Raw genomic sequence first — 57,382 nt, 5'->3', positions numbered from 1 at the left:
GCCAGCGCCGCCTTCAACCGCTCACTGTCGAACAGGCTGTCCAGCAGCGCGTCTCCGCTCTGCATCATCTCCCGGGACAGGGCCCCGCCGCTGGCGCGCCCGGTCGCCCCGGCGGCTTCGCGGGGATCCATGCCCCAGAACGACTTCAGCAGGTGCCCGCCCGTCGCGGTCCCCGAGAACGCCCGCATCACCCGCACGCTGCGCGGACCCCACACCGTCGCGAACCGCCGATACGCCTCGGCATCGCGCTCACCGCACGCGGCGGCGATGGACGCGCAGGTCCGATCCAGGTCGCGGTGGAAGACGATGGGCGGCAGCTCCGTTCCCGGCGGCGCGGGCGCGAATGCCCAGGGATCGCAGTCGATGTACCGCAGCCCGAACCGGGCCAGCTCCAGCTCCTCGATGATTCCGGTGTGCCGGATCATGATGTGCGCCGACGAACCGCGATCGACCTGGTGCCCGGGAAAACGCTCGACAGTGGAAACAGCCCCGCCCAGTACGGTATCCCGTTCGAGCACCTCCACCCGATGCCCGGCCCGCGCCAGATAACAGGCCGCGACCAGCGCATTGTGCCCGGAACCGACGATCGCGATGGTCCGGGCTCCGTCGGCCTCGCTCACCGCGCCAGGTCCGGGAGCAGCGGCAGCCGCCGCCCGAGCACCGCGAAGCGGCGGGTGTCGCCGGAGAAGATGAAGTGCCGCACCACATCCCCGAACCCCTGCCGCCGATACAGCTTCCAGGCCCGGTTCTCCTCCCGGTCCACCTCGGGCGTGGACAGCAGCACGGTGCGCTCGGGCCGGTTCTGCAGCAGCCGGGTGAGCAGGATCTCCCCGAGCCCGCGCCCCTGCGCGGCCGGGTGCACGTGTAACTCGGTGAGTTCGAAGTAATCCGAAAGCAGTTCCCGCGCCGCGTGTTCGGGCCAGCCGGTACGCCGCATGCCGCTGTACACCTGCTGATGCCACCACTGGTGCGGCGCACCGTGATACCCGTAGGCGATGGCCACGATGGGCGCGGTGCGCAGGTCCAGCCGCCCGTCGTCGTCGGGCAGCACCGCGGCCACGGCCTGCCAGCCGGGGCGGGTGGTGTGCTCGGTCCACATGGGAGCGCGCTGATGTTCGGTGCCGCGCGGGTAATCCATGGCCGCCACGTAGACCGCGAGGGCGTCGTGCAGCCGGTGCCGCAGGGTCGCGGCCGACAGGTCGACCACGACGGGCGCGGGTGTCGGTTTGGGGGTGACTGCGGTCATCGGCTGGGGCAACTCTCCGTGGGCGCGGACAGATGGATCGACAGTAGCGCCACGGCGGGCGGCTCAACTTGTCGGTGGGTCTCTCTATATTCAAGCCCAAGAGAAACCTTCGAATACCTGTTCGATCTTTCCGTCGATCGGGTGGACGAGTGGGGAGGTACCCGAAATGAGCGGGAAAACTGATCGACCGGGCCATCCCGGTCGCGCCGGCGACCTACTGCGCAAGGCCGACGGGTTGTTGATGGCGGCGCAGGGGGAGTCCGATCCGGCCGAGCGCTTCCGCACCGCATACCTCGCGGCCCTACGCGGGGCCGGCGCTGTGCTCGCCCTCACGGGCGCAGACCGCGCGCCCCGCGCGCGTTCTCGCAACGCCTGGGTCCTGATGCAGCGCGCGGCACCGGAATTCGTGATGTGGGCCGACTACTTCACAGGGCAGTCCGAGACCCGCGCGGCCCTCGAAGCGGGCTTGCCGAGGCCGGTTGATCATGCCCGCGCCGACGAGTTCGCTTCGCGGGTAGGCGCATTCCTGCACGACGTCGAGGATCTGCTGGCTGCGGCGGCCCGGCTGCGCCCCAGTTCAGGGTGGGTAACGGGAATGCTGGCGTGAGTATCGGCGAGTAGGTGGTCGCGGTCTGATCGAACTCGTATTATTGGGGGCAGACAGCCGCCAAGGTCGGCTATCCGTCGTCTACCCGGAGGCGACAGCCACCACCTAGTGCCGGGGGAGGTACCGTGCCACTCTCCGAGCACGAGCAGCGCATGCTCGAACAGATCGAGAGCGCGCTCTATGCTGAGGATCCGAAGTTCGCCTCGACTGTTCGGGGTGGACGGTTACGTTCTGCCACCGGTCGACGCAGACTTCAGGCGGCCGCCTTGTTCGCCCTCGGTCTGTTTCTATTGGTGGCAGGTATTGCCGCGCCGTTCAAGCCGGGCGGCTTCCCGATCATCAGTCTGGTCGGGTTCGTCGTCATGTTCGCGGCGGGCGTGTTGTTGCTGATCGGTGGCCCTCGTATGGGTGGATCGGCGAGCCGCGCCAGTGACGCGCATCCCAGTGCGGGTGGCGCGCCCAGTGCCAACCGCGGTAAGCAGCGCAAGCCGGGCGGGTTCTCCGCTCGGATGGAGGACCGCTTCCGCAAGAGGTTCGAAGAAGGTAGTTGACCGGTCGCGGTCCCGTTCGCCGGGATCAAGATCGACTAACTGAAAAGCTCACGACACGCCGTGGCGCCAGACCGATTTCGGGTGTGGCGCCACGGCGTTTTGCGTAGGTGCGGTCTGGGCGTGTCGGGCTGTTCCCCGGATTCCCCACACCTCCCCACGGGTGCTCCCCACCCCGCCCCACAGCCGCCTGGTATGCCCGCTATCTGCGGGTTTGCTGGCGGTTGTCGGGTGCTCGCCGGCGCGCGTCGCGCGTGTCGGGGGAACTGCGCGAAATCTTCCCCACCGCGGTGATAGCTGGTGTGACCTGCGAAGTTCGCCAACCGGGGACCGAGATCACCGACGCTTTCGATTGAAAGTGGGGGAAAGTGGGGTAATGTGGAGCCCGCACTACAGGAGGCCGAACAGTCGAGAGGGTGATCCGGCAGGAGGTGTCGAGGCTTGTTTCTCGGTACCTATACCCCTCGGTTGGACGACAAAGGGCGACTGACGTTGCCTGCGAAGTTTCGGGACGATTTGGCGGGAGGGTTGATGGTCACGAAGGGACAAGACCACAGCCTTGCCGTGTATCCCAAGGACGAGTTCACCGCGCTCGCGCGGAGAGCGGCGGCCGCATCCCGATCCAACCCGCAGGCCCGTGCATTCGTCCGGGCCTTGGCGGCTTCCTCCGATGAGCAACGTCCGGACGCACAGGGCCGGATCATGCTGTCGGCCGAACACCGCCGCTACGCCAATCTGTCCAAGGATTGCGTGGTGATCGGCTCGGTCGACTTCCTCGAGATATGGGACAAGACGGCGTGGGATTCCTACCTCGCCGAGCACGAGGAGGACTACTCGCAGGCCAGAGACGAGTCGCTGGGCGGGATCTTCTAGCCCGCAGCGTGGCGAGTGCCCTGCGGCCTCTGCCCGACGCCGACCCTGACGTACTTCCCCAACGCCAGGTGCGGTGCTTCGGTCAGAGACCACGGGGCATTCGCCTACCTTCGAAGGTCGTTTTTGAAAAGGCCACCATCGTCAGCGACCCTGGTGGCCGTGCGAATGAACGTGAGGCAGGAAATTCGGGAGGTCCAGGTGCACCGAGGCAGTGACGGCCCCCGCCATGTTCCGGTTCTCCTGCATCGCGCCGATGAAATCCTCGGTCCCGCACTGCATTCCGACGGCGCGGTCTACCTGGACTGCACCCTCGGCCTCGGTGGTCACGCCGAGCACTTCCTGCAGACCTATCCGAATATCCGGCTGGTCGGCCTCGATCGCGACACCGCGGCGCTGAAGCTGGCGGGGGAGCGACTATCCCCGTTCCAGGACCGGATCACCCTGGTGCACACCAGGTATGACGGTATCGCCTACGCACTCGAACAAGCCGGACTGCCCGAGAAGTCCTCGGTCAACGCGATCCTGATGGACTTGGGTGTGTCCTCCATGCAGCTGGACGAGGCCGAGCGCGGCTTCGCCTACTCCATCGACGCGCCCCTGGACATGCGGATGGACTCCAGCACCGGCCCCACCGCCGCCGACGTGCTCAATACCTACAGCCACGGCGAGCTGGCGCGGGTTCTGAAAATCTATGGCGAGGAACGCTTCGCGGGCAAGATCGCCTCCGAGGTGGTGCGGCGTCGCCAGCGCACCCCGTTCACCACCAGCGCCCAGCTGGTGGAACTGCTCTACGACACCATTCCCGCCGCGGCCCGGCGCACCGGCGGGCATCCCGCCAAGCGCACCTTCCAGGCGCTGCGGGTGGAGGTGAACCGGGAGCTGGAATCGCTGGAGGCGGCCCTGCCCGCCGCGTTGGACGCGCTCGCTCCGGGCGGGCGGATCGTGGTCATGAGCTACCAGTCCCTCGAGGACCGGGTGGTGAAGACCGAGCTGGCCAAGCGGTCGGCCTCGCGCACACCGCTGGACCTGCCGGTCGAGCTGCCCGGCATGGGACCGGAATTCAAGATTCTGACCCGCGGCGCGGAGAAGGCGACCGAGCAGGAGATCGAGGACAACCCGCGCGCGGCGCCGGTGCGCATGCGGGCGGCGGAACGGATCGCAGGGGAGGACAACAGGGCATGAGTGGTCAAGCCCGGAGGCGGCAGCGGAGCGTAACCATGGAGGGCTCCGCTCATGCCCCGAGAGACTCGGTGAGGTTCCACGAGGGTCGGCGGGAAGCGGGTATCCGCTGGATCGGGGTCGCCCTATGACGATCCAGAAGCAGGCGGCGGGCCGGGGGGCTCGCCGGGTGCAGGCCGCCGAACGCGTGAAATCAGGTGCGGCGCAACGCGCCTACGCCAAGCGGCGCAATCGGGAGGGCGGCGGGGCCGAGGTGCCCGGCATGCGCCGCGGCCGGCGCAGCGATTCGATCTCGCGCGGCCGCATGTCCTTCGTGGCCACCATCATCGCCCTGCTGGGCTGTGGTCTGGCCCTGACCCTGTTGCTCACCACCCGCGCCACCGAGGACTCCTACCAGCTCGGCGATCAGCGCCGCGCCAACCAGAAGCTGTCCGACGAACGCGACGCCCTGCAGCGCGAGGTCGCCGCCGCCGACTCGGCGCCCGAATTGGCCCAGCGCGCCGCCGAACTCGGCATGATCCCCGCCAAGGACCCGGCTCGCCTGCTCATCGGCCCCGACGGTCAGGTCATCGTGGTCGGCAACCCGCAGCCCGCCCAGGGCGCGCCCGCCCCGCCGCTGAACACCACCCCGTCGGCCCCGGTCCAGCCCCCCAAACCGGGCCAGCCGCAAGCCGACCGCGTGGTCCCGGTGACGACCACCCCGGCCCCGCCCGCCGTGCCGACCACCACGGCGGCCAATCCTGCTCCGGCAGCGCCGATTCCGACGCCGCAGAACCCGCAGGTCCAGGCGAACGGAGCGCCGAGGTGACAGACACCCGAGCGAACGGAACCGCTTCATGAGTCCTACCCGCGCGGGGCGCGGGCGCGAATCCAACCGGGGCCGATCGGATTCCGGCCGGGGCCGCGCCACAACCGCGCGCAACCGGACCGGGTCGGGCCGGGCGGGATCGGGGCCCGGACGCCAGTCCAGACCGCGGCCCGCTCCGGGGCTGGACTCGAGTACGCGATTCCGGTTCGGGGTGGGCCGGCTGGTCATGCTGGTGGCGCTCGCCGTGGCGGCCATCCAATTGCTGTGGGTGCAGAGCGTTTCCGCGCCGAAGCTGTCGGCGGAGGCGGCGAGTCAGCGGTCGACGACCGTGGCCGATCCCGCCACCCGGGGTGCGATCACGGACCGCTACGGGAAGTCGCTGGCGTTCACCATCGCGGCCAAGCAACTGAACTTCCAACCGGTGCGCGTGCGCAAGGAGCTCGCGGACGCCTACGAGAAGAATCCGAAGACCGCGCCGAATCCGGACGACCGGCTGACGGCCATCGCCAAGTACATGCACGAGAAGCTCGGTAACGCCGCGCCGGAGAAGGACATTCTGGCCCAGCTGAAGAGCGACGAGCCGTTCGTCTACCTGGCCCGCAATGTGGACCCGCGCATCGCCGCGGACATCGCCCTGAAGTTCCCCGAGGTCGGGCAGGAACGGCAGGACATGCGCCAGTATCCCGGTGGATCGTTGGCCGCCAATGTGATCGGCGCGACCGGCTGGGACGGGCACGGGCAGATCGGCCTGGAATCCTCGATGGATGCCCAGCTCGCCGGCACCGACGGCTCGCTCACCTACGACCGCGGTTCCGACGGCGCGGTCATCCCGGGTTCGTGGCGCGATCGCCACCCCGCGGTCAACGGTTCGGGTGTGGAGCTCACCCTGGATTCGGATCTGCAGTACTACGTGCAGCAGCAGGTGCAGCAGGCCAAGGACCTCTCGGGCGCGGGCGCGGCGTCGGCGGTGGTGCTGGACGTGCACACCGGCCAGGTGCTGGCCATGGCCAACGACAACACCTTCAATCCGGCGATGGACCCGACCACCTGGTCCACCACCGATCTGGGCAACCCGTCGGTGCAGCAGGTCTTCGAGCCGGGCTCGGTGAACAAGATCGTGACCGCGGCCGCGGCCATCGAATACGGCGTGACCACACCCGATGAGGTGCTCGATGTTCCGGGCGCCATCAATATGGGTGGCGTCACCGTGCACGACGCCTGGGTGCACGGCAACGCGCCGTACACCACCACCGGCGTCTTCGGTAAGTCCTCGAACGTGGGCACGCTCATGCTGGCTCAGCGCGTCGGCGAGGACCGCTGGTACGACATGGTCAAGCGGTTCGGCGTCGGCCAGCGCACCGGCGTCGGCCTGCCCGGCGAGAGCGCGGGCGTGCTGCCCGCGCGGGATCAGTGGTCCGGCTCCACCTTCGCGAACCTGCCCATCGGCCAGGGTCTTTCGATGACCACCCTGCAGATGACCGCCATGTATCAGGCCGTCGCCAACGACGGGGTGCGGATACCGCCGCGCATCGTGAAGGCCAGGATCGCGCCCGACGGCACCCGCACCGAGGAGGAGCAGCCGGAGGGGATCAAGGTGGTGAGCCCGCGGACCGCGCAGACGCTGCGGCAGATGTTCGAGGCCGTGGTGCAGAAGGACCCGCACGGCGGCAACCAGGGTGGCACCGGCGTCCCGGCCGCCATCGAGGGCTACCAGATCGCGGGCAAGACCGGCACTGCCCAGCAGGTCGACCCCAAGTGCCATTGCTACTCCAGCGATCGTTACTGGATCACCTTCGCGGGCATGGCCCCCGCCGACAATCCGCGCTATGTGATCGGCATGATGCTGGACGCGCCGGTGCGCAGTTCCGACGGCAGCGGCGGCGGTTCGGCCGCGCCGCTGTTCCACAGCATCGCCTCGTGGCTGCTGCAGCGGGACCGGATCCCGCCGTCGCCGCCCGCCAAACAGCTGGTTTTGCAAGCGAGTTAGAGCAGGGAATCGATGGTGGTGACGCACACCGCAGCCGGAGCGTGCACCGGCGGGTGACCTAACTACAACGTGCCGATCGCGTGGCGATCGAACACAGGTAACCTGACACGTCGATCCGGTCAGCCGGAACGATTTCTGCATATGACAGTCACCCCGGAGAGGAGCTTCGTGCCCGCGCAGTCCAGCCCGCAGGTGCTTCGGCCCGCTGCCCCCGCAGCGACCAGCTTGCGTCAGGTGGAGGAACTCACGGGCGCGCGCCCCGCCGGATCGGGAGCGGATCTCGATAATGTGCAGGTCACCGGGATCGAGCAGCGGTCGAATGCGGTTCAGCCGGGCGATCTTTTCGCCGGATTGGCCGGTGCGCACGCGCACGGCGCCCGCTTCGCCCGCGATGCGGTCGAGCGGGGCGCGGTCGCGGTGCTCACCGACCCGGCGGGCGCCGAGCTGATCGGCGAGATCGGCGTCCCGGTGCTGGTGCACGACGCGCCGCGCGCGATTCTCGGCGAGTTGTCCTCGGCCCTTTACGGTGACCCGTCTCGCAAACTCCGCATCGTCGGCATCACCGGCACTTCCGGCAAAACCACCACCTCGTATCTGGTGGAGGCCGGGCTGGCCGCCGCGGGACTGCGCACCGCGCTCATCGGCACCATCGAGACCCGCATCGGCGGCGTCCGGGTGCCCTCGGCGCTGACCACCCCCGAGGCCCCGCAGCTGCACGCCATGTTCGCGCTCATGGTCGAGCGGGACGTCGACGCCGTGGTCATGGAGGTCTCCAGTCACGCCCTGGCGCTGGGCCGGGTGGACGGGGTGCACTTCACGGTGGGCGCGTTCACCAACCTGTCCCAGGACCACCTCGACTTCCACTCCGACTTCGAGGACTACTTCGCCGCCAAGCGCCGCCTGTTCATTCCGGACGGCCCGGATTCCGCCGGCTCGGCGCGTCCGTCGGTGGCGGCGCAGCGGTCGGTGGTCTGCGTCGACGACGAGTGGGGCGAACGCCTGGCCGCGGAGATCGCCGCCGACATCGCCGCCGACCGCGACGGCTCCCGGCTGCGGACCGTCGCGATTCGCGGTGGCGTGCAGGCCGATTGGCGGGCCGACGGCATCACCGCCGGACCGGGCGGCACCCAGGAGTTCATCGCGATGGGCCCCGGTGTCAATGTGGATGTGCGCCTGCGGCTTCCGGGCACGTACAACATCGCCAACGGGCTGCTGGCCGTCGCGGTGTGCGTGGCGGCGGGAGTCGAGGCGGAGGCTGCCGCTGTGGCGCTCGGGGACGTCGATGTCCCGGGCCGCATGCAGCGGGTGGATGAGGGCCAGGAGTTTCTGGCCGTGGTCGATTACGCGCACAAGCCCGCCGCGATCGAATCGGTCGTGGCGACCTTGCGCACGTGGTTGGCCGAACAGGGGGAGGGGCGTCTGGCGGTAGTGGTGGGCGCGGGCGGTGATCGCGATACGGCAAAGCGGCCCTTGATGGGTGCGGCGGCGGCGCGCGGCAGCGACCTGGCCATCATTACCGACGACAATCCGCGCAGCGAGGACCCGGCGGCCATCCGCGCCGCGGTGCTCGCCGGTGCCGAACAGGTACCGGAGGCGGAACGCGGTGAGGTCCGGGAGGTTGGGGACCGGGCGGCCGCGATCAAGGCCGCCGTCGCCTGGGCCGAGCCCGGCGACGTGCTGCTGATCGCGGGCAAGGGACATGAGACAGGGCAGGAGATTTCAGGCGTGAAGCATCCGTTCGACGACCGCGAGGTACTCGCGGCCGCCCTGTCGGAAAAGACGAGGGACCTGACGCATTCATGATCGAGATGACTTTGCGGGAGCTCGCGGAGGTGGTCGGCGGTACGCTGCACGACGCCCCGGACCCCGAGGCGAAGGTCACCGGCTCGGCCGAATTCGATTCGCGCCGTATCGGTTCCGGTGACCTGTTCCTGGCGCTGCCGGGTGAGCGCGCCGACGGCCACGACTTCGCGGCGCAGGCCGTGGCGCGCGGTGCGGTCGCGGTGCTGGCCGCCCGGCCGGTCGGGGTGCCCGCCATCGTGGTGCCGCCCCGCCCCGGGAACACGCGCGCCCTCGCGCTCGCCCACGACACCGACGGCTCGGGTGCGGCGGTGCTGGACGCGCTGGCCAAGCTCGCCCGCGTGAGCGTGGATCGCCTGGTACGGAACGGCACGCTGACCGTGGTCGGCGTGACCGGTTCCTCGGGCAAGACCTCCACCAAAGACCTGATCGCCGCGACGCTGGCCCCGCTGGGACCCGTTGTGGCGCCGCCCGGTTCGTTCAACAACGAGCTCGGCCACCCGTGGACGGCCCTGCGCGCCGACGTCGACACCCGCTTCCTGGTGCTCGAGCTGTCCGCTCGCGGCCCGGGACACATCAAGGCGCTCACCGAGATCGCCCCGCCGAGCGTGGGCGTCGTGCTCAATGTCGGCACCGCGCACCTGGGCGAGTTCGGCAGCCGCGAGGTGATCGCGCAGGCCAAAGGTGAACTCGTGGAGGCGCTTCCGGCGTCCGGCCTGGCTGTGCTGAACGCCGACGACCACTTGGTCGCCAAGATGGCCGAGCGCACGCAGGCCCGCGTGGTCACCGTCGGCCAGGCCGCCAATGCCGACGTGCGCGCCACCGACGTGGTCCTCGACGAGCACGCCCGCGCCCGGTTCACCTTGCACGCCAGGGGCGAATCCATCGACGTTCGGCTCGCCGTGCACGGCGAGCACCAGGTCGGCAACGCGCTTTCCGCAGCCGCTGTCGCCCTGGACGCGGGCGCGAACCTCGCCACCGTGGCCGAGGCGCTCTCCGGTGCGACCGCCGTGTCCGGCCGCCGCATGGATGTGCGCACCGGCACGGACGGCGTCACCGTCGTCAACGACTCCTACAACGCCAACCCGGATTCGGTGCGCGCTGCTCTCAAGGCGCTGGTCACCATGTCCAAGGCGGGAACCGAACCCCGCGCCAGCTGGGCGGTGCTCGGCGAAATGGCCGAGCTCGGTGAGGAATCCGTGCTCGAGCACGACAAGATCGGCCGCCTCGTGGTCCGGCTGGATGTGGACCGGCTGATCGTCGTCGGCCAGGGCCGTCCCGTGCGCGCCATGTTCCAGGGCGCGGTGCAGGAGGGTTCCTGGGGCGAGGAGGCCATCCACGTGCCCGACGCCGCCGCGGCCATCGAACTGCTCGACGAGGAATTGGAGCCCGGTGCCGTGGTGCTGGTGAAGGGTTCGAACTCCGCGGGCCTGTGGACTGTCGCCGAACATCTGATCGGCCGGGCGGGTACTGCCGAGGAGGCCGCGCGATGACACAGATCCTGTTGTCGGCGGCCATCGCGCTGGCCGTCTCCATCCTGCTGACCCCCGTGGTGATCCGCTACTTCGCCAAACAGGGCTTCGGCCAGGAGATCCGGGTCGACGGCCCGGAGAGCCACAAGGCCAAGCGCGGCACCCCCACCATGGGCGGCGTCGCCATCATCATCGGCATGTGGGCCGGCTACCTCGGCTCGCACCTGATCTCCATGACCTACGGCGAGCCCGGCCCCTCGGCCTCGGGCCTGCTGGTCATGGGCCTGGCCACCGCGCTGGGCTTCGTCGGCTTCCTCGACGACCTGATCAAGCTGCGCAAGCAGCGCAACCTGGGCCTGACCGCGGCCGGCAAGTACATCGGCCAGCTCACCTCGGCGGTCGTGTTCGGCGTGCTGGCCCTGCAGTTCCGCAATATGCACGGCCTCACGCCCGCCGACAAGCACCTGTCCTACACCCGCGACATCAATACGGTGTCGATGGCCGTGGTGATCTTCCTGGCCTGGGTGTGCGTGCTGGTGGTGGCCTGGTCCAACGCGGTCAACCTGACCGACGGCCTGGACGGCCTGGCGGCCGGTTCCATGTCCCTGGTGCTGGGCGCGTACATGATCATCACCTTCTGGCAGTGGCGCAATGCCTGCTCCTCGCACGCGGTGGCGGGCTGCTACAACGTGCGCGACCCGCTGGATCTGGCCCTGGTGTGCGCCGCGGGCGGCGCGGCCTGCATCGGCTTCCTGTGGTGGAATGCCGCGCCCGCCAAGATCTTCATGGGCGACACCGGTTCGCTGATGCTGGGCGGTCTGCTCGCGGGCCTGTCCATCACCACCCGCACCGAGCTGCTCATGGTCGTGATCGGCGCGCTGTTCGTGGCCGAGGCCGCGTCGGTGGTGCTGCAGGTGGCGGTCTTCCGCACCACGCGCAACCGCCTGTTCAAGATGGCTCCGTTCCATCACCATTTCGAGCTGAGCGGGTGGGCCGAAACCTCGGTGATCATCCGGTTCTGGTTGCTGGCCGGTATGGCCTCGGCGATCGGACTGGGCCTGTTCTACAGCGAATACCTCTCTGCGGCAGGGTGAGTGAGCAATGTCCGAACATTCTCCGAGGGTCCTGCGTTCGCCGGGCCCGATGCTCGAGTTCCTGCGTGGCCGTGATGTGCTGGTGGCCGGTTGGGGCGTCTCCGGACGCTCGCTGATCGAGCCGCTGCAGGACATCGGCGCGCGACCGATCGTCACCGACGGCGGCGGCAAGGCGCTGGCCGAGGCCGCCGAACTCGGCCTGGGCACCGCCACCACCGAGGATCTGCTGGAACCCGATGCGCTGCAACGGTTCGCGCTGGTGATCACCAGCCCGGGCTGGCGGCCGGATTCGCCGGTCCTGGTGTCCGCGGTCACCGAGGGCATCCCGGTGTGGGGTGACGTCGAGTTCGCCTGGTGGGTGGATCAGGCTCGCATCTATGGTCCGGTCCGCAAGTGGCTGGTGATCACCGGCACCAACGGCAAGACCACCACCACGCAGATGACGCACTCGATCCTGCGTGCCGCCGGTATCCCGTCCGTGGCCTGCGGCAATATCGGCCTGCCCATTCTGGACGCGCTGCGCCGCTCGCCCGGCCCGCAGATCCTCGCGGTGGAATTGTCCTCGTTCCAGCTGCATTGGGCGCCCTCGGTGCGGCCCGAGGCGGGCGTGGTGCTGAATGTGGCCGAGGATCACCTGGATTGGCACGGCGGCCTGGACGCCTACGCCGCCGCGAAGGCGCGCGCCCTGACCGGACGGGTCGGCGTGGTCGGCCTGGACGACGCGGTGGCCTCCGCGCTGGCGCGGAAGTCCAAGGCGCGCCGCACCGTCGGCTTCCGCATCGGCGTGCCCGCCGACGGCGAGCTCGGCGTGGTCGACGGCAAGCTGCTCGATCGCGCCTTCACCAAGGCCGCCATTCTGGCCGAGGTCGGCGACATCAGCCCGCAGGGCCCGGCCGGGGTGGCCGACGCGCTCGCCGCGGCCGCCCTCACCAGATCCATCGACGTGGCACCGCAGTTCGTCAAGGAGGGCCTGCAGGAGCACAAGGTCGGCCCGCACCGGGCGGCCTTCGTGCGGGAGCTGGCGGGCGTCGAATTCGTCGACGACTCCAAGGCGACCAATCCGCACGCCGCGCGCTCCTCGATCCTGGCCCACCCCAATGTGATCTGGGTGGCGGGCGGTCAGCTCAAGGGCGCCGGGGTCGAGGACCTCATCGAGGAGTGCCGCGAGCATCTGGTGGCGGCCGTGCTGTTCGGCCAGGACGCGGCGGTGATCGCGGCCGCACTCGCGCGACACGCCCCGGATGTCCCGGTCGTGGAGCTGAATTCGGGGGACGATGCTCGAATGGGTGACCCCTTCACCGAGATCGAACCCGACGCGGTGATGGCGCGCGCGGTGCGCGTGGCGGCGGGATTCGCCCACCGCGGCGACACCGTGCTGCTGGCCCCGGCCGCGGCGTCCCTGGACATGTTCGCCGACTACACGCACCGCGGGCGCAGCTTCGCGGCCGCCGTGCAGGCCCTGGACGAGAAGGACATCGGGAGAACCGAATGACGACGGCGACGCCACGGCGGGTCGGGAACCAGGGTCCGCGTGCGCGAACCGGATGGTTCGGAGCATGGCTGGCCCGCCCGCTGGCGTCGTTCCATCTCGTCGTGGCCATCGCGGTGCTGCTCACCGTGCTGGGCCTGGTCATGGTGCTCTCGGCCTCGAGCGTCGAGTCGTATGCCGATGGCGGATCGGCCTATTCGCTGTTCATCCAGCAGGCCATGATGGCGGCGTTCGGCGCGGTGCTGTTCTACATCGCGCTGCGCGTCCCGCTGCGGGTGATGCGGCGGCTGTCGTTTCCGGTCTTCGCGCTGTCGGTGGTGCTGCTGGTACTGGTGCTGATTCCGGGCATCGGCACCGAGGTGCAGGGTTCGCGGCGCTGGTTCGACCTCGGCGTGGTCTCGGTGCAGCCGTCGGAGATCGTGAAAATCACACTGGTGGTGTGGGGTTCGCATCTGCTGGCCTCGCGCGCCACCGAAAAGGCCGGGTACAAGGACATTCTCATGCCGCTGGTGCCCGCGGGCCTGCTGGTGTGTTTCCTGGTCGTGCTGGAACCCAACCTCTCCACCACCATCGCGCTGGGCATCGTGCTGACCGCGCTGCTGTGGTTCGGCGGGCTGCCGCTGCGCATGTTCGTCACCATCGCGGTGTCCGGTGGCGTCGCGGCGGGCATCCTCGCGCTCTCGGCCGGATACCGCTCCGACCGCATGCGGGCCTTCTTCAGCCCCGGCTCGGATCCGCAGGGCATCGGCTATCAGGCCCGCCAGGCCATGTATTCCCTTGCCGACGGCGGCATCTGGGGCCGCGGGCTGGGACAGTCGCGGGCCAAATGGAGCTATCTGCCCAACGCGCACAACGACTTCATCTTCGCCATCATCGGCGAGGAGCTCGGATTCCTCGGATGTGCGCTGGTATTGGGGCTTTTCGCGCTGTTCGTCTACACCGGACTGCGCATCGCCACCCGCTCGGTGGACCCGTTCATCCGCCTGCTGACCGCCTCGGCCACCACCTGGATCACCGGGCAGGCGCTGATCAATGTCGGCTATGTCGTGGGTTTGCTGCCGGTGACCGGTCTGCAGCTGCCGCTGGTGTCGGCGGGCGGTTCGTCGCTGGCCATCACCCTGCTCATGTTCGGCATCATCGCCAATGCCGCCCGGCACGAACCGGAGGCGGTGGCGGCCCTGCACGCCGGCGGGGACGGCCGCTTCAGCCGCCTGCTGCGGCTGCCCAAACCCGAAATGTATTCGCCCACACGGGCTCGCGCCGCCCGCGACAAGGCGGCGGCCGCGCGGGCCCGCGGCAAGGCGAAGGCCAAGGTCGCGCCGAGCCAGCCCAAGCGCGCGCTACCATCGGGCCGAGGCCGGGGCGGCTCGGAGCAGTCGTCACGGCGGTCGATAGATTCGGATTCGGCCCGGCGCAGCGGCCGCTCGACGGAACGCAGTTCGCGTTCCACCGAGTCCTGGCGCGGCACCCGGGCCTGGGAACCCAACTATCCGATGAAACACGCCAGGGAACGGGGTAATTCGAGGTGACAGTGGAGCGGCCGGACAGCGATGCGACCACCGCGCAAGCAAACACCGATTTACCCGACCACCTGCGGCGCGTGCACATGATCGGCATCGGTGGTGCCGGTATGTCCGGTATCGCCCGAATTCTGCTGTCGCGCGGCGGCATGGTGTCCGGCTCGGACGCCAAGGAGAGCCGCACCGTGCTGGCGCTGCGGGCGCGCGGCGCCCAGGTGCGCATCGGGCACGACGGCAGCGCGCTGGACCTGCTGCCCGGCGGGCCGACCGCCGTGGTCACCACCTACGCCGCCATCCCCAAGACCAATCCCGAACTGGTGGAGGCGCACCAGCGCGGGGTGCCCGTGCTGCTGCGCCCCGCGGTGCTGGCCTCGCTCATGCAGGGGCACAAGACGCTGCTGGTGTCGGGCACCCACGGCAAGACCTCGACCACCTCCATGCTGGTGGTGGCCCTGCAGCACTGCGGCCTCGACCCGTCCTTCGCGGTCGGCGGCGAGCTCAACGAGGCGGGCACCAATGCCCACCACGGCACCGGCGGGATCTTCGTGGCCGAGGCCGACGAGAGCGACGGGTCGCTGCTGCAGTACGCGCCGGATGTCGCGGTGGTCACCAATATCGAATCCGACCATCTGGATTACTTCGGTACCGACGAGGCGTACGTCCAGGTCTTCGACGACTTCGTGGACCGGCTCGAACCGGGCGGCCGCCTGGTGGTGTGCCTCGACGATCCGGGTTCGCTCGGGCTGGCGCAGCGTTCCGCGGCCAAGCTGAAGGACGATCCGCGCGACATCCAGGTGATCGGTTACGGCTCCGGAGATTTCACCGACGCGGGCGTCTCCGTCGGCGCGCAGCTGCTGTCCTGGGAACCCCGCGATGTCGGCGGCGTGGCCGTCTTCCAGCTCTCCGACGAGCCCGCCCCGCGCACCCTGCGGCTGTCGGTGCCCGGCCGCCACATGGCCCTCAACGCGCTCGGCGCGCTGCTGGCCGCCCGCGCCACCGGGGCCGATATGGGCGAAATCATCCAGGGCCTGGAGGGTTTCGGTGGCGTGCACCGCCGCTTCCAGCTCACCGGACGCGAGAACGGCGTGCGCGTCTTCGACGACTACGCCCACCACCCGACCGAGGTGCGCGCGGTGCTCTCCGCCGCCGCGGAACTGGTCGCCCAGGAGGCCCGTGACGGCGCGCGTTCGCGTCCGGGCCGGGTGATCGTGGTCTTCCAGCCCCACTTGTACAGCCGCACCGCCACTTTCGCCGCCGAGTTCGGTTCGGCGCTGTCGCTGGCCGACGAGGTGGTCGTGCTCGACGTGTACGGCGCGCGCGAGGAGCCGCTGCCGGGCGTGAACGGCGCGCTGGTGGCCAACGCGGTCACCAAACCCGTGCACTACCAGCCGGATATGTCGCGGGTCGGCAAGCAGGTGGGCGCGCTGGCGCGGCCGGGCGACGTGGTGATCACCATGGGCGCGGGCGATGTGACCATGCTGGGCGGTCAGATCCTGGACGGTCTGCGCGCGCGACCCGGCCACGGGCGGTGAGCACGGATGACCTCGGGTGGGGGAGAGCAGACGCCGGATATGGCGGAAGACGATTGGGACCACGCCGATTCCGCTGAGTACGAATCGGAGGAGGACCATGAGCCCTCCGCCGCGGTCCGGCGCGCCCGGTTACGGCGTGGCCGGGCCCGTCGTGAATCCCGGGCCCTGAGCGCCTGGCGGTCCGGCAAGGTCCGGCTGGGCGTGGCGGCCGGCGTGGTGGTGGTGATCGCACTCGGACTGGTCGCCTGGTTCACCCCACTGCTGTCGGTCCGCACGGTCCACGTCCAGGGCCTGGCCGCCGTTCCGGAGCAACAGGTTCTGGATGCGCTGCAGGTCCCCGAGGGCCTGTCGATGATGCGACTGGACACCGACGCCCTGGCCGAGCGGGTCTCGCGGCTGCCCAAGGTCCGCTCCGTGCGGGTGCAGCGGGAGTTCCCGTCCACCGTCCAGGTGACCGTGGTCGAGCGCACCCCGGTGCTCTACTTCGACAGCCCGGATGGGACACACCTGCTCGATTGCGACAGCGTGGAATTCGCGATCGAGCCGCCCGGACCCGGAGTGCCCAAACTCATTACCGACCATCCGGGCGGTTCGGATTCGGTGACCAAGGCCGCGGTAGCGGTCATGGCCGCCATGCCGATACCACTACGTGACCAGCTCGGCGTGGGAGCGGTTGTGGCCCGCTCGGTTTCGGATATTGCCCTGGAGTTGCGCGACGGCCGCACCGTGCTGTGGGGTGGAACCGCGGACTCCACGCGCAAGGCGGCGGTGGTCGGACCCCTGCTTTCCCAGCCGGGCAAGGTATTCGATGTTTCGAGTCCGAATCTGGTCACGGTAAAGTGAGCGATACCCATTGGGCCGCCGAAATTTTCGGTGGTTTGCCGGAAGGGCACCGTCGGTTCCGATCCAGGACCGGAGGGCAACCGTCCACGATACGATGCTCAGGTGGGTCGGACGAGTCGAATCACACAAGATTCTGACACTCGTTTCGGCGCGCCTGCACGAGTAACGCGGTGGCTGCGAATACCGTTCGGCACCAGTCGGATACTTGACATAACGCTGAACCTATGGTTGAGGGTTTATCGGACCGAGATCATTTCGGTTCGCTGGACCGAAGCCTCGGGACCGGCGTATGGCGAGTAACCGAAGACGACAGCTGTTTCAGATCGAAGGAAGGCGAGAGCCCATGACGCCCCCGCACAACTACCTTGCTGTGATCAAGGTCGTCGGTATCGGCGGCGGCGGCGTGAATGCCGTCAACCGGATGATCGAACAGGGACTCAAGGGAGTCGAGTTCATCGCGGTCAACACCGACGCGCAGGCTCTGTTGATGTCCGACGCCGACGTCAAGCTCGACGTCGGCCGCGAACTCACCCGCGGTCTGGGCGCCGGCGCCGATCCCGAGGTCGGCCGCAAGGCCGCCGAGGACCACAAGGACGAGATCGAGGAAGTCCTCAAGGGCGCCGACATGGTCTTCGTGACCGCCGGCGAGGGCGGCGGCACGGGCACCGGCGGCGCGCCCGTCGTGGCCTCCATCGCCCGCAAACTCGGCGCGCTCACCATCGGTGTTGTGACACGGCCGTTCTCGTTCGAGGGCAAGCGCCGCAGCAATCAGGCCGAGGCGGGCATCCAGGCCCTGCGCGAGTCCTGCGACACCCTCATCGTCATCCCCAACGACCGCCTGCTGCAGCTGGGCGACGCGGCCGTGAGCCTCATGGACGCCTTCCGCTCCGCGGATGAGGTGCTGCTCAACGGTGTTCAGGGCATCACCGACCTGATCACCACCCCGGGTCTGATCAACGTCGACTTCGCCGACGTCAAGTCCGTCATGTCCGGTGCGGGCTCGGCCCTCATGGGCATCGGCTCCGCGCGCGGTGAGGGCCGATCGGTGAAGGCGGCCGAGGCGGCGATCAATTCGCCACTGCTGGAAGCCTCCATGGACGGCGCGCACGGCGTGCTGCTCTCCATCGCGGGTGGTTCGGACCTCGGTCTGTTCGAGATCAACGAGGCCGCCTCGCTGGTCCAGGAGGCCGCCCACATCGAGGCCAACATCATCTTCGGTACGGTCATCGACGACTCGCTCGGCGACGAGGTCCGCGTGACCGTCATCGCGGCGGGCTTCGACGGCAGCGGTCCGGCCCGGCGCATCGAACCCGCGGTCGGCCGCTTCGGCAGCGCGACCACGGCGAGCACGGCGTCCGCCTCGGCCGGATCGGTGAGTCGCACCAGCGAATACACCCCGGCCCGGGCCGCCGAGCCCGCGCGTCCGGTCGAACCGCCCCCGGCTCCGGTCACCCCGCCGCCCGCCCCGGTGACCGAGCGCGGTCCGGCCCCGTCCTACGGCGCCCCGCGCCCCGCGGTCGATCCCACCATCGGCGGCAACTCCCGCGGCCACATCCAGCCGCCGGACGCCGATGACGACGATGTCGACGTGCCGTCCTTCATGCGCCGGTAAGTCCAAGCGCCGCTAGGGGATCCATCACACGATGCGCCCGCTCCGATCCGGAGCGGGCGCATCGGCATTCGTTGGCGGCCCCTCGGGCCATCGGTGCCCACCGGGACAACGGGGGATCGGCACGTCCCAGCCCTCACCGGTCGGGCGACGCCTGGATCAGGAAGAGAGGCGGCCTGGCTCGCCGCTCGCGACCTCCGGTCCCAGCCCCCTCACGTCCCGAAACCCACGAAATCCCGGCGCGTTCCGCAAAACACACCACCACCTCCTCGAACCAGGCGATGAGTGGCACATTTTTCTGGGCATTCAGGACAAATGCTCTCCGGGGTGTGCCACTCGACGCGGGGGTGGGTTTGGGGAGTGCTGGGTTGCCTGGGGGTGGCTACTACGCTCGACGGTATGACTTCTGCTGTACCGACTTTTCGAACTCGGCGGGTTGTGACGACCAGAGCGGGCGGGTTCTCGCGGGCGCCTTACGACTCGTTCAATCTGGGCGATCACGTGGGGGACGATCCGGAGGCGGTGCGGCGCAATCGGGTTCGGCTTGCGGAGAGTTTGGGGCTCTTGCCGGAGCAGTTGGTGTGGATGGAACAGATCCATGGGCGGAATGTGGAGATCGTGGATGGGCCGCGGGCGGAGGCGGTGCCTGCCACCGATGCGTTGGTGACCACGCGGCGGGATCTGGCGCTGGTGGTGCTGACTGCTGACTGTGTGCCGATTCTGTTGTCCGATGACGAGGCCGGGGTTATCGCGGCTGTGCATGCCGGACGGATCGGCGCGCGGATCGGGATCGTGCCCCGCGTGCTCGAGGCCATGGTGTCGGTCGGGGCGAAGCCCGAGCGCATCGGCGCGTTCCTCGGCCCGGCGGCCAGCGGTCGCCAGTACGAGGTGCCCGCCGCCATGCGCGCCGATGTCGAGGCGCACCTGCCCGGCAGCGCGACCACCACCGCCCAGGGCACGCCGGGGCTGGATCTGCGCGCGGGCATCCGCCGTCAGCTCGAGGCGGCCGGGGTGGGCGCGGTGGCGATGGACCCGCGCTGCACCATCGAGGACAAGACGCTGTTCTCACACCGGCGCGGCGCGCCGACGGGAAGACTCGCCGGTGTGATTTGGATGTCATCCGAGGGAGTTTCAGAATGACCGAAAGCTTCACCGCCGCACAGGGATCCGATGCGGCGCAGGTCACTCCCGCGACGGGGCGGGCCGCCGAGCTCGAAACCTCGCTCTCAGCACTCTTGCAGCGTATCGACGCAGCGTGCGTGGCCGCGGGGCGTGACCCGGGCGAGGTCCGGCTGCTCCCGGTGACCAAGTTCTTCCCGGCCTCGGATATCGAGATCCTCTATCACCTGGGCCGCCGCGAGTTCGGCGAATCCCGCGAACAGGAGGCCGCGAGCAAGGTGGCGCAGCTGGGACACCTGTCCCAGATACGCTGGGAGTTCATCGGCCGGCTCCAGCGGAACAAGGCGAAAGCCGTTGCACGCTGGGCCGATACGGTCTACTCGGTGGATAGCGACCGGCTCGCGAGCGCCCTCGACGCGGGTGCCCGGGCCGCTCTCGACGACGGAATCCGGACTACCCCCTTGCGCGTGCTGCTCCAGGTCTCCCTCGACGCCGACCCCGAGCGCGGCGGCGTCCGGGACGCGGCCCTGCTCGCCCTCGCCGATCAGGTCGCCGCCTCGGAATCGCTGCAGCTCGCGGGCCTGATGGCGATCCCGCCGCTGGATGTGGAACCCGATGCCGCCTTCGAGCAACTCGCCCGCATCCACGCCTCATTAACGACCGTCCACCCCGCCGCGATCGAACTGTCGGCGGGCATGTCCGGCGACTTGGAGTCGGCCATCCGCCACGGGAGCACGTGCGTGCGTGTCGGTACTGCCCTGATGGGCGCGCGACCGATAACCTCGGCGTAGCAAAGAAACCTCACCAGTCACATTTGAAACATATGCTTGGTGACAGATGAGGTCTGAGCAGGACAACACCCCAGGCCAACCGGGGCCGAAGGAAGGTCGACCAGATGAGCACGCTGCACAAGTTCAAGGCGTACTTCGGGATGGTTCCGCTCGAGGATTACGAAGACGACTACGTCGACGACCGCGGAGCCGCCCGGAACGCCGATGAGCGTGGCCAGCGTCGTCCCCGTGCCTACGGGGAACGGGAGCGCGACTACGACCGGTACGCCGAGCGCGACTACGACGACGAGCCCGCCTACGAGCCGTCGTACAAGGCCCCCTACAAGCCGGCCTACAGCGCCTCCCGTCGCGACGACTACGCCGACGACGTCCGCGAGCGCGATCACCGCGACCGCTACGACGCCGACGACCGCTACGAGCCGGCCCGTCGCCCCACCCGCATCGACACCGCCCCGTCCAGCCGCACCCGGACCATGGGCGGCAGCGCGCCCATGGTGCGCGGCAGCACCCGCGGCGCGCTCGCGATGGATACCGACGCGGAGCGTCGCATCGAGGACCTGCGGGAGCAGGAGCGCCGGATCGAGGCGGCCCGCCGTCCCCAGATCTTCGAGGACGGAGGCACCTTGTCCAAGATCACCACGCTGCGCCCGCGCACCTACGCGGAGGCCGCCATCATCGGCGAGCGCTTCCGCGACGGCACCCCGGTGATCATGGATCTGGTCGAGATGTCCAACTCCGACGCGCGTCGTCTCGTGGACTTCGCCGCGGGACTGGCCTTCGCCCTTCGCGGTTCGTTCGACAAGGTCGCGACGAAGGTCTTCCTGCTGTCGCCCGCGGACGTGGACGTCTCCGCCGAGGAGCGTCGCCGGATCGCGGAAAACGGCTTCTACAACCAGAAGTAACGAGCTGCCGTCGGCTGCGGATACGCGGCGGCGGCAGCCGGGGGTTGGCGTGGGGGCCAAAACTTAACCGCGGCAATGAATTGCGCCGCGTATACGGGGGTTGCGACGAAGTCGCGGGGGAATCGTGGGGGAGTCTTGCGCCCGAGTTGTCGGGTATTCGAGTGCCACAGGGTGTGTCAGCGAGCCTGGCCAGCGGTCATGCGGCAGCGGCCCAGCTGTGACCGGGGCGATCAGTGTTTCTATTTTGCCGATCATGGAATCTGAGGCAGAGTGGTTGGGTGGCCCTGTTCGGAGTGTTGAACCTACTGCTGTTCCTCTTCTGGCTGCTGCTGATCAGCCGAGTCATCGTCGAGTTCATCCGCAGCTTCGCGCGAGACTGGCGGCCGACGGGCTTCGTGGTGATCATCTTGGAGGTGATCTTCACGATCACCGACCCTCCGGTGAAACTTCTGAGGCGTTTGATACCCCCAGTGAATCTTGGGGGAATTCGGCTCGATCTGTCGATTATGGTCCTGCTGTTTATCGTCTTCATCCTGATGTCGATCACGGGCCAGCTAGGGCAGTCGGTAGCTCAGGTGTGACAGAATGAGCCGAAAGAAAGCTTGCCCAGATCTACCGCTAGATCTCCATACGAAGCGTGAAGGGATCGTTCCATGCCGCTGACCCCCGCCGATGTTCATAACGTCGCGTTCAGCAAACCACCGATCGGGAAGCGCGGATACAACGAGGACGAAGTTGACGCCTTCCTCGACCTGGTCGAGCAGGAGCTCTCACGCCTCATCGAGGAGAACGCGGATCTTCGCCAGCGCGTTGCCGAGTTGGACGCGGAACTGTCCGATGCCAAGAAGAATCGGGGCCCCGCGGTCCAGACCGTGAAGGCGCCCATCGCCCCGGAGCCCATCAAGGCCGCTCCGCCCGTGCCCCCGGCTCCGATGCCGGCCCCCGTACCGGTCGCCCCGGTCAAGCAGGACGCCCCCTCCGCGGATGCCAATCTGCAGGCCGCCAAGGTGCTTTCGCTGGCTCAGGAGATGGCCGACCGCCTCACCTCCGACGCCAAGACCGAGGCCGAGCAACTGCTGGCCAACGCCAGAGCCAACTCGGAGCGACTGGTCAGCGACGCGCGGACCCGCTCCGAGGCCATGATCGCCGACGCCCGCCAGAAGGCCGAGGCCATGCTGTCCGACGCGCAGACCCGCTCGGATTCCCAGCTGCGCCAGGCCAAGGAGAAGGCCGACGCCCTGCAGGCCGACGCCGAGCGTAAGCACACCGAGATCATGGCCACCATCACCCAGCAGCGCAGCGTGCTGGAGAGCCGCATCGAGCAGCTCAAGACCTTCGAGCGCGAATACCGTGTGCGCCTGAAGTCCTACCTGGAGTCGCAGCTGGAGGAGCTGGAGAACCGTGGTTCGGCTGTCCCGGTCGACGGCGGCGAGTTCGGCCAGGACGCGTCGGGCAACGGCGCACTTCTCAAGGGCAGCAAGTAGAGTCGGTAATACGGCCAGCGAAGTCGTACTGCGCCCGGTGAATCCGGGGGCGGTGTGGCCTCGTCGCCAACCTTTCGAGTCCTCCGATGGCCCGAGCCATCGAAGCCCAACGAGGGGGTGGTGCACTTGCTCGTGATGACGCTCGCGCTCGCCGCCGTGGGTTTCGGCCTGCTGGTGACCGCACTGACCACCGGTTCGGTGATCTGGGCATGGGGCTGCATCATCGTGTGCGTGATCGGCGCGGTGCTGTTGCTCGTCAGTGCGTTGTCGCTGCGGACCGAGAACGACGAGGATGCCTCGTCGCGACCGGGCGGGAGACATGCCAAACACTGAGGCGAGTCGATCGAGATAGATGGAGTTCTAGCTGTGGGGCGGGTCCGCGGAATAACCGCTGGACCCGCCCCGCTAGTATGGAGACAGTTTTACGGCGTTGATCCGGCCATCACCGGGGAGTCTTCGGAAGAACGGCGAGCCTGCTCGCTCAGTAGAACCGAACGGGTGAGCCCGTCACAGCTCGCGACGAGAGGCTCGGTCCTACAAGGGTTTTCGTGATCCAGGGTCGGGCAAGCGGGGTGGTACCGCGGTTACGGCGCACCGAGTGCCGGAATCGTCCCCGTGCCCACACGTGATGGCACGAGGAGACGAGAGGCCGCCATGGCGGACGAGACCACCACCCGAAGCGCATACCCCCGCGTCGATCTGAGCAAGACCAGCGGCCAGGTGTCCTTCCCTGAGCTGGAGCAGCGGGTCCTCGACTACTGGGCCGCCGACGACACCTTCCGTGCCAGCATCGAGAACCGTTCCGATGCACCGGAATTCGTCTTCTACGACGGTCCGCCCTTCGCCAACGGATTGCCGCACTACGGCCATCTGCTCACCGGATACGTCAAGGATTTGATCCCGCGTTTCCAAACCATGCGCGGGAAGAAGGTGGAACGACGATTCGGTTGGGATACTCACGGTCTGCCCGCGGAAATCGAAGCCGAGAAGCAGCTCGGTATCACGGACAAATCACAGATCGATGCCATGGGCCTCGCGGAATTCAATGCCGCGTGCAAATCCTCGGTACTTCGCTACACCAACGAGTGGCGTAACTATGTGACCCGTCAGGCGCGCTGGGTCGACTTCGACAACGACTACAAAACCCTCGACCTCGACTTCATGGAATCGGTCATGTGGGCGTTCAAGTCGCTGTACGACAAGGGCCTGATCTATCAGGGCTTCCGGGTGCTGCCCTACAGCTGGTACGAGCAGACACCACTGAGCAATCAGGAGGCGCGCCTCGACGACTCCTACCGGATGCGCCAGGATCCGGCGGTCACCGTCGACATGGTGCTGCGCGTCCCGGCCGACCACCCGCTGCACGCGCTCGACGGCGCCAACGCCCTCATCTGGACCACCACGCCGTGGACGCTGCCGTCCAACCTCGCGATCGCGGTGCACCCCGACATCACCTACGCCCACGTCGAGGGCAAGGACGGCAAGCGCTACGTGCTTGCCGCCGAGCGCGTCTCGCACTACGCCCGCGAACTGGGCGAGGAGCCGACCGTGCTGTCCGAGCACTCGGGCGCGGCGCTCGAGGGCCTGCACTACCTGCCGCCCTTCGACTTCTTCCTGGGCCACCCCAACGCGCACCGGGTGCTCAACGCCGACTACGTGACCACCGACTCCGGCACCGGCGTGGTGCACCTCGCGCCCGCGTTCGGTGAGGAGGACATGGATGTCGCCTCGGCCAACGGGATCGAGGTCGTGCAGCCGCTGGACGCCGGCGGCAAGTTCACCTCGATGGTGCCGGCGTACGAGGGCCTGATGGTCTTCGACGCCAACCCGGTCATCATCAAGGACCTCAAGGCCGCCGGAAAGCTGTTGCGGCACGAGACCATCGAGCACTCCTATCCGCACTCCTGGCGCTCGGGCCAGCCGCTGATCTACATGGCGGTGCCGTCGTGGTTCGTGGCGGTCACCACCTTCCGCGACCGCATGGTGGAGCTCAACAAGGAGATCACCTGGGTCCCGGAGCACATCCGCGACGGCCAGTTCGGCAAGTGGCTGCAGAACGCGCACGACTGGAACATCAGCCGCAACCGCTACTGGGGCGCGCCGATCCCGGTGTGGGTCTCCGACGATCCGGCCTACCCGCGCGTGGACGTGTACGGCTCGCTGGATCAGCTCGAGCAGGACTTCGGCGTGCGGCCGACGGATCTGCACCGGCCGGGCATCGACGAGCTGGTGCGCCCGAATCCCGATGACCCGACCGGGAAGTCGATGATGCGGCGCACCCCCGAGGTGCTCGACTGCTGGTTCGAGTCCGGGTCCATGCCGTACGCGCAGGTGCACTACCCCTTCGAGAACAAGGAGTGGTTCGAGGGAACTCCGGACGCGCCGGCGCACAGCCCCGGCGACTTCATCGTCGAGTACAACGGCCAGACCCGCGGCTGGTTCTACAACCTGCACATCCTCTCGACCGCGCTGTTCGACCGCCCGGCGTTCAAGTCCGTTGTGGCGCACGGCATCGTGCTCGGCGACGACGGCCTCAAGATGTCCAAGTCCAAGGGCAACTACCCGGACGTCAACGAGGTGTTCGACCGCGACGGCTCCGACGCCATGCGGTGGTTCCTCATGGCGTCGCCGGTGCTGCGCGGCGGCAACCTGATCGTCACCGAGCGCGGTATCCGCGAGGGCGTCAGCCAGGCGCTGCGCCCGCTGTGGAACGCGTGGACGTTCCTGCAGCTGTACGCCACCGAGCCGGGCGCCTGGCGCACGGACTCGAAGCACGTTCTCGACCGGTACATCCTGGCCAAGCTCGCGGCGACCCGCGACGCGATGACCGAGGCGCTCGAGGTGTACGACGTCGCCACCGCGTGCGACGAGCTGCGCACCTTCGCCGACGCGCTCACCAACTGGTATGTGCGCCGGTCGCGTTCGCGCTTCTGGGAAGAGGACCGCGACGCCATCGACACCCTGCACACGGTGCTCGAGGTGACCACGCGGCTGGCGGCCCCGCTGCTGCCGCTCATCGCCGAGGTGATCTGGCGCGGCCTCACCGGCGAGCGCTCGGTGCACCTGGCCGACTGGCCGAGCGAGACCGAGCTCCCGCACGACGCCGAGCTGGTGTCGGCCATGGACGAGGTCCGCACGGTCTGCTCCACGGTGCTGAGCCTGCGCAAGGCGCAGAATCTCCGGGTGCGCCTGCCGCTCTCGGAGGTCACCGTGGCCGCCGCCGACGCGGAACGCCTGCGGCCCTTCGTGGATCTCATCGCCGACGAGGTGAACGTCAAGCGCGTCGACCTCACCACCGATGTGGCCGCGCACGGCCGCTTCGAACTCGTGGTGAACGCCCGCGCCGCCGGACCCCGCATCGGCAAGGAGGTGCAGACGGTCATCAAGGCGGTCAAGGCCGGTGAGTGGAGCGAGGCCGCCGACGGCACCGTCAGCGCCGCCGGAATCGCCCTGCTGCCCGAGGAATACACCCAGCGCCTGGTCGCCGCCGAGCCCGAGTCCACCGCCGCCCTGCCCGGCAATGCCGGTCTGGTGGTGCTGAACTCGGTGGTCACCGAGGAGCTCGAGGCCGAGGGCTGGGCCCGCGACCTCATCCGCGACCTGCAGGAGACCCGGAAGTCGCTGGGGCTGGACGTGTCCGACCGCATCACCGTGGTCCTCGACGTCCCGGCCGAGCGGCTCGGCTGGGCGGAGACCCACCGCGATCTGATCGCGGGCGAGATCCTCGCCACCGCACTCACTTTCGGTGGGGCCGGTGCCGAGGCTGCCGAGATCGTGGGCGGCGTGAAGGTCTCGATCGTCAAGGCGTAGCCGAAACTCCTTCGATTCCCTTGCCCCGCTGCTGGAGCAGCGGGGCACGGAGTCAGGAATCGTGCGGCGCTGCAGATCTCGAGCGGGGCGGAACCGAATCGGTTCCGCCCCGCTCGTTTTGCCGTCACGGCCGTGGGCGCAGCCCGTCGAGGATCGGGTCCACCAGGTCCGCCGAGTCGGCGACGTCGCCGACGCCGAGCAGGAACCGCACGTAGACCGGGCCGTAGAGCATGTTCGTCATGGCCAGCACGGAGAGGTCGTCGCGGATCTGACCGGCGCGGATGGCGGATTCGAGCCGCACCGCGCCCTTTTCGGCCCGGGGCTCGACGAAGGTCTCGCGGACCATCCGCATGAGCTTCGGGTCGTTCTGCGCCTCCGCGATGACGCCGCGGTAGACGCAGCCGACGTCGCCGGCCAGCATCCGGGACAGCCCGTTGATCTGGGTCTTCAGATCGGCGGCGATGTCACCGGTGTCGGGAAAGTCGGTGGTGGAACCGATCTGGTCGTTGATGGCCTCGAGCGCGATCGCGCCCTTGGACGGCCACCACCGGTAGATGGTCTGCTTGCCCACCCCGGCCTTGGCGGCGATGGCCTCGATGGTGAGTTTGCCGTAGCCCTTGCTGACCGCGAGTTCGAAGGTCGCGTCCAGGATCGCCTGATGGGACTTGGCGCTGCGCAGTTCTGGATTGGGGGCCGATGCCATGCCTCGATACTACCGCCAAACGAGACGGTACGTCTCGTCTTGACAAGGGTTGTCAACGGGTCTAACTTCATCAACAAGACGAGACGGACCGTCTCGCTGGAAGATCGGAACAGGGTCGCTAGGAGCGAACAATGACCACCATCGTCACCACCCCCGCCGCCACCGTCATCACCCCGGCTGCGAATGTGACCGCCCCCGTGACGGTTCCGTCGGTCCACCGCCGCGCGCTGATCACCTGGCTGGCCGTCTACCCGACCATCACGCTGGCGTTGGCGCTGCTGGGCCCCGAGATGGCCAGCCTGCCGGTCTACGTCCGGACACTGATCCTGACCTTCATCGTCGTCCCGGTCACCGCCTACCTGCTGATCCCGATGCTGACCAAGGCCAACCACCACCTGACCCTGCGGCTGCGCCGCTGACCTACAGCAAACTTAGAGCGCCCTCCCGGATCCGGGAGGGCGCTCTTGTGTATCCGCGCTCTATTCGCTTGACCGGGTCTTTCTTTGGCGCGAGTGATCTGGGTCTCGAGACACGCCAACCCGGGTTCCCTTGTGACGTGTGTTGCTCCTGCGATACAACGGCTATCAGCTAGCTAACGACTTTTGCTGAAGCAGTTCCCGCGGTATCGCCGATGAAGGGGCGCGCACATGGCTCGAAGGCAGCTTCGTAGGTTCCGGAACCTTGTCACGACTATGGCGGCGCTGACGGTGGCCGCGGCATTGGGGATGGGGGCGGCTCACGCGGACTCCGGCTCCGCATCCGGGTCTTCCTCGGGCAGCGGCACCGGATCGTTCTCCGGAAGCGCCAGCGGCTCGGCGCAATTGCCGCTCGCCAGCCCGCGCGCTCAGATCGCGCTGGCGCTGGCGGGCACCCAGACCGGCAAGCCCTACGAGTGGGGCGGCACGGGTCCGGACAGCTGGGATTGCTCGGGTCTGGTGCAGTGGGCCTTCCGCAGTGTCGGCATCATGCTGCCGCGCACCACGTGGCAGCAGGCCGAGGTCGGACTCGAAGTCCCGTTCGGCGCATTGCAACCCGGCGATGTGATCATCCTCAACGATGACGCCTCCCACGAAGGCATCTACGCGGGAGGCGGCAACGTCTTGAACGCGTACGACTGGGGTGTGCCGGTGGGGCTGACTCCGCTGAGCCAGTTCGACATCTACACCATTCGCCGGTTCTTCTGAATCGTCTTACTCGACAACGAGTTCCACGGGGATGTTGCCCCGGGTGGCCTTGGAGTACGGGCACACCTGGTGCGCGGCCTCGACGAGCTCGCGGCCCTTCTCGTTCTGCAGTTCCTCGGGCAGCTCGACGCGCAGCACGACGGAGATGCCGAAACCGGTCTCCTCGTCCTTGTTCAGGCTGACGTCGGCGGTCACCGAGGCGTCGCCCAGCGCGATGCCCTGGTTGCGGGCCACGACCTGCAGCGCACCCGCGAAGCAGGCCGAGTAGCCCACCGCGAACAGCTGCTCGGGGTTGGTGCCGTCACCGCTGCCGCCGGCCTCCTTGGGCTGGGCCAGCTTCAGGTCGAGGTAACCGTCGGAGCTGACCGAGCGGCCCTCACGGCCGACGGAGGTGGCGGACGAGGTGAAGAGCTTAGCCATTTCGATTCTCCCTAGACAGACTTGTCTGTACGGAAGTCAGAGTAGACAGGTCTGTCTGCTATCGTCAATACCGGAAACCCGATTGGGGAAGGAGTGCAGGTCAGCCATGAGCGAAGCCCGTGATCGCCTGCTGGACACCGCGACTCGACTGTTCTATGCCGAGGGCATCCACACCGTCGGCATCGACCGCATCATCGCCGAGGCGGGAATCGCGAAGGCCACCTTCTATCGGCACTTCAAGACCAAGGAAGACCTGGTCGTGGCCTACCTGGTGCGCGAATACGCCCGGCAGCGCGAGACTTTGGAGGCCATCCCCGGCGACGGGACCGAGTCCATCGTCGGCATCTTCGAGCGGCTGGGCGAACTCAGCCGCGGGCCCGGGTTCCGCGGCTGCCCGTTTCTCAACGCGGCCGTGGAGTTTCCCAAGCCCGACCACGCGGTGCGCAAGGTGGTCGACGACTATCGCGGCTGGTTCCGCGATCTCATGGCCGACCGGTTGCGCGCCGCCGGGTATGCCGAGGTCGATGATGCCGCGCGGATGCTGCTGATGACCCGTGACGGCGTGACCATCAGCGGGGGAGTGGGAGACAGCGAGACGGTCCGGGTGGGCATCCGGACCGCCTTGTCGCAGTTGGGTATTCGCTAGAACCGAAGGTCAGACCCCGACGGTCTCCTCCATCTCCTCCTCGGCTGCCGCCTTGGTCTCGGTGACGGCCGCGTGGCGCGGCGCGGAGCCCGCGGCCCGCTTCTCGGCCACGGCCGCCACGATCATGAGCAGCACGCCCGCCGCGAACCAGAGGACCAGGCTCGCCATCCGGCCGCCGAGCCCGGCGCTGTCGAAGTAGAGCAGGCTGCGCGCGCCCTCGACGAATCCCGCGCCGTTCCAGAAGTCGTGCAGCGTCCCGAAGAAGTCGTTCTGCAGCCACGGGCTGTAGACGCCGCCGGAGCTGGTGAAGTTGAGCATGACGAACAGCACCATCATGGCCAGCGTGGTCCAGCGCTTCAGGAAGGTGTGCAGACCGATGCCGATGGCCAGGATGCCCGCCGAGTACAGCCACGACATGGCCCAGATCGCGGCGGCGTCATGGTCGACCACGTGGAAGATCGGGCCGGACAGGGCCAGGCCGATCAGGCTCACCAGCAGCGAGGTGACCAGGCCGATCAGTCCGCGCACCCGCATGGACAGGCCCGCGCCAGCCGCGCCGATGGCGGCCACGCTGCCGTAGGAGCCGATGCTCAGCGCCACCAGCAGGAAGAAGATGCCCTGCGCGGTCGGGTCGCCGGAGCTGGGCGTGGTCACGTCGGTGGTGGTCAGCGGCGCGTTGTGCAGGGCTGCGACCTGTCCGAAGACCGCCTCGGCGGCCATGGCCGTGGTGTCGGAACCGGCCTTGGCGACCAGCAGTTCGGGCTTCTGCGGATCGGGGACGTACGCGCCCGCGAGATCCCGGTGCCGCAGCTGGTTCACCGCGTCCTCGCGGGTCGGCACGGTGATGATGTCGAGGGCGCTGCCGCCCTTGTCCTTCATGGTCTGCGCCAGCACCTTCACCTGCGGGCTGTCGCCGACGACGGCGACCGCGAGGTGATTGGGCTCGGGCTGGTGGAACGCGCCCAGGTAGGCCAGACCCATGCCGAGGCACATGAGCAGTGGGGTGAGCAGGTGGGTGGCTACGTGCCGGATCTGATGCGAGGCCATGGGTTCTTTCTCCAATAGTTGGTAAATACAACCAAGCGAAGTTGTAGTCTACAACCATGGATGGTCTTCCGGCATTCCCCGGCCGCACCGATGCGATCGAGGTCATACAGCGTGAGCTCACCGCCTTCGCCCGCCGCGCCCGCGGCCGCGCCACCGAACTGCACCCGGAGCTGTCGCTGGTGGCGTCGAGCATCCTGGATCTGGTGATCGAGCGCGACGGCTGCCTGGCCGCCGATCTGGCCGGGCACTTCCACCTCGACAAGTCGACGGTCAGCCGGCAGGTGGCCGCGCTGGAGCGGGAGGGCTATCTGGCCCGCGAGGTCGATCCGGCCAATCGCCGCAACCTGCTGCTGCGTGCGACGCCGGAGGGAAAGCGCATCGCGCGGGCCGCCGCCCGCGCCCGCGCCGACGCCTTCGCCGAACGGTTCCGGGACTGGGACGATGCGGATGTGGAGCGACTGGCGGAATACCTGGTCCGCTACAACGCGGCCGACGAATGAGGCCGGGGCCCGGCCGTTTCGGCGACGCTCAGTTCTCGGGCAGGTCCAGGCCCTTGGCGAGCACCGGCCACGACGAGCGCAGCGCGTCCTGCCAGTAACCCCAGGAATGGGTGCCGGGCTTGGCGATATCGAAGGTCGCCGGAATGTTCAGGTCGTGCAGGCGCGTCTTGAGATTGCGGGCGCACCAGTCGCTGGCCGCCTCGAGAATGCCGCCCACCAGGATCTGTTGCGGCAGACCGCCGTCCGCGGGGCCGAGGCTGCGCACATCGGCCACATTGTCGTGCCGTCCCGGCAGGCCGCTGCCGTTGGAGACGTAGAGCCCGAGCCCGCGCAGCGCCTCGGCGTGCACATAGGGATCGTTGGCGGCCCATTCCGGATCGTCCATGGGCCCGTACATGTTCGCCGGATTGCCGCCGCCGATGGAGATCACCAGATCGGCGAACTTCTGGCCGACCGGATCGCTGATCTGCGCGCATCCGCTGTAGGCCGCCACCGCCGTGTACAGCCCCGGCGCGGCGATCGGCAGCTGCAGCACCGAGGTGCCCGACATCGACATGCCCGCGATGGCGTGAACACCGTTGGTGTCCAGGGCCGCATCGACGAGCGGGGGTAGCTCCTCGGTGAGGAAGGTCTTCCACATGGGCATGCCCAGCCGGGGATCCGGTGTGCGCCAGTCGGTGTAGTAGGTGAACGCGCCGCCGATCGGCATCACCACGTTCACGTTCTTGTCCTCGAAGAACTCCGTGGAGTCGGTGTTGCGCTTCCAGGTCGCCGTATCCTGGCCGCCCCCAGCGCCATTGAGCAGGTACAGCACCGGCCGCGGCACCGAGGTGTCGGCGGGCCGCTGCACCTCGACGGTGATGTCGGTGTCCATGGCCGCCGAATGCACGTGCAGCGTCAGGTTGCGCGAGTCGTGGATCTCGAAGGCCTTGATGGTGGAACCATCGTCGGCGACCGGGGTGTCGGCCAGTGTCGCGGTGCTGGTGATCGGATCGGGCGGGGTGGCATAGGCCGCGGGAGCGGCCATCGTGAACGTCGAGACAAGGGAACAACTTGTCGCCGCGAGCAGTGCCGCGCGAGTGCCCAATCCGCCTAGCAAAACCGATCCTCGATCTACCCGGAGTCCCCGACCCGACTGCATGATCGCCGAAACATGCCCCCATGTTTCGGGTTTCGACAATATTGGGTCGGGCGTGAGTGTGGCGCAAGGCACTTGTGCGCCACACCATAGGATGACCGGTTCGGTTGTGAGTTACTCCGCGACGAGTTGCCGCAACAGCGGACCGTACTCCGGATGCGCCAGCGCCGAGGCGAATTGGGCGGTCAGATAGTCGGCCGGGTTGCCGGTGTCGTACCAGCGACCGCGAATCACCTGGCCGTACACCGGATTCGAGGCGGCGAAGATATTGATGGCATCGGTCAGGTAGACCTCGCCGGTGCGGTGGGTGTACCAGTCGTCGACCTGCTTGCGCAGTTCCTTGATGATGCCCGGAGTGACCACGTAGCCGCCGATGGCCGCGAAAGACGACGGCGCGTCCGCCGGCTTGGGCTTCTCCTTGAGGCCGCTGATCCGCATCAGGCCGTTGCCCTCGGTCTCCTCGACCACCGGCACGCCGTAGCGCTGCGACTCGGACGGATCCATGGGCATGAGCGCCAGCACCGGAGCGCCGGTCTTCTCGTAGGCGTCCACGAGCTGCTGGGCGCGCGGCACCTCGGCGACGAACACGTCGTCGGGCCACAGCACCAGCAGGGGCTCGTCGCCCAGGTGGCGGGCGGCATTGAGCACGGGCGTGCCGTTGCCGTAGGGGCCGTGCTGGTCCAGGTAGGTGATGTGACCGGCGCGGCCGAGCTCGCCGACCTCCTCGACGGCGTCGGCGTAGGCGGCCTTGCCGTCGGCGCGCAGCTGCGCGACCAGCGCGGGATTGGGGCGGAAGTGATCCTGGATCAACGACTTTCCACCGCTGACCACGATGGTGATGTCGGTGACGCCCGAATCCACCAGCTCCCGGACCGTGTGTTCGATGACCGGCTTGTCGCCGACGGGCAGCATTTCCTTCGGAATCGCCTTGGTCAACGGCAGCAGCCGTGAGCCGATGCCTGCGGCGGGAATCACGGCCTTGCGAATCGTCATGGCTCGATCATCACACACGTCGCAGGTCGTACCTGTCGGTAGCCGCTTGTAGATTTCCCGGTGTGAACACGTCTGCCGACTCCGCGAACCCGGCCATAGTGCCTGGTGAGGGCGGTCGGGCCGGGATCGAGGGGCAGCCTCGGCAGGCGGCCGCCCCGGCGGCATCCTTACGGCAAATTGACAGCGGGCCCAGAGTTCCGGGACAGCGTCGCTGGGTGCTGCACATAGATATGGACGCGTTCTTCGCCTCGGTCGAGCAGCTGACCCGCCCGACGCTGCGCGGGCGGCCGGTCCTGGTGGGCGGGATGGGCGGGCGCGGCGTGGTGGCCGGCGCGAGCTACGAGGCGCGGGTGTTCGGGGCGCGCTCGGCCATGCCGATGCATCAGGCGCGGCGGCTGGTCGGCGGCTCGGCAGTGGTGATTCCACCGCGCGGGGCGGTGTACGGCGAGCTCAGCGGGCTGGTCTTCGACACGCTGCGGTCGCGGATCCCGGTGCTGGAGACGCTCTCGTTCGACGAGGCGTTCGGCGAACCGGCGGAATTGGCGGGGGCGACGCCGGATCGGGTGCACGAGTTCTGCGAGGAGCTGCGCGCCGCCGTGCGTGAGCGGACCGGCCTGGTGGCCTCGGTCGGCGCGGGCAGCGGCAAGCAGCTCGCCAAGATCGCCTCCGGACTGGCCAAACCCGATGGGGTGCGGGTGATTTCGGCGGCCGAACAGGACAAGTTCCTGTCCGCGCTGCCGGTGCGCAAACTCTGGGGCATCGGCCCGGTCGCCGAAAGTCGGCTGCGCTCACTGGGAATCGAGACCGTGGGCGCGTTCGCCGCGCTCCCCGAATCCGAGGCGTCCTCGATTCTGGGCGGCAGCATCGGCGTCGCCCTGCACCGCCTGGCCCGCGGCATCGACGACCGGCCGGTGGCCGAGCGGGCTGAGGCCAAGCAGATCAGCGCCGAAACCACCTACGAGACCGACATTCTCAACCTCGCCCAGCTGCGGCCCGCCATCGAGGCCATGGCGGCATCGGCGCACCGGCGGCTGACCAATGACGGCCGGGCCGCGCGGACCGTGGTGCTCAAATTGAAGAAGACGGATATGAGCATCGTGACCCGGTCCTTCACCCTGCCCTATGCCACCGAGGATCTCGCGACCCTGACCGCGGCCGCCCAGCGCTCCGCGCTGGATCCGGCCGAGATCGGCCCGATTCGCCTGGTAGGCGTGGGTTTCGCGGGATTGTCGGAGATCCGTCAGGAATCACTGTTCCCCGAACTGGATCAGGCGGTGGACCCGATCGGCGCGGTCTCCGAGGAACCGACCCTGGCCCTGCCCGCGGCCCCGGATCCGGTGGTACCGCCCGCAACTCGCTCCTACGCCGTCGGAACCTGGTATCCCGGCCTCGATGTCGAGCATCCCGAGTTCGGTCACGGCTGGGTCCAGGGGGCGGGCCACGGCGTGGTGACCGTTCGCTTCGAAACCCGTTCCACGGGTCCGGGTCCCGCCCGCACCTTCGCCGCCGAGGATCCCCTGCTGACCCGCGCGGACCCCCTCGACAGTCTGCGTTGACGCAGTTAAGGCAGGTTTGCGCGAATTATGTGGATTCGGACTGAATATGCCGCGCCAAGCTCCGGGAAGCCGGTTTCCGTGACGCTGCGTTGGTAGTCTCGCGAGTCGTCGAACGGATCTACTCGAACGCAAAGGACGAGCAGTTGAAGCTTCAGAAGACTGGACGCATCGCGGTCGCCGCCCTGGCCGTGGTGACCGTACTCGGGCTGTCGGCGTGTGGCAGCGGTGACAAGAAGGACAGCAAGCCCGCCAAGACCAGCACCTCCAAGGTGACGACCTCCCAGGCGAACTACCCGGCGGCCCCCAGCGCCGCGGACCTGAACACCGAACTGCAGAAGGCCCTGGACCCGAGCGTTCCGGACTCGGAGAAGCTCGACATGATGCAGGGCGTCCAGGCCGACCCGAGCCTGCCCAACCGCCTGGCCGAGGCCTACAAGCAGAACAACGCCTCCATCACCGTCACCAATGTGACCGATCTCGGCAACGGCACCATCACCGCCGACGCCCAGATCTCGGTCAACGGTGGCCAGCCGCAGCAGGCGGTCGTCCCGTTCGTGGCCGAGGACGGCAAGTGGAAGGTCCAGAAGGAATGGATCTGCAACACCCTCTCGCTGGCCAACCAGACCTCCCCGGCCTGCAGCTAGACCCCGTGTGACCGATCCGGCATCCCCTAAGGAATCCCCTAAGGGGATGTCGGGTTGCTCCTCTCTTGGCACGTTTTCATGAGTTCCGCTTAGGATCGTCGGTCGTGACCGACGTGTTGGAGAAGGCGGGGCAGGATTCCGCCGGGAGTGCTGGTGCCGAACCCGAGAGACGAATTCGAGGGGGATGGGCCCGGCCGCTCGCTCTGATCGCCGGATTGGTGGCCGTCGTCTCCGCGCTGGCGGTGCCGCTCCTGCCCGTGGTGGTCGATCACACCACTCTGACTTGGCCGCAAGGCAATTCGGCGCAGAGCGTCGAGGCTCCGCTGGTCACGTACGCGCCGCTGACCTTCGACGCCACCATTCCCTGTTCGGCCGTGACGCAACTGGGCGCCAAGGGCGGCACGCTCGCCGCGACCGCGCCCAATGGTGCGCCGGACCTCGAGCGGTACGGATTCGTGGCCCGGGTCACCGCGAGCTCCACCGCCGACGGGGTGACCACGCCGGGCAAGCTCGAGGCGATCACCCACCACAAGACGCTGGTGAGCGTTCCCACCGATCAGCTCCCGAGCGACTGCGCTCTCGTCATCCACTCGGATATGACGGCCACCACCGCGACGCTGACCGGCTCCTCGGTCGCCCCGGTCACCCTCGACGGTGATTACCGGCCGCAGCTGGTCGGCATCTACAGCGATCTGACGGTCTCGGACGGGACCAAGGTCACCGCGCAGGTCGACAGCCGCTTCACCTCCACGCCGAGCACGATCAAGCGCATCGCCATCTGGACGGCGATCGTCGGCACCCTGGTCGCACTGTTCGCGTTGTACCGGCTGGACCGCCTCGACGGACGCCGTAGCCGCCGTTTCCTGCCGCAGCACTGGTGGACGTTCAAACCGGTCGACGCGGTGGTGCTGGGCACGCTGCTGCTGTGGCACTTCATCGGCGCGACGACCTCCGATGACGGCTACCAGTACGGCATGGGCCGGGCCTCCATCCACGCCGGGTACATGGCCAACTACTTCGGCTACTTCGGTGTCCCCGAAACCCCCGTCGGCACACCGTATTACGACCTCATCGGCCATATGGCGCAGATCAGCCCGGCGAGCATCTGGATGCGGTTGCCCGCGCTGCTGTCGGGCATCGTGATCTGGCTGGTGCTCAGCCGCGAGGTGATTCCCCGGCTGGGAGCGCGGATTCGACGCGACCGGATCGCGGTGTGGACCGGTGCGCTGGGCTTCCTGGCCATCTGGCTGCCCTACAACAACGGCTTGCGGCCGGAACCGCTGGTGGCGTTGGGCGTCCTGCTCACCTGGGTCTCGGTGGAACGCGCCATCGCCACCGGGCGGTTGCTGCCCTACGGCATCGCCATCATGATCGGTGCGTTCACCTGTACCGTCGGCCCTTCGGGCATCATCTGTTTCGCGCCGCTGCTGGCCGGTATTCGGCCCCTCTGGCGGATCCTCAACCGGCGCGCAACCGCTCTGGGTAAGCCGACCGTTCCCGGCGCGAGTGCGCTCGCGATCCTGAAGGCACGTTTCGGGTCGTACCTGAGCCTGTCGGCCCCGCTGGCCGCAGCCGGTGCGATGGTGCTGGCCATCATGTTCTGCGATCAGCCGCTGGCCTCGATGTTCGAGATGAAGCGGGTACACACCGCGGTCGGGCCGGACGTGCACTGGGACGCCGAATACATTCGCTACCAGTACCTGTTCATGCCCACCATCGACGGTTCGCTGGCGCGGCGCTTCGGCATGGTCGCGTTCTGGATCGCCCTGCTGGCCTGTGTATTCGTCTTGCTGCGCAAGGGCGGGCGGATTCCGTTCACCGCGCCGGGTCCCGTGAAGCGTGTGCTGGGTACCGGTGTCGGCACCATTCTGCTGATGATGTTCACGCCCACCAAGTGGACGCATCACAACGGCATCTACGCCGGAATCGCCGGTGTCGTAGCCGTTTTGGCCGCCGTGGCGGTGGGACCGCGAGTGATGCGCTCACCGCGGAACCGGACGTTGTTCGCGGCGGTGATCGCCTTCGCGCTCGCGATGTCGTTCTCGAGCATCAACGGCTACTGGTACGTCTCGAACTGGTCGATCTCCTGGAACGACAAGTCGGTCGTGCTGGCCGGTATCGGGGTCGACAAGATCATGCTCGTCATTGCGGGTGCGCTGCTCGTCCTGGCGGGTTGGTTCCATGTGCGCGCGCCCGAACAGCCCGGCCCGCATCGGATCTCCAAGCTCGGCTGGCGCTTCGTCGCCATTCCGCCGCTGACCGTGGCGGCCGCGCTCATGGTGCTGTTCGAGGTGGCCTCGCTGGCCAAGGGTGCGATCGTGCAGTATCCCGCCTACTCGCTGGCCCGCTCGAATGTCGATGCGCTGCTGGGCAAGCCGTGCGGTCTGGCCAATGACGTTCTGGTGGAGCAGGATCCGAACAAGGGCATGCTGAAGCCGGTCGACGGCGATGCGGCAGGTACCTTCAGCGCGAATGCGGTCGGCTTCACCCCGAAGGGGATCTCCAGCGACCTGCGCCCCGATGACGATGTCGACACCGGCGGCAACGTGGCCAACGCGGTGAGCAACCGCTCCACCACCACCGTGGCGGGAACCACCACCACGCCACTGCCTTTCGGGCTCGACGCGAACACCCCGGTGCTGGGCAGCTACAACAGCACCGAGGCGGTCTCCACTCTCACCACCGGCTGGTACTCGCTGCCCGCGCAGCGTGACAGCTCCGGCATCATCGCGGTGGCGGCGGCGGGCCGCATCTACTCGGTCAACAAGGACGGGATCGTGACTCCCGGCCAGAAGGTCGAGATCGAGTACGGGGTGCCGGGAGCCGACGGTTCGTTCGAACCGCGGGGCCGCGTCACGCCCATCGATATCGGTCCCGCGCCGACGTGGCGCAATCTGCGGGTGCCGATGAGCCAGATTCCCGCCGACGCCACCGCGATTCGCGTGATCGCCGAGGACCGCGACAGCGATTCCAAGCAGTGGGTGGCGTTGACGCCGCCGCGCATTCCGCAGACCGTCACGCTGGAGAGCTTCGTCGGCCGGGACAAGCCGGTGCTGCTGGATTGGGAAGTGGGCCTGCAGTTCCCGTGCCAGCGGCCGTTCGATCACCTCGACGGCATCGCCGAGGTGCCGGACTACCGCATCCTGCCCGACCGGGGCGGCGCGGGCATGACCACGCTGTGGCAGAGCCATGACGGTGGCGGCGCGCTGGGCTGGAGTTCGATGCTGCTGCGGCCGATCACGGTGGCGACGTTCCTCGCCGACGACCCGCGCAACGACTGGGGCGAGCTGCAGATCCTGGACCGGATCGATCACTCGGCGCAGACCGCCAAGCCGATTGTGACCACCGATACCCATACGGGTCTGTGGAATCCCGGCCCGATCAACGTCACCGGCTGGCAGTAAGTCCTCGCGACACCGATCCGCACCCGTTTCCTCGTTGAAACGGGTGCGGATTGCGTTGTGCGGGACCTGATTGCTCAGCCCTGCATCTCGGCCATCCGCTTCGCCATCTCCTCCGGGTTCACGTCTTCGACGTGCAGCGCGAGGGTCCAGCGGTGTCCCCACGGGTCCTCGAGGGCCGAGGTGCGGTCACCGTAGAACTGGTTGGCGGGGGCCTGCAGTTCCTGTGCGCCGGCGGCGAGCGCGGCGGCGTGGGCCGCGTCCACATCGTCGACGTAGACGTAGAGGTTGACCGGCGTGCCGCCGATCGTTCTCGGATCCAGGAACCCCATGCCGGGGGCCGGGTCGCCGAGCATGATCACCGAAGTGCCGAACTGCATTTCGCAGTGCGCGATCTTGCCGTCCGGGCCGGGCATGCGGTAGCGCTCGTCGGCTCCGAACACATGCTTGTAGAAATCGATCGCCTGCGCGGCTCCTTGGCACGCGAGAGCGGGACTGACGGTCGGGTAACCGTCGGGAATGGGTTTGACATCGGACATCGGAAACCTCCGATCGAGGTTGTTGTCGGACGTCTCCGAGCCTATTCCCGGGCACCGACAACACTTGCTCGAATTTCGCGATGATCAAGCGAAAAGATCTGGGCGCCGGAAATATTCCGTGACTACGGGCCCGCAGCCCCCTGCAGCTTGCGCACCTGCGCTGCGGTCATGGCGCTGAGCTGCTGCGGATCAGGCTCTTTGGAGTCGGACAGCGCGATCTGCACGACCGTATTCCCGACCAGCACGATGCTCACATCGGTGTAGAGCGTGAGTCCGTCACTGGTGGTGCGCACTTGGAATGCGGTCGAGCCGTCACCGGCCTGCGGTTGATTCAAACCGCCCAGCCGGAATTCGACTTTGGTGTTGTCGGCATCCTTACCGGAATATTTCGTACAACCCGGCAGCAGCGATTGCACCGTGGAGAACGCTTGCGCCGCTCCGCCATTCGCATAGGACGCCGCATCGATATCGATGCTCGCGAAATTGTTCCCCGCGAACTGCGCGGCGGCCTGCGCGGCCGCGCCGGGAGCCTGAGTCGCGATGGACGCCAGGATATTCGCGCACGGCGCGGGATCGGTCTTGGCGCCCGCGCCGCCGCTGCTGCCGGGCGGCGGATCGTCCATGGCGGTGAATCCGGTGGGCAGCGCGGTCGCGTCGATCAGATCCGATCGCAGCGTGTACTGGTCCGGCACCGGCGCGTTACCGGCCGGGGTGGATGGTTTCACCGCCGGCCCCAGGCTGGGCATCGGAGGCGCGGAATCCTTGTTCCCGCAGGCGGTCACCGTCAGTGCGAGCGCACCGATCAGCAGCGCCGGCCGCGTCACGCGCCCCACTGCACCTCCGTACGCAAGGTCTGGTGCAGGGTCACCGCGCTGCGCGGGTCGCGGTAGGTCTGATTCCCGCCCACCTGGACCGAACCCGAAACCGGCAGCGGCAGCCCGAGATCCACCGTGATGGTGCCGGTGCCGTGCATGAGGTAGTCGACGATCTCCAGCTGGCCCGCCTCATTGGGCAGATGCCAGACGGTCGACTTCGGGGTCTGCACCACATTCAGTTCGATGGTGCACAGGTTGCCGTCGCGGGCGGTGAGGGTGGCCGTGGTCACCTGCTCCAGTGGGACACTGCCGGAAACCTGTTGCCGCACCGTCCACACCGCGCCCACGCCGACGGCGTCCTCGGGGAACGCGATCGACTGGTACACCGCCTGATAGAAGGACTGCTCCAGGGCGGCGCGCGCGGTGTCGGAGGTGGCGGGCTTGGGGTTCAGCTTGAGCGCGGTGATCGCGCCCAGTTCGTTCACGTCGAAACCGACCTGCGAGCCGTCGGCGGGCAGCAGCGCCTTGGCGAGGGCGGGATCGGGGGAGGAGACATTGCCCAGGGTCAGGTCGATGCCTTCGCGGCCGGCCTGCGCGGTGAGCGGAATGGTCATCCCGGGCGGGGAGATGTCGCGCAGCGCCTGATTGTTGATCTGCTGCTCGATGTGATGGTCGGTGCTCAGCGTGACCTGCTGCGTGGTGCCGATCTCGTAGGCGCGGCGCAGCGGCGAGCGAGGTTCGGCGCCCGGGTCGGTGATCGTGGTGGTCACGGCCTCGATGGGCATGGTGACCTCGGTCTTGTTGATGCCCACCGGCTCTGTGCCGTCGGATTCGACCGTGCGCTCGGCGCCGTCGCTGCAGCCGACACCGAAGGCGGTCAGGGTCATCGCGAGCACCAGCAGCAGGACCCCGGAACGCGCACCTCTCCGCGGCGGGCGCGGGATGCCGGAACAGCGTGCGGTGGCGTTCGCCGAGCTGGGGGAGGAAGACAACACCGTCACGTCGAACAGGTTACGACGCGTTCCTGAAAAACAGCTGGGATCACGAGGGGGACAGCCAGCCGTGGCACGGCGCGAATCTCGGATGAGGAATGATGGCAGGGTGAGTACCGACCGCCCGCGCGAATCCGGCGCAGAGGAACCCGATATCGCAGCGGATGCTGATACTTCAGTGGAGCCCGAGGATGCGGCCGTGACGGAGTCCGACTCCGGGGACGCCGCCGGGTCGCAGCCGCTGCGGCTGCGCAACCTGCTGATCGTCGCCGCGGTGCTGCTCGGGCTGGACCTGCTGACCAAAACCATCGTGGTCGCGACCATGACCCCCGGGAAGCCGATCTATCTGATCGGCGATTGGGCGCGCCTGACCCTGACCCGCAATCCGGGCGCGGCGTTCTCCATGGCCACCGGCATGACCTGGCTGCTGACGCTGGTCGCGGCGGCGGTCGTGATCGGTGTCATCCGGATCGGCCGCACCCTGCGGTCGCTGCCGTGGGCGATCGGCCTGGGCATGGTGCTGGGCGGCGCGCTCGGCAACCTGGTCGACCGGCTGTTCCGCGCGCCCGGCCCGCTGCAGGGTCATGTGGTCGATTTCGTGGCGGTCGGCTGGTGGCCGGTGTTCAATGTGGCCGACTCGTCGATCGTGTGCGGAGCCATTCTGCTGGTGGCGTTGACGGTGTTCGGTTTCGAACCCGACGGCACCCGCATGCACCGCCAGCACGCGTCGAGCGCGGAAGGGGAGGCGGCGTGAGGGAGACCCGCAGCATGCCGGTGCCGGACGGCCTGGACGGCATGCGCGTCGATGCCGGACTGTCGCGACTGCTGGGACTGTCGCGCACGGCCGTGGCCTCGATGGCCGAGGACGGCGCGGTCCAGTTGGACGGCGTCGCGGCCGGAAAGTCGGATCGGCTGACCGCCGGGGCGTGGCTCGAGGTCGAATTCCCGGAGCCCAAGCGGGAACTCACCGTGGAGGCGACGCCGGTCGACGGCATGAAGATCCTCTACGCCGACGACGACATCGTGGCGGTGGACAAACCCGTTGGGGTGGCGGCGCATACGGGCGTCGGCTGGACCGGGCCGACGGTCGTGGGCGGGCTGGCGGCCATGGGCTACCGGATCTCCACCTCGGGAGCGCATGAGCGGCAAGGGATCGTGCACCGGCTGGACGTGGGCACCTCGGGTGTGATGGTCGTCGCCCAGTCCGAGCACGCGTACACGGTGCTCAAGCGCGCGTTCAAGTACCGGACGGTGGAGAAGCGGTATCACGCTCTGGTGCAGGGGCATCCGGACCCGTCGAGCGGGACCATCGACGCGCCGATCGGCCGGGCCCGCGGCAACGACTGGAAGTTCGCGGTGACCGCCGATGGACGGCCGTCGGTCACGCACTACGACACGGTCGAGGCGTTCCAGTCGGCGAGCCTGCTCGACATCCACCTGGAAACCGGTCGCACCCACCAGATTCGCGTCCACTTCTCGGCGGTCCGGCACCCCTGCTGCGGCGACCTCACCTATGGGGCCGATCCGCGTCTGGCCGAGCGGCTGGGGCTGGAGCGGCAGTGGCTGCACGCCCGTCAACTCGGGTTCAACCATCCCGCCGACGGCCGCTGGGTCGAGATCACCAGCGAGTACCCGGCAGACCTGGAACACGCACTCGACGTGCTGCGCGCGCACTGATCTGGAGTTCTCGTGGATGCACCGACGCTGCGCCGGGTGGGGTTCGTCGCGGCCGCGGTCCTGTCGGCGATCCTGATCGTCGTGCTGGGGTGGGCGATTCCACCCCGCGCGGCGATCATCTCGACCGACCGGCTGGGACCGGAGAGCGGTGAGGTGGTGGCCCAGTATCTGGATCGCGCCCGGAAGTCGCTGGAAGGCGGCGATTCCGAAGGGCACTGGGCGCTGCTGTCGTTCACCGAGGGCGTCACGGCGGACCGGATCCCCGAGTTCGGTGGCGGCCTGCGCATCTCGGAGATCGACTACCACGTGACCGTCGACCGGGTGGCCACCCCCATCATCGCCGTCGGGGTGCCCGCCGGTGACGCGGTCGCGGTGGCCTCCCTGAAATCCGCGGCCGCCCAGGTGGAATCGACCCCGACCTTCGACGACCGCTCCACGCGGGTCAAGAACCTCGTCGCCGCGCGCCTGCGCGCCAACTGCCCGTGCGTGGTCGGCATCGTCCTCTACGGTCCGCTCGCCCAACTCCGAATCCTGGCCGCGCACCCGGGAATTCGCGCCGTCGAGGCCCTGCCCGCCGATGCCGCGGCCGGAGTCTTCGCCGTATCCCCGTTGCTGCCCGAACAAGCCGACACCGCCAGCCCCACGCCCGACGACGGCCCGGTCCCCGCCAACTGACCGCATGCTTCTATTCCTGTTGGCGCTGGCCGGATTCGCGTTCCTCGACTCGCTGGACGTGCTCTTGGTGGGAGTGACCACCGCAGTCGTCTACGACAGCCGCTCGAGCCGCCGCTCCCCGCTTCCCGGCGCGCTGAGCTTCCTCCTCGGAAACTTCGCCATCACAACGACTTTCGGCATCGCCGTCGTCCTGGGCCTCCGCTTCCTCACCGACCTGGTCAGCTTCGACATCACGCCGAGCGTCCGCTACTGGGCCGAACTGCTCGTCGGCCTGGTCCTGCTGCTCCTCGGCAGCCTGCGCCTCTCGAAGAAGGACGGTGCGGCCACCGCGGTTCCGGCATGGGCATTGGAGGCCCGCCGAAGACCGCTGCTGCTGGGTCTCGTCGGCGTAGCCATCGGCCTGGCTCAAGCGCCGACGGCGGTGCCCTATCTCACCGCGCTGGCCATGATCTCGGCCCGCGACCCGCACCCGCCGATGTGGCCGCTGATCATCGTCGCGTACTGCTTCATCGCGTTGCTACCGCCGACGCTGGTGCTGCTCACCTCGACACTGCGGTCCCCGGGAGCGCGTCGTTTCTATCGGGGACTGGTACGCGCACTGAAACGGTTCGGCCCCCTGTCCGTTCGGATCCTGCTGCTGTTGGCCGGGATGGCGTTTGTCGCCGACGCGCTGATCCACCATGCGGCGCTCTAGTTTTCGCCACTGGTCACAATGTCGAGCAGGCGGGTGTGGGTCGTGGGGTCGGCGGCGGCGAGCAGACCGTGCGGGGGAGTGTGCACGGGCTGGCCGGTGAGCCCGGTCATGGTGCAGCCCGCGGCCCGGCAGACGGCGATTCCGGCAGTGAAGTGCACATCGTCACGGAGGTCCCGGTCGACGATGTAGGCGGCGCGCCGACCCGCGGCGACCCAGGCGAGAGCCAGTGAGGTGGACAGGACCCTCGGGTAGAAGGCGGCGATGAAAGCCGGATCCCCGAGCAGGCGGCCTGCCGAGAACCAGTCGGTACAAGGGGACGGGTTGTCCGCATCGATTTCGACCAGGCGACTGGCTGATCGGGGAATCAGCGGATGATCCTGGCCGGAACGGCGAACAGAGGCGGTGGTGCCGTCGGTCCAGAAGATCTCACCGACGAAGGGATCGGCCACAGCGGCCGCGGTCACGATGTCGCCCACGCGCAGCGCGATGTTCACAGCGACGAGCGGAGTTCCGAACGCGAAGTTGCGTGTGCCGCAGAGCGGATCGATCAGCCAGACACGATCGGACGCCTCCCCGGATCCGCCGGATTCCTCGGCAAGGAAGCGGTCAGTGGGGCGGGCGGTGTGGAGGATATCGAGAATCGTCTGCTCGGCAGCCAGATCGGCCTGGGTCGCGAAGTCGTCGGATTCCTTGTCATAGCGGGTGATCGGGGCGTGGAATTGATCGCGGATCACGCCAGCGGCGGCTTCGGCTGCGCGAATGGCAAGGGCGACATCGGATTCGTTCACGCTTCGGATGATACCTGGGCTTTAGAAACACCAGAATGTCTGAAAAGCCTTGTATCACAAGGGAATTCGTCTTCCATAGCGATCATGCATGCGGTAGAATTAGCACATGGGTTCGAAGGGGGTAACACTCGACAGCAGCGGTCTCACCGACCTGGTGACCGCGGTCCATCACCTGTGCGACACGATCGGGCACGGGGACCTGACACCGTTCGCCGACGGTGAGGTCGTGGAATTCATGCAGCAGCTCGAAACCTGCAAACGCCAACTCGCCGCGCTGGATCCGAAACTGATCCTGGAAGCCTCCGAACGGTGCCTGCCCGAAACCAGCGGCGCAGGGAAACTGATTCCGTTCCTGCGCCAAACCCTGGGATTGAGTGCGGCGGATGCGTCGGTGCGGGTCAAGCTCGCCCGCGAGTGCGGAGAGTTTCGTGGGTTGAACGGTCAGCTGAACCCGGCCGCTCTGCCGGTGCTGGCGGAAGCGGCTGCGGCCGGGGATATCTCACGTGATCATGCCCGCAACATCGTCAAGATCATGACCCACCTGCCTGGTGACCTGCCCGCCGAGGAACGCGCACGCACCGAGGAACTGCTGGTGGAGAAGTCGTGTGAGGGTTTGCTTCCCGATGATCTGCCCAAGATCGGGCGCGAGATCATGGCCCGCGTGGATCCGGATGGGACGGTGTTCAACACCGCCGACCGCCAGCGCAAGCGCGGCATCACCGTCGGGCGTCCCGGCATCGACGGCATGACCTGGATCGAGGGCTACCTCACCCCCGAACTGCGTGCCCTGTTGGATCCGTTCCTGGCCAAGTACGCCCGCCCCGGCATGTGCAACCCCGACGACAACGAGAGCCCCAGCACTGCAAGCAATGCCGTCATCGACTCCACACTCCTGGACGCGGCCGCGCGCCGCGATCGCCGCGATGCGGCTCAGCGCACGCACGATGCGTTCATTGCGATGCTGCAACCCGGCGTGGACATGAGCAAGCTGGGTAAGCATCGCGGCATGGCGGTGCAGACGGTGTTCGTCATGAACCTTGCTGATGTCGAACGCGGCACCGGCATGGCGACCACCGCTTCCGGAGTGCAGGTGCCGATCGACTCCGCCCTGAAGATGGCCACCGGCACCCGCCCGGTCCTCGCCGTCCTCGACGAGCACGGCGTCCCGGTCTACCTCGCCCGCGGCAAGCGCCTCGCCTCCGGTGGACAACGCCTCGGGCTGATCGCCCGCGATCGTGGCTGCACCCACCCGGGTTGCGACATGCCCGCGAGCATGTGCGCGGCGCATCATGTGATCGATTGGGCCAAGGGTGGTCCCACCGACCTGAACAACCTCGCTCTCGTTTGCGATCACCACCACGCGATGGTCAACGACTCCGAAACCGGATGGAAGACCGTGATGTTGGGCAAAGACTCCCCGCACGCCGGGCGGGTGGGGTGGATCGCCCCGAAATCGATCGACCCGACCCAGACTCCCCGAGTCAACGAGAACCATCACGTTGGGGAGCGGGTCGCCTCCGATCTCGAGGCACGGTCACGCGAGCAGGTTTCTCGCGCGGCGTGAACATGTGATTCAGATGCTCGAGGCCAGGTAACCCGGGGACAGACTTCCCGGAGTGAATGAACCGCGAACCGGTTTGGCTGGCGGCGGGATGTACCGGAAGTGTGGTCGCCTCGCCTGCCCTACCGGACCTGGGCTGACGCCCAGCCGGGAGCCGTCAGCCTTCGATCCCAGCCCACGGACTGCACGGATCACGTTCACTGACAACTACACAGAGAATCTCTTTTCTCCTCACCCCGGGAGGCCAACACGGTTCGAGCCTCGAGGAGGCTGGAACGTGAGCCGGGCCTCCCAACCCAGCCATCCCCTCTCCCTCCTCCAGGCATCTTTTATCTCTTCTTCTTTATCTCTTGATCTTTCGTCTTCCCGAAAGACCGACACGGCGTTGTCGCGACCCCCAGCAATGCTTCCCCCATGACGAAGATCCACCCACGCTTAGCCTGCGCTCTCCCACCCACCACCGCCATCACAGACCACGCCATCCACGCCGAAAGACTTGGCTACCACCGCCTATGGCTATTCGATGCCCCCGCGTTATACGGCGACCTATGGGTAGCCCTCACCCGGGCAGCCACCTCGACCGCCCGAATAGCCCTGGCCGCCGGTGTCGCAGTCCCCGGCCTACGACACCCGATGGTCACCGCATCCGCCGCCGCCTCCATAGCCGAAATAGCCCCTGGACGTTTGACAGTCGCGTTCGGCGCCGGTCAAATCGGCCGCCGCACCCTCGGCCGGCCACCGGTCCGAGTGGCGGCGCTGGCACGCGAGGTTCGACAGGTTCGGTCGCTCCTCGCGGGCGAGGTGGTCGAGATCGACGGCAAACCTTGCCAGCTGCTCCAGTTGCCGGATGCCGGACCGGCACGCCCGATCGATGTTCCGGTCTGGATGGCGGCGGACGGACCGCGTATGAGTGCCGCTGCCCGGGAGATCGGGGTGCCGGGGGTGCTGGTGACCAGCGAGCCGACCGATCCATACCGGGAAGTCGCGCTCTTGCGCTTCGGAACCGTGCTACGTCCCGGCGAGGATCATCGCAGTGCCCGCGTCATCGAAGCCGCCGGGCCGGGGTGGGCGTTCATAGCGCATTCCGCCTGGCAGCAAGCCGGTATCGCGGTCGACGGATTCCCGGGCGGCAAGCACTGGCGCAACACGATCGAGGGATTGCGGCCCGAGAACGAGCGGCACCTTGCTGTCTATGAGGGACATCTTTCCCTGCTCACTGACCGGGACCGGGACCTCGTGGTGACCGCCGGGCCAGCGCTGATGGGTGCCGGCTGGGTTGGGTCGCCAGCCGGAATCCATGCTCACATCACAACCGCCGCGGCGGCGGGGGTCACCGAAATCGTTTACCTTCCATGCGGTCCCGACATAGTCGGTGAGCTCGAGGCCTTCGCTGAGGTCTTTCACGGCTGTGTCTCACCGGGCGGCGGGACGGAGTTGGGCGATGGCGCGGGTGTCGCCATCCACTGAGAACCAGAGGGTGAGTGCGTCGGAAGTGCGGTCGGTGTGGATGTCGAGGTGCTCGCCGTAGCGGATCGGCTTGTTGTACTCGAGTACGAAGCGGTGGGGTGCGCGGGTGAGTTCGGTTGCGTCGGCGGTGAACTCGTGGACCGCGTGCCAGTAGGCCGTATTGGTGATGTGCTGAAAGTGGTCGGTGTCGGTGCGGCGCAAGGGAAAGCGGGTTCCAGGGGTGGACGGCAGCGCCGCGTCCAGCCATTGACGCCAGCGCAGGCGGTGGTCATCGGTGGTAGTGCACATGACCTCGAAGAACTCATCCGCGAGCCGCGACGGGCTCATCGTGTCCTTGTTCATGTGGATCCAGAAGCCCTCGGTCTCGATCAACCCGCCGTTGTCGGAGTCGATGCGGGCGCGCATGGTGCACCAGCGGGGCGAGATGCCGGAGCACCAGCGGCGGATGCGGAGTTGCGCGGGCCAGGTGATGGGGTGCAGGACGTCGATGACGGTGCGGCGGACGATCCAGTGCGGGTGCGAGTCGAGGGCGTCCATGTGGATCAGGTGGTCGACGCCGGCGTCCTGGAGGTGGCGGGCGATGCCATCGATGCGTAGGTATTGGTTCTCGTCCATGTCGACGGTGCCCAGGCGGCGGGTGACGTCGAAGATGTGGCCCTCGGTGGGGACCGGGGCGAGGGGGTGCGAGAGCGGGGAGTCGATCGGGGTGGGACGGTCTACGAGCTGGTTCATCATCGGCAGAACCTCCGGATCATCCATCCGAGTAAGTGACCCCGAGCGTAGTGCGGAACCCGTGCAGAACCAGTAAAGACCCCGGCTACGCGGATCGGCGTGCCCGCTAGGTGAGTAACGTCGTGGTAGATCGATGTGGACGGGATATGGACGCATCGGAGCGGAAGAGGCGAGCACACATGGAATTGACGCCGGAGCAGGCCGATCGGGCGGCCGGGGTACTGCTGGGCACGGCGGCCGGTGACGCGTTGGGGGCCGGCTACGAGTTCACGCATCCGGGGCCGGACGTGGAGATCCGGATGAAGGGCGGCGGGTCGTTCATGTGGGCGCCGGGGGAGTGGACCGACGACACCGCCATGGCGGTCGCGGTGGCGCGGGCCGCGGCGAAGGTCGGGGAGATCTGCAGCCCGGAGGGGCTGGACGCGGTGGCCGCCGAGTTCGTGGCGTGGTGGGATTCGGAGCCGACGGATATCGGCAACCAGACCCGGCAGGTGCTGGAGTGGCGGGACCAGAGCGGGCGGGCCATGCAGATGCGGGCGCACGATCTGAAGGGGTTGAAGGCGGGCAACGGGTCGCTCATGCGCACCGCGCCGGTCGCCCTCGCCTACCTCGACGATGCCGAGAAGTGCGGTAAGGCAGCCAAACTCGTCAGCTCCCTCACCCACTACGACATGCAGGCCATGCAAGCGTGCAAAGTCTGGACGCTGGCCATCCGGCACGCGGTCATCCACGGCACCTACGACGGACTCCGGGAGGCGCTCTCCCAAGTGGACACCGGCTTCTGGGAACCGTTGCTGGACAAGGCCGAATCCGGCAGCCCCGCCGACTTCCCGAAGAACGGCTGGGTGGTGCACGCCCTGCAGACCGCCTGGTGGGCCATCACCCACGCCGAAACCCTGCCCGCCGCACTGGAACTCGCGGTCCGTGCCGGCGGCGACACCGATACGACCGCCGCCATCGCCGGCGGCCTCCTCGGAGCACGCTGGGGCGCGTCGGCGATTCCGGCCGAATGGCAGGCCATCCTGCACGGCTACCCGGGCTACCGCGCCGACGACCTGATGGCGCTCACCCGGCAGATCACCGGCTGAGTGCCTCGGTATCCATCGCTGAGTGCCTCAGTCCGGCAGGCGAACTACCCCGTCCAGATAGCGGCGGCAGCGTCCGGTGAGCCGGACCCGGTCGTCACTGAGATTGCAGCGCAGGGAGCCGCCGCGCCGGGAGAGTTGGCGGGCGGTGAGGGCGGTTCGACCGAGTTCACGGCTCCACAGCGGGGTCAGCTGGGCGTGGGCGGAACCGGTGACGGGATCCTCCGGGATCCCCTGTCCGGGGGCGAAGACGCGGGATACGAAGTCCACCTCGTCGCCCTCGGCGGTGAGGATGGCGGCGCGGTTGATATCCGGGAAGGCCGAGAAGTTCGGGCGGGACTCGCGCACTTCGTTTTCGGCGGTCACGAACAGCACCACGTCGGTGCCCTCGAAGGCGCGCAGCGGCCGCACCCCGAGCGCCTCGGCGAGCCGGCTCGGAACATCTTCGTGCACATCGATTTCCACCGATGACACGGACGGCAGATCGAGCACCAGATCATCGCGATCGCGATCGACCCGTAACCATCCGCTGCGTGTATAGAAGTGCACTCGATCCGCGCCCGGATGCATATCGTCCAGGATCTGCGCGGCAGCGGCCATGGTGGCGTGCCCGCACAGGTCGACCTCGACCGCCGGAGTGAACCACCGCAGGTGGAACGCGGGTGAGTTGTCCGGCGGCGCACCCGCTTCCACGGGCAGCGCGGACGTGTAGAAGGCGGTCTCCGCGAGATTGTTCTCCTCGGCTAGCCGCTGCAGCAACTCGTCCGGCAGCCACGACAACAGCGGCATGACCGCCGCGGGATTGCCCGAGAACGGGGCATCGGCGAACGCGTCGAGCTGATGCAGCAGGACCTCCATGGCGCACAAGGTACCTGCAGTTTCATCGCCTGCCCAGGACGGTCAACCCCACGGCGAGCCAAACCATGCGACCAGTTTGGATATGAAGCGCGTCAGGACTTTTCGATCAGTTGTGGTCGATCGGTTGTGGCTGTTGCGTGTGCGGGGATTCGCCCAGGTACTTCGCGCTCAGCCACCAGGCCACTTCGACGAGGACGATGCCGATCGCGCCGCAGATGACCGCGGAGGTGGTCAGGGCCACGTTGGAGGGGTCGAGTTTGAAGAAGTGGCGGGTGAAGGGGACCGCGAACAGGATCAGGTATCCCGCAACGGAACCCGTGACGAGGAGGATCTTCCACCAGTTCCAGGGGCGGGCGACGATGGCGAGGACCCACACCGCGATGATCAGCAGGGTGATGAGCGCGGTGGTGCCCGCCTGGACCTTCGCGGTCTCGCTGACGTCCGGCCCCTTGTAGGCGATCAGGTAGGAGATGAAGGTCATCACGCCGATGACCACACCCGAGGGGACCGCCAAACGCATGACGCGGCCGACGAATCCGGTGCGGGCGCGCTCGTTGTTGGGGGCAAGGGACAGGATGAACGCGGGGATGCCGATGGTGAACCAGGCCGCGATCGTCACGTGGCGCGGCAGGAACGGGTAGCCGATCGCCTTGTAGTGGAAGATCTGTGAGCCGATGCCCGCGATGCCGACCAGGAACGCCAGCACCACCGAATAGACGGTCTTGGTGAGGAACAGGTTGGAGACCCGCTCGATATTGCCGATCACGCGTCGGCCCTCGGCGACCACGTAGGGCAGGGTCGCGAACCTGTTGTCCAGCAGCACGATCTGCGCCACCGAGCGGGTGGCCGGGCTGCCCGAACCCATGGCGACGCCGATGTCGGCGTCCTTGAGGGCGAGCACGTCGTTGACGCCGTCACCGGTCATGGCGACGGTGTGGCCGCGCGACTGCAGCGCTCCGACCATGGCGCGCTTCTGATCCGGGCGAACGCGGCCGAAGACGGTCTTGTGCTCCAGCACATCCGCGAGTTCGTTCTGGTCGGTCGGCAAGGTACGGGCGTCGACCGCGTCGTGACCGCCCGCCAAGCCCAGCGAGGACGCCACCGCGCCCACCGACACCGCGTTGTCGCCGGAGATCACCTTGGTCGAAACATGCTGGGAGGCGAAGTATTCGAGGGTGCCCTTGGCGTCGGGGCGCACCTTCTGCTCGAGCACGACCAGGGCCGCCGGGGTCACCTGCCCGGGCGCGTCGGGCGCGTCCACCGACCGGTCGCTACGGGCCAGCAGCAGTACGCGTAGACCCTTCGCGCCGATCTCCTGTGCGGTGTCGGCGATCTCGGAGTCCGGATCCAGCAGCACGTCCGGAGCGCCCATGAGCCAGTTGCCGTGCTCGCCGTAGGACATGCCCGACCACTTCTTGGCCGAGGAGAACGGCGCGAGCCCGGTGGACCGCCAGTCCGGCGCGTCCGGCAGAGCCTCCTTGATGGCCAGCACGCTCGCATTGGGCCGCGGGTCGTCGGCGGCCAGCGCCGCCAGCACCTGCCGCAGCGTCGCTTCCGGAATATCGTTCACGGCACGGACTTCCGCGAGCCGCATGCCGTTCTCGGTGAGCGTGCCGGTCTTGTCCGCGCACACCACGTCCACCCGGGCCAGGCCCTCGATGGCGGGCAGTTCCTGGACCAGGCATTTGCGCGCGCCGAGGCGCACCACGCCGACCGCGAAGGCGATGGAGGTCATCAGGACCAGGCCCTCGGGCACCATCGGCACCAGCGCCGCCACCATGCCGTTGACCGCGGGCCGCCAGGATTCCTTGGACGACACCAGCTGGTTGTAGATGGACAGCAGCCCCGCCGGAATCAGCAGGTAGGTAATGACTTTCAGAATGGTGTCGATACCGCTGCGCAGTTCCGACTTCACCAGCGTGAACTTGCTGGCCTCGTCGGCGAGCTTGGCCGCGTAGGCGTCCTTGCCGACCTTGGTGGCCCGGTACGCCCCGCTGCCCGACACCACGAAGCTGCCCGACATGATCGGCGCGCCAAGGGTTTTGTCGATGGGGTCGGCCTCACCGGTGAGCAGCGACTCGTCGATCTCCAGCAGTTCGGACTCGAGCACCTCGCCGTCGACCACGATCTGGTCGCCGGGCCCGAGCTCGATGATGTCGTCGAGCACGATCTCCTGCGGTGCGACGGCGGTGGCCTTGCCCTCGCGGCGCACCATCGGCTTGGCCTGGCCGACAATGGCCAGCTTGTCCAGGGTGTTCTTGGCCCGGATCTCCTGGATGATGCCGACCGCGCTGTTCGCGATGATCAGCAGCCCGAACATGCCGTCGATGATCGATCCGGTGGCCAGCACCAGGATGAACAGCACACCCAGGATCGCGTTGATCCGGGTGAACACATTCGCCTTGACGATGTCCTTGACCGACCGGCTGGCCCGCTCGGGCACATCATTGGTCAGGCCGTCCCGGCGGCGCTGCTCGACCTCGGCGGAGGTGAGCCCCAGCGCGGGTGGACTGGGTGGACTAGCTGCCTGCGCAGTAATCGACATGGTCTCCACAGTAAAGGGCGATCAAAGGAACCGGCCCGTAGCTGTTCATCACGCGCCGTGCGAGATGCAGGGATCATCCGATGTATTGGCTGTCGCGAGCATTGTTGCGCGGGCTAACGTAATCGAGTGGCCGAGGGACAGACGAACGTCGACAGCGTGCGGGGCGATCGGGCGAAGAGCCATCTCGAGCGGGATTCGGGCATCGCGTTCGGCGCCGGGGCCTACTTCATCTGGGGTTTGTTCCCCGCGTTCTTCGGGCTGCTGTCCTTCGCGAGCGCCGGGGAAGTGCTGGCCGAACGGATCCTCTGGACACTGGTCGTCGCGATCGTGGTGATGGTGATCGCCGGACGGCTGGGTGAGCTGCGCCGCATCGACGCCCGGACGTGGCGCTTGGCGGCGGTGGCGTCCGCGGCGATCTCGATGAACTGGGGCACCTACGTCTACGGCGTGATCTCGCACCACGTGGTCGAGTGCGCGCTGGGCTACTTCATCAATCCGCTGGTGACGGTCGCGTTCGGGGTGATCATCTTTCGCGAGAAGCTGCGGCCCGCGCAGTGGATCGCGCTCGGTCTGGGCGCCGCCGCGGTCATCGTCCTCACCGTCGACTACGGCCGGCCGCCGTGGATCGCCCTGATCCTGGCCTGCTCCTTCGCCACCTACGGTCTGGTCAAGAAGGTGATCCGCCTCGACGCACTGCCGGGTCTGGCCGCCGAGGGCTTGGTGGCCGCACCCTTCGCCTTGACCGCCGTCATCGTGCTGGCCGTCACCGGTTCCGCGACCTTCGGCTCCTCGCTCCCGCACACCGGCCTGCTCATGCTCACCGGCCCGGTCACCCTCGTCCCCCTGGTCCTGTTCGCCCTCGCCGCCCCGCGAGTCCCGTTGTCCACCATGGGAATCCTGCAGTACCTCACCCCCGGCCTGCAGCTCACCTGGGGCGTCGCGGTCGGCCACGAACCCATGCCGGCCTCGCGCTGGGCCGGTTTCGCGCTGATCTGGCTGGCCCTGGCGATCTTCACCACCGACGCCCTGCGGCGCGCCCGCAGGGCTCAGGGCCGCGGCTCGCGCCCGTCTCCATCCGGTGCGCCGTCCGCCTGATCGTTCGGGGCGATGTCGATTCGCACCGACCCCATCCGCACCGAACGCAGGATGAGCCAGCAGAGGCCGAGCACTCCGACGAGGACGAGAAGGACGATCAAAGTGTCGGACACGCCGTTCCTTCCAGTGCGTTCGTCGGTTGCCACCATCGTACCGACGCCGAAACCGCACACCCCTCATGCGATGTGCGGTTCCGTGCGGGTCGGTCAGGGTTGGCGGACGCCCTGGGCCTTCGCCGCGAACTCGTTGGTGTAGGTCGCGTTCAGATCGATGTGGTCCTTCACCGGGGAGACATTGCGGGAGTACTGGCCGAGGATGCGCAGGACGTTCTGCGCGCCTTCGGGTTTCATCAGGCCGTCGCCGTTGAACATGGTGATCGAGTCGGTGATGGACTTGACGTAGAGCTTCGGGTCGCCGCCCGCGTACTGGGCGGGCATCTTGGCGGCGATCTCCTCCGGAGTGTGGGTCTTGATCCAGCGCAATGTCTGGACGAAGGCGTCGGCCAGCTTCTGCACGATGTCCGGATGGCTGGTGACGGTCTCGCAGCGCATGTAGAGCGAGGCGGCGGGGTAGAGGCCGCCCAGGGCCGCGCGGGTGCCCTGCTCATTGCGCATGTCCACCAGGATCTTCGCGTCGCCGGAGGTGACCATCTTGGCGACGGTCGGGTCGGTGGTCATGCCCGCGTCGATGCCGTTGTGGTTCATGCCCGCGATGAAGGTCTGTCCCGCACCGACTTTCACCCGGGTGTAGTCGGAGGTGCCCAGGCCCTCCTGTCCGGCCAGCGCCTGGGTGAGGAAGTCGGTGGAGGAACCCAGCGACGTGACGCCCAGATTGCGGCCCTTGAAGTCCTTGGGGGACTTGATGGTGTCGGCGTCCTGCTTGGAGACCAGCTCCACCTCGCCGGGGACGTCGGCGAACTGCACCACCGTCTTCAGGCACTGATCCTTGGCCTGCAGGTCGATGGTGTGGTCGTAGAAGCCGACCACGGCCTGGACGTCGCCGGTGAGCAGCGCGGTCTCGGCGGTCGCGCCGGACTGCTCGCCCAGCAGCTTCACGTCGATGTCATTGGCCTTGAAGAAGCCCAGCTTCTCGGTGAGCATGGCCGGCAGGTAGATGACCTTCTCCAGACCGCCCACCATGATGGTGATCTGCGGCCGCCCGTGCTCGGTGGGAATCGTGCGCGAGTCGCGGCAGCCGGTGGCCAGCAGCAGCGAGCCGATGGCCAGCAGGACGACGGCGATGTGCTTGCGGTACTTCATGGCTCAGATCCCGTGGCCCGAGGCGGACTGGGACGGACGCCATTTCAGCAGCCGGTTCTCCGCGACGCCGATCAGCCACTCCGCGACCAGGGCCACCACGGTGATGATGATCATGCCCGCGTAGATGCCCGCCGCGTCGAAGGTGCCCTGCGCATTGCTGATCAGCAGGCCCAGACCCTTGCTGGCGCCGGCGTACTCGCCGACCACCGCGCCGATGAGCGCGAAGCCGAAGGCGGTGTGCAGCGAGGACAGGATCCAGGTGGTGGCACTGGGCAGCACGATCGAGCCCAGCACCTGACGGCGGCTCGCGCCCAGGATGCGGGCATTGTTGATGACATTGCCGTCCACTTCACGCGCACCGGTGAAGGCGTTGAAGAACACCGCGAAGAACACCAGCACCACGACCGTCGCCACCTTGGACTGCAGCCCCAGGCCGAACCAGATGATGAACAGCGAGGCCAGCACGATGCGCGGAACCGCGTTGAGCGCCTTGATGAACGGGGCCAGCACGTCGGCCCAGTAGCGGGAGCGGCCCAGCAGCACGCCCAGTACGACACCGGCCACGGTGCCGATGGCGAAGCCCAGCACGGCCTCCTGCACGGTGGTGTACAGCTGCAGCCAGATGGAGCCGAACTGTGTTCCCTTGGTGAACCATTCGACCAGGCGGTCCCAGATCAGCGACGGCTTGGAGTAGAAGAACGGGTCGATCCAGTAGGTGGCGGTGAGCTGCCAGGAGCCGAGCCAGGCGAGCACGATCAGGGCGCGCAGGCCCCAGGTGCGGATCTTGTTCTTGCGGGCGGTGGAACGCACCCGGGCCAGGATCTGCTCCTCGGTCTCGACCTCGAATTCGGTTGAGGCGGCGGCGGTTTCGCGCATGGTATCGAGCGCGGTATTGGTCTCAAGCGACACGGGACGTTCCCTTCGTGCGAGCCGCCTCGACCTGATCGCGCAGCGTTTCCCAGATTTCCTTGTAGAGATCGCGGAATTCCTCGGTGAGACGGACTTCCTCGACATTGCGCGGGCGGTCCAGGGTGACCCGGAAGTCGCCGCAGACGGTCGCGGGGGAGGCGGTCATGACGACGACCCGGTCGGCCAGGGCGATGGCCTCTTCCAGATCGTGGGTCACGAAGATGACCGCCGCGTTGGTGCCGGACCACACCCGCAGCAGCTCGTCCTGCATGAGCTGGCGGGTCTGCACGTCCAGCGCGCTGAACGGCTCATCCATGAGGATGATCTCGGGATCGTTGACCAGCGTCTGCGCCAGGGCGACGCGCTTGCGCATACCGCCGGAAAGCTGATGCGGGTAGTAGTTCTCGAATCCGCCCAGCCCGACCGTGCGCACCCAGCGGAGCGCCTTCTCGCGGGCCTCGGCCTTGGACACACCCCGGAACTTCGGGCCCAGCGCCACATTGTCGACGACCGACTTCCACGGCAGCACGGCGTCCTGCTGGAACATGTAGCCGACGCCGTCCGGAATACCGCGAACATCCTTGCCGCGTACCAGGGTTCGACCGGCCGAAGCGGGTTCCAGGCCGGAGACCAGCGACAGCGTGGTGGACTTACCGCAACCGGTGGGGCCCACGACGGCGACGAATTCGCCCGCCGCGACGGTGAACTCGAGGTCGCGCACAGCGGTGTGAATCCCGCCGTTGTTG

The 57,382-nt window shown here is 67.9% G+C and carries 53 protein-coding genes (2 of these 53 cut by a window edge); 36 read left to right on the top strand and 17 right to left on the bottom strand.

Annotated features, from left to right (window positions below):
• Both GPX89_RS33615 and GPX89_RS33610 read right to left on the bottom strand, forming a co-directional pair.
• Positions 1-620, bottom strand: partial view of a phytoene desaturase family protein gene (locus GPX89_RS33615; RefSeq protein WP_198347732.1) — the 5' end (the start) only. The gene continues 994 nt to the left of window position 1, outside the view; the window shows 620 of its 1,614 coding nt (coding positions 1-620); it begins with the start codon at positions 618-620; its stop codon lies beyond the left edge, outside the window.
• A complete protein-coding gene (locus GPX89_RS33610) occupies positions 617-1,246 on the bottom strand; it encodes a GNAT family N-acetyltransferase (RefSeq protein WP_157391752.1) in 630 nt (209 codons plus the stop codon). Before GPX89_RS33610 ends, GPX89_RS33615 begins: the two co-directional genes overlap by 4 nt.
• Positions 1,247-1,412: 166 nt before the next feature.
• Here GPX89_RS33610 and GPX89_RS33605 point away from each other — a divergent pair, with 166 nt between their 5' ends.
• From GPX89_RS33605 to ileS, 21 genes are all read left to right on the top strand, one after another.
• Positions 1,413-1,853 carry an SAV_6107 family HEPN domain-containing protein gene (locus GPX89_RS33605; protein WP_157391751.1) on the top strand — a complete coding sequence of 147 codons (441 nt, stop codon included), beginning with the start codon at positions 1,413-1,415 and terminating at the stop codon, positions 1,851-1,853.
• Between the two features lie 125 nt (positions 1,854-1,978).
• Positions 1,979-2,404 (top strand): DUF3040 domain-containing protein, encoded by a 426-nt coding sequence (locus GPX89_RS33600; RefSeq protein WP_328602606.1) that lies wholly within the window; start codon positions 1,979-1,981, stop codon positions 2,402-2,404.
• A 438-nt stretch (positions 2,405-2,842) separates the two neighbouring features.
• Positions 2,843-3,274, top strand: coding sequence for a division/cell wall cluster transcriptional repressor MraZ (mraZ, locus tag GPX89_RS33595; protein ID WP_157391750.1), 432 nt, complete (start codon positions 2,843-2,845; stop codon positions 3,272-3,274).
• A 165-nt stretch (positions 3,275-3,439) separates the two neighbouring features.
• Positions 3,440-4,456 carry a 16S rRNA (cytosine(1402)-N(4))-methyltransferase RsmH gene (gene rsmH / locus GPX89_RS33590; protein ID WP_157391749.1) on the top strand — a complete coding sequence of 339 codons (1,017 nt, stop codon included), beginning with the start codon at positions 3,440-3,442 and terminating at the stop codon, positions 4,454-4,456.
• Positions 4,457-4,580: 124 nt separating this feature from the next.
• Positions 4,581-5,261, top strand: coding sequence for a hypothetical protein (locus tag GPX89_RS33585; RefSeq protein WP_157391748.1), 681 nt, complete (start codon positions 4,581-4,583; stop codon positions 5,259-5,261).
• A 28-nt stretch (positions 5,262-5,289) separates the two neighbouring features.
• Complete coding sequence (locus tag GPX89_RS33580) at positions 5,290-7,248, top strand: peptidoglycan D,D-transpeptidase FtsI family protein (protein ID WP_157391747.1); 1,959 nt, start codon at positions 5,290-5,292, stop codon at positions 7,246-7,248.
• 141 nt (positions 7,249-7,389) lie between these two features.
• Complete coding sequence (locus GPX89_RS33575; protein ID WP_157391746.1) at positions 7,390-9,051, top strand: UDP-N-acetylmuramoyl-L-alanyl-D-glutamate--2,6-diaminopimelate ligase; 1,662 nt, start codon at positions 7,390-7,392, stop codon at positions 9,049-9,051.
• Positions 9,048-10,541 carry a UDP-N-acetylmuramoyl-tripeptide--D-alanyl-D-alanine ligase gene (locus GPX89_RS33570; protein ID WP_157391745.1) on the top strand — a complete coding sequence of 498 codons (1,494 nt, stop codon included), beginning with the start codon at positions 9,048-9,050 and terminating at the stop codon, positions 10,539-10,541. The genes GPX89_RS33575 and GPX89_RS33570 overlap by 4 nt, the downstream gene beginning before the upstream one ends.
• A complete protein-coding gene (mraY, locus tag GPX89_RS33565; protein WP_157391744.1) occupies positions 10,538-11,614 on the top strand; it encodes a phospho-N-acetylmuramoyl-pentapeptide-transferase in 1,077 nt (358 codons plus the stop codon). The genes GPX89_RS33570 and mraY overlap by 4 nt, the downstream gene beginning before the upstream one ends.
• A 49-nt stretch (positions 11,615-11,663) precedes the next feature.
• Positions 11,664-13,106, top strand: a complete 1,443-nt coding sequence (gene murD, locus GPX89_RS33560) for a UDP-N-acetylmuramoyl-L-alanine--D-glutamate ligase (protein WP_157391897.1) — start codon at positions 11,664-11,666, stop codon at positions 13,104-13,106.
• Positions 13,103-14,632, top strand: coding sequence for a putative lipid II flippase FtsW (gene ftsW, locus GPX89_RS33555; protein ID WP_157391743.1), 1,530 nt, complete (start codon positions 13,103-13,105; stop codon positions 14,630-14,632). Before murD ends, ftsW begins: the two co-directional genes overlap by 4 nt.
• 77 nt (positions 14,633-14,709) lie before the next feature.
• Positions 14,710-16,155 carry a UDP-N-acetylmuramate--L-alanine ligase gene (gene murC / locus GPX89_RS33550; protein WP_157391896.1) on the top strand — a complete coding sequence of 482 codons (1,446 nt, stop codon included), beginning with the start codon at positions 14,710-14,712 and terminating at the stop codon, positions 16,153-16,155.
• A gap of 6 nt (positions 16,156-16,161) precedes the next feature.
• Positions 16,162-16,998 carry a cell division protein FtsQ/DivIB gene (locus GPX89_RS33545; protein WP_328602605.1) on the top strand — a complete coding sequence of 279 codons (837 nt, stop codon included), beginning with the start codon at positions 16,162-16,164 and terminating at the stop codon, positions 16,996-16,998.
• 343 nt (positions 16,999-17,341) lie between these two features.
• A complete protein-coding gene (gene ftsZ, locus GPX89_RS33540; protein ID WP_157391742.1) occupies positions 17,342-18,610 on the top strand; it encodes a cell division protein FtsZ in 1,269 nt (422 codons plus the stop codon).
• A 396-nt stretch (positions 18,611-19,006) separates the two neighbouring features.
• On the top strand, positions 19,007-19,747 hold the full coding sequence (pgeF, locus tag GPX89_RS33535; protein WP_157391741.1) for a peptidoglycan editing factor PgeF: 741 nt from the start codon (positions 19,007-19,009) through the stop codon (positions 19,745-19,747).
• Entirely contained in the window at positions 19,744-20,517 is a 774-nt protein-coding gene (locus tag GPX89_RS33530; protein ID WP_157391740.1) for a YggS family pyridoxal phosphate-dependent enzyme, read from the top strand. The genes pgeF and GPX89_RS33530 overlap by 4 nt, the downstream gene beginning before the upstream one ends.
• Before the next feature lie 104 nt (positions 20,518-20,621).
• A complete protein-coding gene (locus tag GPX89_RS33525) occupies positions 20,622-21,419 on the top strand; it encodes a cell division protein SepF (RefSeq protein ID WP_157391739.1) in 798 nt (265 codons plus the stop codon).
• Between the two features lie 278 nt (positions 21,420-21,697).
• Positions 21,698-22,000, top strand: a complete 303-nt coding sequence (locus GPX89_RS33520) for a YggT family protein (RefSeq protein ID WP_328602604.1) — start codon at positions 21,698-21,700, stop codon at positions 21,998-22,000.
• Between the two features lie 72 nt (positions 22,001-22,072).
• Entirely contained in the window at positions 22,073-22,903 is an 831-nt protein-coding gene (gene wag31, locus GPX89_RS33515; RefSeq protein WP_157391738.1) for a DivIVA-like cell division protein Wag31, read from the top strand.
• Positions 22,904-23,029: 126 nt separating this feature from the next.
• On the top strand, positions 23,030-23,236 hold the full coding sequence (locus GPX89_RS33510) for a hypothetical protein (RefSeq protein ID WP_157391893.1): 207 nt from the start codon (positions 23,030-23,032) through the stop codon (positions 23,234-23,236).
• 321 nt (positions 23,237-23,557) lie between these two features.
• On the top strand, positions 23,558-26,713 hold the full coding sequence (gene ileS, locus GPX89_RS33505; protein ID WP_157391737.1) for an isoleucine--tRNA ligase: 3,156 nt from the start codon (positions 23,558-23,560) through the stop codon (positions 26,711-26,713).
• Positions 26,714-26,837: 124 nt separating this feature from the next.
• On the opposite strand, the gene GPX89_RS33500 is transcribed toward ileS, so the two are convergent.
• Positions 26,838-27,416, bottom strand: a complete 579-nt coding sequence (locus GPX89_RS33500; RefSeq protein WP_157391736.1) for a TetR/AcrR family transcriptional regulator — start codon at positions 27,414-27,416, stop codon at positions 26,838-26,840.
• Between the two features lie 131 nt (positions 27,417-27,547).
• Here GPX89_RS33500 and GPX89_RS33495 point away from each other — a divergent pair, with 131 nt between their 5' ends.
• Together GPX89_RS33495 and GPX89_RS33490 are read left to right on the top strand one after the other, a co-directional pair.
• On the top strand, positions 27,548-27,835 hold the full coding sequence (locus GPX89_RS33495; RefSeq protein ID WP_198347718.1) for a hypothetical protein: 288 nt from the start codon (positions 27,548-27,550) through the stop codon (positions 27,833-27,835).
• 273 nt (positions 27,836-28,108) lie between these two features.
• Positions 28,109-28,600, top strand: a complete 492-nt coding sequence (locus GPX89_RS33490; RefSeq protein WP_157391735.1) for an NlpC/P60 family protein — start codon at positions 28,109-28,111, stop codon at positions 28,598-28,600.
• Positions 28,601-28,606: 6 nt separating this feature from the next.
• Here the strand turns inward: GPX89_RS33490 and GPX89_RS33485 are convergent, their stop codons facing one another.
• Complete coding sequence (locus GPX89_RS33485; RefSeq protein WP_157391734.1) at positions 28,607-29,020, bottom strand: organic hydroperoxide resistance protein; 414 nt, start codon at positions 29,018-29,020, stop codon at positions 28,607-28,609.
• A gap of 106 nt (positions 29,021-29,126) precedes the next feature.
• Between GPX89_RS33485 and GPX89_RS33480 the strand changes: the two genes are divergently transcribed.
• Complete coding sequence (locus GPX89_RS33480) at positions 29,127-29,666, top strand: TetR/AcrR family transcriptional regulator (RefSeq protein ID WP_157391733.1); 540 nt, start codon at positions 29,127-29,129, stop codon at positions 29,664-29,666.
• Between the two features lie 9 nt (positions 29,667-29,675).
• Here the strand turns inward: GPX89_RS33480 and GPX89_RS33475 are convergent, their stop codons facing one another.
• Positions 29,676-30,713 (bottom strand): ABC transporter permease, encoded by a 1,038-nt coding sequence (locus GPX89_RS33475; protein ID WP_157391732.1) that lies wholly within the window; start codon positions 30,711-30,713, stop codon positions 29,676-29,678.
• 56 nt (positions 30,714-30,769) lie between these two features.
• Here GPX89_RS33475 and GPX89_RS33470 point away from each other — a divergent pair, with 56 nt between their 5' ends.
• Positions 30,770-31,213: a MarR family winged helix-turn-helix transcriptional regulator gene (locus tag GPX89_RS33470; protein ID WP_157391731.1), complete on the top strand. Its 444-nt coding sequence runs from the start codon at positions 30,770-30,772 to the stop codon at positions 31,211-31,213.
• A gap of 28 nt (positions 31,214-31,241) precedes the next feature.
• Here the strand turns inward: GPX89_RS33470 and GPX89_RS33465 are convergent, their stop codons facing one another.
• Both GPX89_RS33465 and GPX89_RS33460 read right to left on the bottom strand, forming a co-directional pair.
• The gene (locus tag GPX89_RS33465; protein ID WP_157391730.1) at positions 31,242-32,240 is read right to left on the bottom strand and encodes an alpha/beta hydrolase; all 999 of its coding nucleotides are present in this window, start codon (positions 32,238-32,240) and stop codon (positions 31,242-31,244) included.
• Between the two features lie 225 nt (positions 32,241-32,465).
• Positions 32,466-33,344 (bottom strand): UTP--glucose-1-phosphate uridylyltransferase, encoded by an 879-nt coding sequence (locus GPX89_RS33460; RefSeq protein WP_157391729.1) that lies wholly within the window; start codon positions 33,342-33,344, stop codon positions 32,466-32,468.
• 230 nt (positions 33,345-33,574) lie between these two features.
• Here GPX89_RS33460 and GPX89_RS33455 point away from each other — a divergent pair, with 230 nt between their 5' ends.
• From GPX89_RS33455 to GPX89_RS33445, 3 genes are all read left to right on the top strand, one after another.
• Positions 33,575-34,900 carry a DNA polymerase IV gene (locus GPX89_RS33455; RefSeq protein WP_157391892.1) on the top strand — a complete coding sequence of 442 codons (1,326 nt, stop codon included), beginning with the start codon at positions 33,575-33,577 and terminating at the stop codon, positions 34,898-34,900.
• A gap of 143 nt (positions 34,901-35,043) precedes the next feature.
• The gene (locus GPX89_RS33450; protein WP_157391728.1) at positions 35,044-35,544 is read left to right on the top strand and encodes a hypothetical protein; all 501 of its coding nucleotides are present in this window, start codon (positions 35,044-35,046) and stop codon (positions 35,542-35,544) included.
• A 104-nt stretch (positions 35,545-35,648) separates the two neighbouring features.
• Positions 35,649-38,948: an arabinosyltransferase domain-containing protein gene (locus tag GPX89_RS33445; RefSeq protein WP_328602603.1), complete on the top strand. Its 3,300-nt coding sequence runs from the start codon at positions 35,649-35,651 to the stop codon at positions 38,946-38,948.
• Between the two features lie 74 nt (positions 38,949-39,022).
• Here the strand turns inward: GPX89_RS33445 and GPX89_RS33440 are convergent, their stop codons facing one another.
• The 3 genes from GPX89_RS33440 to GPX89_RS33430 form a co-directional block, all read right to left on the bottom strand.
• A complete protein-coding gene (locus GPX89_RS33440) occupies positions 39,023-39,484 on the bottom strand; it encodes a VOC family protein (RefSeq protein ID WP_157391727.1) in 462 nt (153 codons plus the stop codon).
• A gap of 122 nt (positions 39,485-39,606) precedes the next feature.
• On the bottom strand, positions 39,607-40,308 hold the full coding sequence (locus GPX89_RS33435; protein WP_328602602.1) for a hypothetical protein: 702 nt from the start codon (positions 40,306-40,308) through the stop codon (positions 39,607-39,609).
• Positions 40,305-41,300, bottom strand: a complete 996-nt coding sequence (locus GPX89_RS33430; protein WP_328602601.1) for a hypothetical protein — start codon at positions 41,298-41,300, stop codon at positions 40,305-40,307. The genes GPX89_RS33435 and GPX89_RS33430 overlap by 4 nt, the downstream gene beginning before the upstream one ends.
• A gap of 100 nt (positions 41,301-41,400) precedes the next feature.
• Between GPX89_RS33430 and lspA the strand changes: the two genes are divergently transcribed.
• From lspA to GPX89_RS33410, 4 genes are read left to right on the top strand one after another with little or no spacing between them, the layout of a single operon-like run.
• Complete coding sequence (gene lspA / locus GPX89_RS33425) at positions 41,401-42,045, top strand: signal peptidase II (RefSeq protein WP_328602600.1); 645 nt, start codon at positions 41,401-41,403, stop codon at positions 42,043-42,045.
• Complete coding sequence (locus GPX89_RS33420; RefSeq protein WP_328602599.1) at positions 42,042-42,968, top strand: RluA family pseudouridine synthase; 927 nt, start codon at positions 42,042-42,044, stop codon at positions 42,966-42,968. The genes lspA and GPX89_RS33420 overlap by 4 nt, the downstream gene beginning before the upstream one ends.
• A gap of 12 nt (positions 42,969-42,980) precedes the next feature.
• Positions 42,981-43,643 (top strand): hypothetical protein, encoded by a 663-nt coding sequence (locus GPX89_RS33415; RefSeq protein ID WP_328602598.1) that lies wholly within the window; start codon positions 42,981-42,983, stop codon positions 43,641-43,643.
• Between the two features lie 4 nt (positions 43,644-43,647).
• Complete coding sequence (locus GPX89_RS33410) at positions 43,648-44,337, top strand: GAP family protein (RefSeq protein WP_157391725.1); 690 nt, start codon at positions 43,648-43,650, stop codon at positions 44,335-44,337.
• Here the strand turns inward: GPX89_RS33410 and GPX89_RS33405 are convergent.
• Positions 44,334-45,125, bottom strand: coding sequence for an inositol monophosphatase family protein (locus tag GPX89_RS33405; RefSeq protein ID WP_328602597.1), 792 nt, complete (start codon positions 45,123-45,125; stop codon positions 44,334-44,336). The two genes, GPX89_RS33410 and GPX89_RS33405, sit on opposite strands and share 4 nt — an antisense overlap.
• Before the next feature lie 106 nt (positions 45,126-45,231).
• Here GPX89_RS33405 and GPX89_RS33400 point away from each other — a divergent pair, with 106 nt between their 5' ends.
• Positions 45,232-46,689, top strand: a complete 1,458-nt coding sequence (locus GPX89_RS33400) for an HNH endonuclease signature motif containing protein (RefSeq protein WP_157391724.1) — start codon at positions 45,232-45,234, stop codon at positions 46,687-46,689.
• 411 nt (positions 46,690-47,100) lie between these two features.
• Positions 47,101-48,153, top strand: coding sequence for an LLM class flavin-dependent oxidoreductase (locus GPX89_RS33395; protein WP_157391723.1), 1,053 nt, complete (start codon positions 47,101-47,103; stop codon positions 48,151-48,153).
• On the opposite strand, the gene GPX89_RS33390 is transcribed toward GPX89_RS33395, so the two are convergent.
• Entirely contained in the window at positions 48,100-48,885 is a 786-nt protein-coding gene (locus tag GPX89_RS33390; RefSeq protein WP_157391886.1) for an acyl-[acyl-carrier-protein] thioesterase, read from the bottom strand. The genes GPX89_RS33395 and GPX89_RS33390 overlap by 54 nt on opposite strands.
• Before the next feature lie 179 nt (positions 48,886-49,064).
• Here GPX89_RS33390 and GPX89_RS33385 point away from each other — a divergent pair, with 179 nt between their 5' ends.
• The gene (locus tag GPX89_RS33385; protein ID WP_157391722.1) at positions 49,065-49,973 is read left to right on the top strand and encodes an ADP-ribosylglycohydrolase family protein; all 909 of its coding nucleotides are present in this window, start codon (positions 49,065-49,067) and stop codon (positions 49,971-49,973) included.
• Between the two features lie 27 nt (positions 49,974-50,000).
• Here GPX89_RS33385 and GPX89_RS33380 read toward each other — a convergent pair whose 3' ends face one another.
• Together GPX89_RS33380 and GPX89_RS33375 are read right to left on the bottom strand one after the other, a co-directional pair.
• Positions 50,001-50,828 carry a PhzF family phenazine biosynthesis protein gene (locus GPX89_RS33380; RefSeq protein WP_157391721.1) on the bottom strand — a complete coding sequence of 276 codons (828 nt, stop codon included), beginning with the start codon at positions 50,826-50,828 and terminating at the stop codon, positions 50,001-50,003.
• Positions 50,829-50,934: 106 nt separating this feature from the next.
• Positions 50,935-53,373, bottom strand: coding sequence for a cation-translocating P-type ATPase (locus GPX89_RS33375; protein ID WP_157391720.1), 2,439 nt, complete (start codon positions 53,371-53,373; stop codon positions 50,935-50,937).
• Between the two features lie 156 nt (positions 53,374-53,529).
• Here GPX89_RS33375 and rarD point away from each other — a divergent pair, with 156 nt between their 5' ends.
• Positions 53,530-54,468, top strand: coding sequence for an EamA family transporter RarD (gene rarD / locus GPX89_RS33370; protein ID WP_328602636.1), 939 nt, complete (start codon positions 53,530-53,532; stop codon positions 54,466-54,468).
• 206 nt (positions 54,469-54,674) lie between these two features.
• Here rarD and GPX89_RS33365 read toward each other — a convergent pair whose 3' ends face one another.
• The 3 genes in view from GPX89_RS33365 to GPX89_RS33355 are tightly spaced (at most 3 nt apart) and all read right to left on the bottom strand, a layout consistent with a single transcriptional unit that may run on beyond the window.
• Positions 54,675-55,727, bottom strand: a complete 1,053-nt coding sequence (locus GPX89_RS33365) for an ABC transporter substrate-binding protein (RefSeq protein WP_157391719.1) — start codon at positions 55,725-55,727, stop codon at positions 54,675-54,677.
• Between the two features lie 3 nt (positions 55,728-55,730).
• Positions 55,731-56,636 carry an ABC transporter permease gene (locus GPX89_RS33360; RefSeq protein WP_328602596.1) on the bottom strand — a complete coding sequence of 302 codons (906 nt, stop codon included), beginning with the start codon at positions 56,634-56,636 and terminating at the stop codon, positions 55,731-55,733.
• Positions 56,626-57,382: the 3' portion of an ABC transporter ATP-binding protein gene (locus tag GPX89_RS33355; protein ID WP_157391718.1), read on the bottom strand. It continues 74 nt past the right edge of the window; 757 of the gene's 831 nt are visible here — the last part of the coding sequence; its start codon lies beyond the right edge, outside the window — the gene reads right to left on this strand; it ends in the stop codon at positions 56,626-56,628. Before GPX89_RS33355 ends, GPX89_RS33360 begins: the two co-directional genes overlap by 11 nt.

The organism is Nocardia terrae (genome assembly GCF_009760405.1).
GTDB lineage: Bacteria > Actinomycetota > Actinomycetes > Mycobacteriales > Mycobacteriaceae > Nocardia > Nocardia terrae.
The sequence above is the reverse complement of the archived record's forward strand: the minus strand, read 5'-3'. Positions and strand labels throughout refer to the sequence as shown.

Coding starts and splice junctions, on each gene's coding strand:
- GPX89_RS33610 (WP_157391752.1), bottom strand. CDS start 1,246: ATGACCGCAGTCACCCCCAAACCGACACCCGCGCCCGTCGTGGTCGAC.
- GPX89_RS33605 (WP_157391751.1), top strand. CDS start 1,413: ATGAGCGGGAAAACTGATCGACCGGGCCATCCCGGTCGCGCCGGCGAC.
- rsmH (WP_157391749.1), top strand. CDS start 3,440: ATGAACGTGAGGCAGGAAATTCGGGAGGTCCAGGTGCACCGAGGCAGT.
- GPX89_RS33585 (WP_157391748.1), top strand. CDS start 4,581: ATGACGATCCAGAAGCAGGCGGCGGGCCGGGGGGCTCGCCGGGTGCAG.
- GPX89_RS33580 (WP_157391747.1), top strand. CDS start 5,290: ATGAGTCCTACCCGCGCGGGGCGCGGGCGCGAATCCAACCGGGGCCGA.
- GPX89_RS33575 (WP_157391746.1), top strand. CDS start 7,390: ATGACAGTCACCCCGGAGAGGAGCTTCGTGCCCGCGCAGTCCAGCCCG.
- GPX89_RS33570 (WP_157391745.1), top strand. CDS start 9,048: ATGATCGAGATGACTTTGCGGGAGCTCGCGGAGGTGGTCGGCGGTACG.
- mraY (WP_157391744.1), top strand. CDS start 10,538: ATGACACAGATCCTGTTGTCGGCGGCCATCGCGCTGGCCGTCTCCATC.
- murD (WP_157391897.1), top strand. CDS start 11,664: ATGCTCGAGTTCCTGCGTGGCCGTGATGTGCTGGTGGCCGGTTGGGGC.
- ftsW (WP_157391743.1), top strand. CDS start 13,103: ATGACGACGGCGACGCCACGGCGGGTCGGGAACCAGGGTCCGCGTGCG.
- murC (WP_157391896.1), top strand. CDS start 14,710: ATGATCGGCATCGGTGGTGCCGGTATGTCCGGTATCGCCCGAATTCTG.
- GPX89_RS33545 (WP_328602605.1), top strand. CDS start 16,162: ATGACCTCGGGTGGGGGAGAGCAGACGCCGGATATGGCGGAAGACGAT.
- ftsZ (WP_157391742.1), top strand. CDS start 17,342: ATGACGCCCCCGCACAACTACCTTGCTGTGATCAAGGTCGTCGGTATC.
- pgeF (WP_157391741.1), top strand. CDS start 19,007: ATGACTTCTGCTGTACCGACTTTTCGAACTCGGCGGGTTGTGACGACC.
- GPX89_RS33530 (WP_157391740.1), top strand. CDS start 19,744: ATGACCGAAAGCTTCACCGCCGCACAGGGATCCGATGCGGCGCAGGTC.
- GPX89_RS33525 (WP_157391739.1), top strand. CDS start 20,622: ATGAGCACGCTGCACAAGTTCAAGGCGTACTTCGGGATGGTTCCGCTC.
- wag31 (WP_157391738.1), top strand. CDS start 22,073: ATGCCGCTGACCCCCGCCGATGTTCATAACGTCGCGTTCAGCAAACCA.
- ileS (WP_157391737.1), top strand. CDS start 23,558: ATGGCGGACGAGACCACCACCCGAAGCGCATACCCCCGCGTCGATCTG.
- GPX89_RS33500 (WP_157391736.1), bottom strand. CDS start 27,416: ATGGCATCGGCCCCCAATCCAGAACTGCGCAGCGCCAAGTCCCATCAG.
- GPX89_RS33495 (WP_198347718.1), top strand. CDS start 27,548: ATGACCACCATCGTCACCACCCCCGCCGCCACCGTCATCACCCCGGCT.
- GPX89_RS33490 (WP_157391735.1), top strand. CDS start 28,109: ATGGCGGCGCTGACGGTGGCCGCGGCATTGGGGATGGGGGCGGCTCAC.
- GPX89_RS33485 (WP_157391734.1), bottom strand. CDS start 29,020: ATGGCTAAGCTCTTCACCTCGTCCGCCACCTCCGTCGGCCGTGAGGGC.
- GPX89_RS33480 (WP_157391733.1), top strand. CDS start 29,127: ATGAGCGAAGCCCGTGATCGCCTGCTGGACACCGCGACTCGACTGTTC.
- GPX89_RS33475 (WP_157391732.1), bottom strand. CDS start 30,713: ATGGCCTCGCATCAGATCCGGCACGTAGCCACCCACCTGCTCACCCCA.
- GPX89_RS33470 (WP_157391731.1), top strand. CDS start 30,770: ATGGATGGTCTTCCGGCATTCCCCGGCCGCACCGATGCGATCGAGGTC.
- GPX89_RS33465 (WP_157391730.1), bottom strand. CDS start 32,240: ATGGCCGCTCCCGCGGCCTATGCCACCCCGCCCGATCCGATCACCAGC.
- GPX89_RS33460 (WP_157391729.1), bottom strand. CDS start 33,344: ATGACGATTCGCAAGGCCGTGATTCCCGCCGCAGGCATCGGCTCACGG.
- GPX89_RS33455 (WP_157391892.1), top strand. CDS start 33,575: ATGGACGCGTTCTTCGCCTCGGTCGAGCAGCTGACCCGCCCGACGCTG.
- GPX89_RS33440 (WP_157391727.1), bottom strand. CDS start 39,484: ATGTCCGATGTCAAACCCATTCCCGACGGTTACCCGACCGTCAGTCCC.
- GPX89_RS33410 (WP_157391725.1), top strand. CDS start 43,648: ATGCTTCTATTCCTGTTGGCGCTGGCCGGATTCGCGTTCCTCGACTCG.
- GPX89_RS33400 (WP_157391724.1), top strand. CDS start 45,232: ATGGGTTCGAAGGGGGTAACACTCGACAGCAGCGGTCTCACCGACCTG.
- GPX89_RS33395 (WP_157391723.1), top strand. CDS start 47,101: ATGACGAAGATCCACCCACGCTTAGCCTGCGCTCTCCCACCCACCACC.
- GPX89_RS33390 (WP_157391886.1), bottom strand. CDS start 48,885: ATGAACCAGCTCGTAGACCGTCCCACCCCGATCGACTCCCCGCTCTCG.
- GPX89_RS33385 (WP_157391722.1), top strand. CDS start 49,065: ATGGAATTGACGCCGGAGCAGGCCGATCGGGCGGCCGGGGTACTGCTG.
- GPX89_RS33380 (WP_157391721.1), bottom strand. CDS start 50,828: ATGGAGGTCCTGCTGCATCAGCTCGACGCGTTCGCCGATGCCCCGTTC.
- GPX89_RS33375 (WP_157391720.1), bottom strand. CDS start 53,373: ATGTCGATTACTGCGCAGGCAGCTAGTCCACCCAGTCCACCCGCGCTG.
- GPX89_RS33365 (WP_157391719.1), bottom strand. CDS start 55,727: ATGAAGTACCGCAAGCACATCGCCGTCGTCCTGCTGGCCATCGGCTCG.